Below are 57,671 nucleotides of genomic sequence, written 5' to 3'. Positions count from 1 at the left end.
GGAACAATTGCCAAGAAAGGTGCGGTTCCTCTGAATAATCCAGAAACACTTGGGCCTTATCGTCATGGACCACCAATTTCACATGGGTCCAATCATCGTATTTGTATTCATAGGGAAAGGCATACTTTTCACCATAGTACAACTGCCACGGGGAAATCCCTTTGGTCAAGGGAATGGCTTGGTTGGCATCTGGATTGCCCGCTTGGTGCGGGCGGATGTAAAAATGTTCGGCATTGGTACCATTCATTCTAAAATAGACCCCCGGAAACGCCTGTACTTCCTTTAAATAGATGTCGTACTCAATGGTGCCGTTCAAAAAATCGCCATCTTTTAGGATGATGGAACCCCCTTGCAGGTAAATGGACTTTTTGCCCTTAAACTCTTCCAAAATATAGGACTCCGCTTCAAAGATCCAATTGATTGTATCCAAAGGAATAATGTCCTGGGCCTTGCCCAAAAAACAGCCCAAAAGGGCTATGATGATAATGCTCGCTTTTTTCATGATGAATTGATTTATGGCCGAAAGGTCCCGTATTCCTTTGTTTTTGCGGAAACAATCCCGTGCAAGTTGATTCATTATGGTTCATGTATCGGATTTTTTCCAACATTTGCAATAGAAGAATATTCGCCTATGTATCCGGAGTATCCATTAGTGCAAAAATGTTTGTCCCAAATTGAACAAAGCCTTGGTTGGGGGCCTTCCGAACATTGGCACAACGATGTTTTTTCTGAACTGAGCGAGAAAATCCAGTATAAGACCCAAGTCCTATTGAGCCCAACCACCCTGAAGCGTGTTTGGGGCAAAGTGAACTACAAAAGTGCCCCGAGCATTACCACGTTGAATACCTTGGCCCAGTTTGCGGGTTTTGAAAATTGGAGGGATTTCAAGAATGAGACCAAGGACACCAAAAAAATCTCAGTGCTAGGCAGGGTAAATTCCAATTTGGGCATTATCATGTTGGCCGCTTCGGTAATGGCCGTGGTTTTTATCTCTTTCTACTCCTTAAAAAGTTCCCAGCCCGATACAGAAATGAACACCTCCAGTGTATACTTCAACAGCAGGCCTCTCGCCAAAGGCCTTCCCAACTCCGTGGTCTTTGATTTGGATATCGATTCCATTCAATCCGACAGTATCTATATTCAGCAATTTTGGGATCCCACCAAGACCATTACTTTGGAAATGGGACAGAAACAAGCTACCGGACAATACTATTACCCCGGCTATTTTAGGGCTAAGTTGGTGGTGGATGGCAAAGCCATTAAGCAGCACGACCTATTCATCAAGTCCGAGGGATGGTTGGGCACGCTGGATTATGAGCCTATACCCAAATACGTGGATGGAGCTGACATACTCCAAGGTAAATTGGCCTTTCCACCTTCCCTATTGGAAGAGATAAAAACCAGTGAACAACCCATTTCATCAACCTTCCATTTGGTGAATGATTTTGGCACCGTTTCCGGGGACAATTTTAGGCTCACCATCCGTTTAAAAAACAACTATCGCGAAAAATGGGCCGTCTGCCAGAAAACCCAGATCATTATTTTGGGTACCAAGAGCAGTATGATTGTGAGTACATCCATTCCCGGTTGCGTATCTGAAATTGGGGTGATGATGAGCGATGTGTACCTCAGTGGCAAGAAGCACGACCTGTCCAGCCTTGGTATGGATCTCTCCGAATTTAGGAACCTTACCCTTGAGGTACAGGAAAAGCAGTTGACTGTTTTCCTCGAGGACCAACCCATTTTTTCTGGAAGCTACAACGAATCCATGGGAGACATTGCGGGAATGCGATTCCAGTTTTTAGGAGCGGGTGAAGTAGCCAAAGTCCATTTGCAGGACCTAGTCACGGACAAAGTGATTATTGATGAGGAATTCAATCAATAAGTCTTACTCTGGGGTCGTTCCCTCTACTATTGAAATCGAAAAATTACCCGATGCGTCCTTGGAGGTCACTTGGATGGTATAAGCTGTACCCGGAATATAGGAAACGGGTTCAAAAGTAGTTTCCATAAGCTCGGTGAAGGTCTCGCCTGTAGTTCCCTCCCAGAAAATAACCACGTCATAGGAAAGGGTATCACCATCTTCATCTTCACCTATCCAAGAAACCAACATCTCCGAGGTCTCTGTTAAAAACTCAACCGATATTTGTGCCGCATAGGGTGCATAGTTGCCCTCTGGGGTTCCCGGGGTTGTAAAAGAATACGTGTTGCTGTTTGTTTCCCCGTCTCCATTTATAGCATTTACTTGCCAAGTATAGGTTTTTCCCCTATCCAATGGTACGGTTGTTTCCAAACCGCTTACATTTTTCTTGGCCACTTCGCTTCCCCCCTCTGAAATAATTACATCATAATTTTGGGCAGATTCCGCAGCATTCCATTTGAATAAAATCAAGACTTTAGTATCGTCTCCAGAAACTTCGGAATAGTCTGAACAAGGTTCTCCGTTTGTAGGAAGCGTACCCACAGCTTTACCTGGAGGGTTCAAGGTTTCTTCAGGTGGTGTTTCTGGTTCTGAAGAATCACCGCCACCACATGAGCCTACAAATAACACCAAAACCAGACAACCTATATATCTTAATATTTTCATTTTCTATTTTTTAATAATCTTAATCGTTTCTTCCCGGTTATCCGCCATAATTTTGACCAGGTACATGCCCGAACCCAAGGTGCTGACATCCAAAGCCCTGCTTTCCATATTAGAAATTGTCCTTATCAAACGCCCTGAGAACGTATAGATTTCCAAATCCAATTTATCCGCATCGGCCAAAACGTATATCTCATTGGATACGATGGTAGGATAGAGCATGATTTCATCTTTAATGAAAAAGCTATCCTCCAAACTTCCCTGGCAATCATTTAGACCTGAAATGGACACTTCGTTAAATCCGTCAAGACCGTTCAACTGGATGGATTTTTCCCCATCATCCTCAAAGCTGAATATTTGTTCCGCCCCATTTACGTTCACCTTATATTGGGTGCTCCCCGAAACCGTATAGAAAGCTGTACCTGTTTTATTGTCCAATTGGATACGCTTACCGGTTACCGAACCCAACTCGTTAATGGTGACGCCAAAATGTTGCTGGTATTGAATTTCATTGATCCATACCGCCACAGAATAAGAACCGGCAGGGATATTCTCTATGGTATGTGGTTGTCCAGATACCACATCATAAAACATATTGGAGTACCCAAATCCACTCACGGAAATATCCATGACATATCCCGAAGCATCCAAGAATACCTCTAAAACTCCGTCCGAACCTCCTGGACAAGTTGGGGTAACGGTATATACCCGTAGGGCATCATGGGGCACTATTTCGCATCCGTTGGAATCCACTTCCCAGCCCGGTTGGGTGTTCAAACAGTTGTCCAAATGGTCCAATACCCCATCATTGTCATTGTCTTCATTACAATATGGTACTTTGCCATCATCTGTAATAATCCAACCATAGTTATCTATCAAACTTTGTCTGGCTTCACCACCTTCACAATACTGAACGCCCCTGGAGTCTATAATGACATCGCTCTGAAGAGATTCCAATGCTGCCCATCCCATAAGGGTTTTGTCATAGTTTTCCATTGTCATTCCAGACCACTGAAAAAAACCACCCAGATACCCTGTTTTTGACACATCCCAATTGGCCAAGGATTGATCAAAAGAACTAGCATTGGTAAACACTCCGCTCATTCCCGATACATTGCTTACATCCCAATTGCCAATAGGTTGATTGAAAGATCGGGCGATATTAAACATTCCATTCATGGAACGTAGGCTCTCCAGATTCCATGACGAAATATCTTGATTAAAGGCCAAAGCAGATTGAAACATGTATTGAGCATCCGTTACACTGGACATATCCCAATTGCCAATATCTTGGTTAAAAGATTCGGCACCAGAAAACATCCAAGAAATATTGGTAACGTTGGAAACATCCCAGTTACCAATATCTTGATTGAAAAGTTTTGCATTAAGAAACATATTCATCATATGGGATATGGAACTAACATCCCAATTTCCAATGGATGGGTTGGCCGTAAATGAGGTACAGAACGCAAACATGGAAAACATGCTCCAAGCCCTTGTCAAGTCAGGAACATCCTCGGCAAGAACTTGTAGGTTTTCACAGCCATAAAATGCCCGTTCCATGGAAGTCCACTGATTTATGCCCCATTGATCTACACTCAGTAATTTATTGTTGTCATCAAGACCAATAGGTGAAGAGTCAATTTCAGATATGTCGGCTTCAAAATATATACGTGGAAAAATACCCGTAATTGAAACTTGATAGGTTCCTGCATTGGTGTAGGTATGGACAATATCCCCTGTTACATGGGTATCGAATGTACCGTCCCCCCAATCCACGGTGTAATTATAAGTTTCCCCTGGATAAGTAGGAATGGTAATCTGGTTGTCCCCTGAAATACCAAGGTTATCTGTTTTCCAAGTGGTTACAAAAGCACATCCTCCGTCATTTCCTGCATCATTGATGGTCCAACCATAGGTGTCAATAATGGATTGGCGAGCAGCGGAAGCACTACAATATTTACTCATCTCAGCACCAAAAACAACATTACTCTGGAGACTCGATAAATTACTCCAACCAATCAATAAACTATCATAGTTGTTGGCAGACAACGGAGCGCCGAGGAACATCCTTTTCATATTGGTTACATTGGAGACGTTCCAATTACCTAGATTTTGATTAAAATTGAATGCTTCTTGAAACATCGCCCCCATATCCGTTACACTGGAAACATCCCATCCACCAATATCTTGGTTAAAAAGGGAAGCACCAAAGAACATGACCGCCATATTACTTACATTTGAAACATTCCAACCATAGATACTTTTGTTGAAAATCTGATTTCCCATGAACATGCCTTCCATCCTATACACCTTGGAGACATCCCAACCAGAAATATCTTGATCAAAACTATTGGCACTCCTGAACATATAAGCCATATCTTCAACATTTGCCACATTCCAGTCCCCAATGTCCTGATTAAATGCTAGGGCACCACTGAATAAATTCACCATACGAGTCACATTGGAAACGTCCCATCTCCCTATATCTTGATCAAATGATGAGGCCCCTGCGAACATAGCGCCCATATCAGTAACATTGGAAACATTCCAATTTCCAATATCAATATTGAATGAAGAGGCATCGAAAAAAACACCGAACATACCCCTTACGCTGGAAACGTCCCATTGCGAAAAACTGGAATTACCCACAAGATTGGTACACCCCCGGAACATATAGGTCATATCTTCCACAATGGACAGATCAGGGATATCAGTAGCAGCAATGTTAAGATTGGCACATCTGGCAAATGCATCTGCCATGGAAGTCCACTGGATATTACCCCACTGCTTGACTGTCAACAATTTTTGATAATCCTTTGCGTCGTTTTCTGGAAAAAAATTAAAATATATGCGTGGAAATTGTCCTGTAATGGAAACCTCGTATGTGCCAGGGTTGGTATAAGTATGCGTAATATCCCCAGTAACATTGATATCGTGTGTACCATCCCCCCAATCCACAGAGTAATTATAGGTCTCTCCGGGAAAAGTTGGTATAGTGATCTGGTTGTCCCCTGAAGCACCAGGATTATCTGTTTTCCAAGTGGTGATAAATGCTTGGTAATCCTCGCAACCATCAGGTGCCTTTCCTGCATCGTCAAAAGTCCAGCCATAGTTATCTATAATACTTTGTCTTTCTGTTTCCGAAATACAAAACTGGGCAACATTAGCATTTAGGGCTACCCCATTTTGCAAGGTGGGTAATTGCTCCCATCCCATTAAGGTTTTATCATAGTTTCTTATACTGATGCCTGAATTGTCTAAAAAACGACCCATGTACCGAACCTGACCTACATTCCATTTATCCAAGGCTTGATCAAAATTTTCTGCATCCAAAAACATATAAGACATATCGTCAACTTCACTAACATCCCATTGGTTCATAGAACTATTCCCCATTAATGAGGAACATTCCAAAAACATACCCGCAAATCCCCATTGTATTCTGGATAAGTCTGGAATATCGTTGGCCTTAACGTCCAAATTGGAACAACCCGCAAATGCAAAGTTTACAAAATGCCATCTTGTAGTGCCCCACTGATCAATGGACAATATCTTTTGATCGTCTGAAAATTTGGGAGCTATAGAATAAATATTGGTTGATCCGTTAAAAAACAGTCCAGGAAATTTCCCCGAAATCTTCACCGTGTATATCCCTGGAGAGTCATAGTTGTGGGTAATGTCTCCCGTTACGCCTTGGTCGGTCGTCCCATCTCCCCAATCCACATGGTAATTATAATGCTCCCTTGGGTTCGTTGGAATAGTTATTTGATTGTCCTCGGACGGTCCAGGATTATCGGTTTTCCAAGTCGTTATGAAAGGTCGGCTTTCCTCACAATTCTTTCCATAATCCAAGATGACCCAGCCATAATCCCCAATCAACCTTTGTCTTGCTATTTCCGATGTGCAATACTGATTCTTATTGGCTCCAAAAAACACACCATTTTGTAGAAATGTCAATTGACTCCATCCCAACAAAATATTGTCATAGTTTGCGTCTGACAAGTCAGAATCATCGAACATAAATGCCATATCATTGACTTTGGACACATTCCAAGCACTGATATCCTGGTCAAATTGTGATTGCCCAAACATTCTGTTCATTGTGGTTACGTTTTCCACGTTCCATTGTGAAATGTCTTGATTGAAATAAGTGCTTGCAAACATCGAACTCATATCCGTAACATTCCCAACGTCCCAATCTGAAAGAGGTTGGTTAAAGATTCCACTGGCAAACATGGATGACATATTGGTTACACTGCCCACATTCCAATTGTTAATGTTCTCATTGAAATTACAGCTTTGAAACATGAATGCCATATTGGTGACATTGCTTACATTCCAATTTGATATGTTCTGATGGAATGAAGTATTTGAAAACATGGAATACATGTTGGTTATTGAAGTAGTATTCCAATTATTGAAACTTTCATTGCCTTCCATACGCAAACAATCATAGAACATACTCTCCAAGCTGGTCACATTGGTAAGGTCCGGGGTATCAAAAGCAGCGACATCCATATAAAAACACCCAGAAAAGGCACCCTCCATGGAAGTCCATTCAATGGCTCCCCATTGTTCGACAGTTAAAAGTTTATGCTCATCCCCAGTAAAGGTGTCGAATCCAAATGTAAAGTCATTAAAATAGATTCTGGGAAATTGTCCTTCTATACTAACCGTGTAAGTCCCTGATACTGGGTACGTGTGTGTTATGTCTCCAGTCACGTTAACATCCGAAGTGCCGTCCCCCCAATCCACAGAATAGTTATAGGTCTCTCCGGGAAAAGTTGGTATAGTGATCTGGTTATCCCCTGAAGCACCTAGATTATCTGTTTTCCATGTGGTGATGAATTCTGTTTGGGCCGATAAAAGAAAAGGAAGAAAGCTCAAAAGAGCCAAAAAGTAGTTTTTTTTCATGCGAGGTTATAAAGCCGCTAACATAAACTTTGTCCTTGTAACCTCAAAGAATTAATCGATATAATGTTAGCTTTTTCTTACAAAAACACACATCTCATTACTTTTAGTACTACCGCTCATTATACCCCTTGCCGTTCAAGATTTTTGGAAAGCTTTTTTCAATCCGGGATATGCGGGTCTTGGATTGTTTGGGTTGGGAAAAATAGAGCATATAGCCCCGTTGTCGGCCTGGGGTGAGGGCTTCAAAAGCAGTTCTGAATTCGGTATCCGTGTCCAGTTTGGTTTGAAGCTCTTCGGGCATGTCAAACTCCGATGTTTTTTTTAGATTTACCTGTAAGCCAGCTTTTTCCACTTCTACGGCTTCGTACAGATAAGTTTTTAGGGTAGATTCCATTTCTTGGATCTGTGCTTCTCCCGTAAACCGAATTTGCCGTGCGGATTGTACGTTCTCGGTTTGTTGGACAAGAATTCCTTCGGTGTCCTTCAATAGTACACCTTTGTGGAACAACAGTGCACAATAGTCCTTAAACCCGTGGATCAACACCACGTTCTTGCCGTTATGGGTGTAGCATGGAACGCCCCACTTCAGTTCTTCAATCAATCCACAATCCAAGATAATTTTCCGTAATTGCTTGTACGCTGATTGCCATGGGGTATCTTTCTCAAAAAAGAAATCGACTTTTGGATTCATGCTGCGCAATATACCAAATCTTAGGCCATGGCTCGTGCAAAACCTACGGTATCTCTATACATTTTTGGGGATATGTCGGCATTGTTCTTAAAAAACCGACTAAAATAGTGCTCATCATCATACCCTAAATCAAAGGCAATTTCCTTGACGGATTTATCGGTGAGGTAAAGTTCCCGCTTGGCTTCAATGACAATGCGTTCCGAAATGAGGTTGGTCATGGTCTTGTTAAAGTGGTTCTTGGTGATCTTGGCCAACGCCTTTGGGCTTATGTTCAACATATCTGCGTACTCTCCCGCCGAGTGTATGCTCTTGAAGTGGGTCTCGATAAGGTCCTTCAATTTTTGAAGGATAAAGGGTTCCTTTTCATCGGGGGTATCTTGTAACGATTCCGGCTGTTGCTTGGCCTTGACCCGCGAAGCCGTAATCAAGAATATCTTCAGGTAGGAGACCAATAGCTCGTATTGGGCCAAATCTGCTTTCTGTACTTCGGATTTCATTTGCGAAAGGATCATTTCAAACTCCCTTCGGGTGCCATCATCCACACAAAAATAGGGCGGACTGTAAATATTATTGAAGAGAACCCCATTGCACGCAACTTGCTCATGATGCTTGTGGATGCAGAAAAAATCAGGATGGAAATTCAACACTACACCCTCCAATTTTTCCTTTTCATTGAGGACAAAAGGTTGATAGGGCGTTAGGGCAAACAGGGTGCCTGCCGTAAAATCGAACTCCGCAAAATCTATCTGGGCGGTGCCGCTCCCCTCTTTTATCCAGATCAAGGAATAGTAATTGAATCGGTTTAGCGAACAGAACTGGCAATCGTCCTCAAAGCTGGATAGTTTAAAAGCAAGGTTCCCCGTCTGTTCGTTAATGAGAGTGTTGGTGTTGTAGATGTCCATTTTTTGAGTTTATAAATTGAATATGTCACTTCGGGCTGTCATCCTGAGCGCAGTCGAAGGAGTTGTCGAGAAGTCTTCATTCTCAACTGCTTAAATGAGGTCTCGACTGCGCTCGACCTGACAAACCTTGATTGACTATAAGCGTCGTTCGGTTTCGGTTATCTGCAGGTCGTTGATGCTGACATAACATCTCTGCATCAATCCATGTTCATTGAACTCCCAGTTCTCATTTCCATTAGCACGAAACCACGCTCCTTCGGCATTTGGGTATTCGTATTCAAGTTGTAGATGTCTATTTTTAGTTCTACAAATTGAATATGTCACTTCGAGCGCAGTCGAGAAGTCTTCAGTCTCAACTATTTAAATGAGGTCTCGACTGCGCTCGACCTGACAAACCTTGATTGACTATAAGCGTCGTTCGGTTTCGGTTATCTGCAGGTCGTTGATGCTGGCATAACGTCTCTGCATCAATCCATGCTCGTTAAATTCCCAGTTTTCATTACCATACGCCCTGAACCATTGTCCTTGGTCGTTCTGGTACTCGTACTCAAACCGCACCGCAATACGGTTGTCGCTAAAAGCCCAAAGCTCCTTTTTCAGTTTGTAATTTTTCTCCTTTTTCCATTTGTCGCTTAAAAAGGCAATTACTTCCTTCCGACCGTTTATAAATTGTGAGCGATTGCGCCATTCAGTATCCACCGTGTAGGCTTTAGCCACTTTTTCCGGGTCTTGGCTGTTCCAGGCATCTTCTGCCAACTGTACTTTTTCTTGGGCCGTTTCCTCGGTAAAGGGAGGCAACGGATATTTCTGTTCTATGATCATTTTCATTGTGGTTTGTTCTAAAAAAAAGGGCAGGTAAATAAATTTTGACCTGCCCCTTTGCATTACTTACTGTTTTTGACCTTGGGCCAGTTGGCATGTGCCGCTTTTTTCAATTCGGCGGTACGATCTTTCCAATCGGGTAAGGCGTTGAAAGGCTCTCCGTTAAAATCCCCATTGTAAAACAGGTAGAGTTTTCCATCAACAATGTCATAGGTCTCAGGGTTTATGGGAAACTTGGCTTCCTTGGCGCCAACACCCCATGCGCAGTACCCATCAAACTGGGGCAAATAATTGCTGGGCGATTTGGCAAAGGCATTCTTATTGGCCTTACTGGCAAAATAATAGGTTACCCCATCGTGCTTGGCCGCATGTGCCTTGGTTCCTTTTTTGGCCTTTCCAGAGAAATAGGATACCACATCGTATCCGCCAATGGCTACTCCGTCTTTGTTTACGGGATCAATCTGTGCTTGGGCAAGTACTCCCCATACAAGGGCCAATCCCAATAGAATTACATTTTTAATTGTTTTCATGATTCTTGTTTTTATTTGTATTGCGTGATTAAACAGTTTGTGCCTCCACTACTGGAAAATCGATATCCGTGTCGGCAGTGTTGTTGAAATAGTTGGTAAGTACATTCAGGGCCACATGTGCCACGATCTCTCCCACGGCACCATCGGTATATCCGGCAGCTTTAACCGCAGCCACATCATCGGTGCTTACCCTTCCGCGTTTTTCCACCAAGGTCTTGGCAAAAAATAGTGCAGCGGCGATCTTCGGGTCTTTGTTCTTTCCTTCGCGGGCCATTTCCAAGGTGGTAGTGTCTATGCCCACCAATTTTTCCCCGATAAAGGAGTGTGCGGACAAACAGTAGTTACAGGTATTGGATTCCGCTACCGCCAAGGCGATAAGCTCTCCCAATTTTCCGCCTAGGCTTCCTTTGCCAAGGGCATCGCTAAAGTTCAGGTACCCTTCCAAAACGGCTGGGGAATTTCCCATGGTTCGCATCATATTGGGAACCATGCCCAATTTGCTCTGGATGCCATCAAAAAGTTCTTTGGACCGTCCGGTGGTCTCTTTTGGATCTAATGCTTGTAAACGTGTCATAATCTTTTTTTTTGTGTATGAATTATTGATGGTACAAAGTTGCGGCTCGAGGTCGTGGAATAAAATGGACAAACTTCACATCCTCTTGGACATTTTTCCCGAAATGCTCTTTATCAACAAAAACAAAGGGGATATTGTCTAAAAAGCGTATTAATTGTCAGGTTGAGCGTAGTCGAAACCTAATGTATCATCAACATGTTTTACGTTCTCGACTGCTCCTTCGACTGCGCTCAGGATGACAGCTCGAACTGACACACTCAAACTTCACTTGTGCTTGGACATTTTTCCCGAAATGCTCTTTTATCAACAAAAACAAAGAGGGTATTGTCTAAAAAGCGTATTAATTGTCAGGTTGGGCGAAGTCGAAACCTAATGGATCATCACCATGCTTTTACGTTCTCGACAGCTCCTTCGACTGCGCTCAGGATGACAGCTCGAACTGACACATTCAAACTTCACATCGTCTTGGATATTTTTCCCGAAATGCTCTTTATCAACAAAAACAAAGGGCCAGACTTAAGTCCGGCCCCTTGCACTTCAACCTCACCATCACACTAAACACAGCGTTTATTTCTTGTACATCTTAAGCTCGCTTACCAATTCTTGGGTGGTGTATACCTTGCTAGAGATCATTTTGTAGTTGGTCTGGGCAGCTTGGTCGCCATCCAGTCCGGGGAGTTTGGCCGAAGCAGTGGCATCGCCCACCACAGCGACCTCAAAACCGTTCTCCACAAGTTCCCTCATGTGCGATTCGGCACAAAGGTTACCGGACATCCCTGCCAAGATCACCTTGTCTATCTTCTGTTTGCGCAATTGCAGGGCCAAGTCGTTGGATTCTGACCCAAAAACCTTGTGTGGGCTGGTCACCACTACCCTATCCTTGTTGATGTACTTTTTGTAGCGGGGCAACCAGTCGGCGCCGGAACCTTCAAAACCTTCTACGTTTAATTGGTCGCCACGGTCAAACATGGAAATGTTGTGCATGAGTTTCTCCAAGACCCCTTCAAACTTCCACACGTGATCGTGTTTGTAGTAGTAGTGAGGAGAAACAAATACGGGAATGTTGTGCTCTTCGCCCAACTTAAAAATCGTTTCCAGGTTCTCAATGGTGTTGTTCTCCTGTACGCTCTGTCCCACGGCACCCCAGGCCACGCCATCGGGGCTAAGGAAATCGTTCTGTGGGTCGGTGATCACTATGGCGGTATGCTCGTCTATACTGAAACCGGGTTCTGGCAATTGGGCAAAAAGCCCTGTAATTGTAGTAGTAAAAACTACTAGTGTTGTGAATACATTTTTCATGGTGTTTGTACTTAAAAATTATTATACTTAATTTGATGGTACAAAGTTGACGCGATCCATAACCTCAAAAAATGGACGATGCACGCCACTGAATGGACAATTTTCCAAAGGCGCATTGGCCAGCACATTGCAGACTTGTATAACTTGTATAATTTGAGATTATGAACGTACGGCTCACCAAGGAACAAAAGATCAAAGTGCTCAACGCCAGGGACATTTACAGCATTATGCAGCAGGTTTTGCTGCGCGAGAACAAGATCCGCCGCAACCAGGAACATTTTTGGGTGGTGGGCCTCAACAACATCAACAAGATCTTGTTTGTGGAACTCATTGCCCTTGGCGCGCACAATCGGGTAAATGCAGACCCGCCCGATGTCTTTAGAATGGCCATCTACAAACTGGCCAGCAAGCTGATCTTGGTACACAACCACCCCAGCGGCTCTGTAAAAATTACGGATGCCGATATTCTCTTTACCGACCATATGCTGAAAGCCGGGAAATTTTTACGGATTGATGTACTGGACCATTTGGTGATCACCGAGACCAACTACACCAGTTTTGAAAACGAAGGTGTCATGGACGAACTGCGCGAAAGTGGACTGTTTGAAATTGTAGGCCCCGAAAAGCAGGAATTGGAAGCCTTTAAACTGGAAACGGAACGGAAACGGGGTAAAAAAGAAGGACTAAAAGAAGTTGCCAAGTCCTTAAAAGCGAGCGGCATGTCAGACGAGGACATTAAAAAGCACACTGGGTTGAGCAAGAAGGTTATTGGGGGGTTGTGATGATTTATCGCGCTTTGTGTCCTTCTAACTTCTCCACTATCATTATAAAATTAAATTGATATTCGATATTTTCATAATTGTTCTTTTTGAAAGCCTCATAAAATTCTAAAAATTCATTATAAAATAACGAAGGTGTATCCAGATTTTCCACATCCAAAGCTTTTAACCATTTTTCAAAATTCTCAAATGATCCGAAGATGTTATTTTTTACTCCAGCACTAACACCAACTTTATTATCTTCTTCAACATGACCATAAAATGGAGCTGGCTCTATAAAAACTACTAAGAACCAATCGAGATTATTTTCAATATATTTTATAAGAAGTTCTTTAACTCCGTCGATGTAAACTGATTTTTTATTAATTATTTGACCTTGATCATTTTTCTCATCAACTACAGTTCTACAATTATGAAATAAAGACCAAATAGTGCTGGATACCTCATGGTCTCCCTCGATATAGTCGTTCAAGTAATCAAATAACAATTCTTCAATTTTACTTTTTGTAAGAACAAAATCATCTTCATTATATCCATTATTTAGAACAAAATTTAAAAAATCCGACTCAAATTGGTTTGGAGAATCTGTTTCTTCTAGAACTTCTACAATGAATTTTTTTAACTCTTCTGTATTCCCGTCATAGAACTTTTCACTTATCATGTTATTTCTATTAGAAATAAAATTCCTTAAAATCGAATAGTCATAACCGTAAAAGTTTTTCCCAAACATTCTTGTATCAGTCTCCATTCTGGCAAAATAAAATATACACCTCACGTATTTCTCGTAATCTTCTCTAGAATTAATATCTCCAAGAGCTATCTCATAAAACCTATATCTAACTAATTCAAGAATATTGTTTTTATCCCATTCACCTAATTTTAATTTAATCTCTTCAAAATTAAGTTCCATTGTAGAATTAAACTCCTCCTCAGACAAATCTTCAAATCTCAAATTATCCTTGAAATACTTATGATAATTTTGTTCAAAAATGATGGAAAGGTGATTTTTCTTCTGATAAATATCCACTTCAAATAGCAAATTCATGATTTTAGCCACTCTTGCAATTTGTTCCTCAGAATAACCTAATTGATTTAGCATGTACTGCCCAAGAATGGACTGCTTATAATCTCTAAATCTTAATCCAAAATTAGAATCGTTATCATTTTCATATTTATTTTTCAGATGATATTTAGAACCACCCTCACCATAATAGATTCCACGTTTATTCAAAAATTTATCCCTTTCGAGAAATAATAGAATATAGATGTCATAAAATTTGAACTTTAAAAGCTTGAGATAGAAATAATCAGAAAAAACCACTTCATTTTCAATCTCTTTATAGTCATTTATAAAAGAGTTTAAAAATCTTTTGCCATCTCTTAAGTGATCCAGAATAATAGCATTATCCTCTCTGAACACCAATTGCCCTGTATCAAAAAACGCCTTAATTTCTTCTTCCTTATTGTCAAATTTTGAAGCAAGGGATTTTAATAGAAAGTTTCTTATTTGAATTTGGGTTGCAGGTATAATATGCTCTTCCTTGAAGAAAATTTTTTCCGTAAAGTTTTCCGGCTTAGGAATCTTTAAGTTTCCCAAAGAATTATCTACATAATCCTTATCAAAAGCTACAACATATATAAAATTGTCAAACCCGCCCGTATTTCGAATTAATTTTAGGATTTCAAAAATTTCACCAGATTGTAGTCTATCGAAGTCATCGATAAAAACCACAACTCTTTTGTCTATCTTTTTTAATAACGTATTTAAGGATTTGAATTCTTCTGACAGACTTTCTCCAAAAAAAGAATCCAGCCTTAAAACTTCTTTGAAGCTTTCTGTAAAATTGGTTTTATCTAAACTTATCAAAGAATTTGAATATTCCCTGATTTCTCGATAGACATCTTCCCCATATGGTCTAAGGGTCCGTTGAATAGTTCTAAAAAACTCTTTTATAATTGATTCTATTCCTAGATTCAACCAAGGGTTAAAATCAACTATTATGAATCGATTATTCTGATTTTGCTTATTAATTTCTTGCTTAAGAAGATTAATGAATGAAGTTTTTCCACTTCCCCAACTCCCCGTGATTCCAAACCCAATGGATTGTGATGACTTGGACTTAATTATTTCACTAGCCATTCTAATGGCCTTGTAGTTTCTTTCTAATGTATCCTCAGACATCTCAGTTATTGGAGAATCATCATAAAGACTATTTATTATTAAACCAGTTTCTTTTTTCGGTGATAACAATATTAGAATTGAACTGATAGGGGGTGTTAGAAAATATGCAAATGCTACATCCAAATATTTTATTTGGCTAAAAAAAATAAATCCTTTGAAAGAATAATTTTCGAAAACACGTATATAAATATAAAAGGCAATTACAATCAAACTAAACAACCATTGATGATTAGAAATGTGACTTTTATTACTAACGTTTAAGTATATTTTTCTAGAAATAAAGAAAAGAGCAATGACAAAAATTAAGTCAATTAAAATATTTGACTCGATTCTGCTTAAAACGGGATTAATTAGACTCTTATCAATAAGACCCTTAATGGGTATGTAAAAGAGAATAATAATGCAAGTAAGAATAGCGGTAACCTTATAACTTTTATTCATCATTTGTCTTTTCAGTTTGACTATTTTCTAGTCTGAAAATAAAATTGGGGGAGAGAGCCAGTGTGTCCAAATATAATCAATACTAACACTTAATCTAATGCAGAAAACTGCAAAGGCATTAAAAATTAAATACTTATGGTTTTTACCCTACAGGTAACAAAAAAAGGAAGACCCTTCAGCCTTCCCTTCTTCCCATTCTTATATCCCTAAACCTTTACGGCCAACAACCTTACTGGCGCCCCTAAACCCTTCTCAAGGCATCCGTCAACCCAAATGGGGCATCCATCAATTCAAACAGGGTATCCGTCAATTACCAGTGTGCTTTACCCTGCTATTTTCTAGCTTGCCCAAAAAATAAGAAAATGACTACTTTAGAAACTATAAATGCCCTACAAATTGTTGTGCTTGTCTGTATAGGTGTTATCCTGTACACCATTGGGTTCCTTCACGGAGCGTTCTGGGGAAAAAGAAACCGGGTCAGGGACAATACCTTTTAATGGATTGCGTTCCATTAGTCCAAATCAACCAAAAACAACCGCCATAGCCATTCCCCCAAATTACCCGAGACCCCAACGGACCCTTATCCTATGCCAAAATCTACAATTTACCATCGCCATAACCCAAATGTCCCACGGCGACATTCAATACCGTTGCTGGCGAAGACCAAAAACCGCCTTGGAACCGCCCTGTCTGGTCATTAGAAACGGGCAGTACAAAAAGACCTTGCGCAACGACAAGATAGAGCTGGTCTTTGTCCACGGCAAATGGACCTACTCCATTGAACGGATCCTTTCCAAAGGAAAGTATGGAAAAACTTCCTACGTGTTCTTGGAAGTTGCCAGTGAGGGAAACCCTCCCAGTACATGGAAAATGGAGGACCTTACCCCTTGATCACTTTTTATAGGTAACCCTGTAGATGGCATCGCCAAAATCGTCAGAAATCAACAGGGAACCGTCTTTCATGAACAAAAGGTCCACGGGACGGCCAAAGGCTTCCTGTTTTTCCTCGTCCAACCAACCGTCTATAAAAGGTTCGTAACTCACGGCCTTGCTGTTTTCCAATTTCACCAAGGTAACCCTGTACCCTACCTTGGAGGAACGGTTCCACGAACCGTGTTCGGCCACAAAGGCATGCCCCTTATATTCGTCCGGGAACATGGAGCCTGTGTTAAACTTGATGCCCAAGGGTGCCACGTGGGGACCCATGGCCTGCGCCGGTGCAACAAAATCTGAACAAGGGCGCTGATCGCCAAACTCAGGATCTTTTACCGTTCCGGCATGGCAGTACGGATAACCAAAATGTTGTCCCGCCTCAGTGACCCGGTTAAGTTCCCCCGGAGGAAGGTCATCCCCCATAAGGTCACGGTTATTGTCGGTAAACCACAACTCCCCAGTTTCGGGATGCCAGGCAAAGCCAACGGTGTTTCGCACGCCTTTGGCGTAGATTTCACGGTCTGTGCCATCTGGGGCCATACGGGTAATGGTGGCATAACGTTCGTCTTCGCTGCTACGCTCACAAATATTACAAGGAGCGCCAACCGGTACGTACAGTTTTCCATCGGGGCCAAAGGCAATATACTTCCACCCGTGATGGAACTCCGTGGGATAATCGTCATAAATGACCACGGGCTCTGGTGGATTGGCAAGGTTGTCCTCTATATTGTCGTAACGCAGGAGCTTGCTCACGGCGGCCACATACAAAGACCCATCCCTGAACGCAACACCATTGGGCTGTTCCAAATCGGAAGCGATCTCAAAGACCTTTTCCGCCCATAGGTCACCGTCCGCATCTTGCAGGGCGTATACCTTGTTTTCGTTTCGGGTTCCCACAAAAAGGGTTCCCTTGTCCCCCATGGCCATGGACCGGGCGCCGTCAATGTTCTCGGCATACGTGTTTATGCTAAACCCTTCGGGAAGGTTCAGCAGCTCCAAGGGCATGCTGGATTGATGTGGTTCGGTCAGTTCTTCTTGCTGGGCTTGATCATTGGCTTCCTTCTTTTTTGGATTGCAGGAAAAAACCAGCAAGGAGGCGGCCAATACCAAAATTGATTTATAGTGTGTTCGGTAAAATTTCATCACTTTTTTTTATGCTTTTGGTTTCTTGCATAAAACTATGACAAAAAGATGTAATTATGGATTTACCGCCCTGTTTGTTGTGCCAAGTTTACTCTAAAAGGTCTGGTGTCCATGTTCCATCATACCAAATGGGAGTTCTATGGGAGCTCACCACGCTTATATTGCTTGTCCCTGATGGATACAACTGAATGTGTACCTGATAATTTTCCGGGCCTTCGTTTACGGAGAATTTAACAGCGACTCCGCTGTCTTTTTTAGTGGGTTCCATGCTAAAATCCTTGGCCAAACCCTTAAAATGCACCCCACCCTTGATAGGATTATACGTACCTCCCATCTGTCTTTCCCCATAATATGGCAGGTCCGCCATCACACTATCGTTCTTCACCTTGAGATAACTGGATGTTCCCGTAATGTTTATACGGTTTATGGTGCTTCCCTGAGGAACCAATCCCGCATTGGCAATGCTTGTAAGGGCTGGGTCTGGCATGGGTCTGGCCCAACGCGCATCTATTTCAAAGGATTTTTGTTTCACGGCGGTGTTCAAGGATTCCAATTCCGCCTCGGAATACTTGGGTTTAGGGTTTGATGCACACCCAAGGGAAACCATCAGCAGGAAAAGAAGCATATATTTTATAACCAACTTCATAGCAGCATATTAAAGGTCCTTACAAATTAATCAATCCCTGAAAGATTTCCGATTTAAAGAGTATATTTAACATGAAACCAGACCTAATTTTATGATAATTTCTCCTAGAAAATCCCTCATGGCCTTGGCCTTGTCCGTTTTTAGTCTAGGCCAAGCACAGCAAACGCCTTCCCAAAGCATCAACAAACCCTCTTACTTTGCAACCGAACTGGCGGAAGACCCCAAGGTAGATGGAGAGATCATTAATGATCCTATTTGGCAAAACATCCCGGCCATTACGGATTTGGTACAGATAAAGCCCAATTATGGCGAAGCGGTCTCGGAGCGCACCGAGGTTAGGATAGCCTACTCCAATAGTACGTTTTATGTGGCCGTGGTCTGTTACGACAAAAATGCCAACAGAATTGTGGTCTCAGACTCCCGCCGTGATGCCGATTTGAACGATGAGGACAGTTTCCTTTTTATCATTGATACCTATCACGACAGGCAAAATGGTTTCCTTTTTGGCACCAATGCGCAAGGAATGGAATATGATGCCCAAATTGACAACGAGGGCAAAGGGAATTTTAACGCCAACAGACAACAGGGCGGGGTAATTGGGGGCACCAACCTTAACTGGGACGCCACTTGGAAGGTAAAATCGCAATTGGGCGATTACGGCTGGAGTGCCGAGTTCGCCATCCCCTTCCGTTCTTTACGATTTGCACCCGGAAAGGACAAGACTTGGGGATTGAACTTTCAACGGAACATCAGCAAAAATACCGAAACCGCCTATTGGACCTCCCTCCCTTTGGGTTTTGATATGAAACGATTGTCCCTGGCCGGAAACCTCAGTGGACTGAACCTAAAAAATCCCGGTAACCTGAAACTGATCCCTTATGTACTGGGCCAATATGTGAACGACAAATCCGTATCGCCCAGCGAAACCGACACCAATTTTGATGCAGGGGCTGACATCAAATACAGCGTTACACCTAGTCTCACATTGGACCTTACTTACAACACCGACTTTGCCCAAGTAGAGGTAGATGACCAACAGGTGAATTTGGACCGTTTTAATCTCTTTTTCCCTGAGAAACGGGCATTTTTCCTGGAAAATGCCGGTCAGTTTGGGGTGGGCAGCCCCGGGGAGGTAGATCTGTTCTTCAGTAGGCGTATCGGCATTGGGGATGATGGCAGCTTGGTCCCCATTATAGGTGGGGCACGATTGTCCGGGAAAGTGGGTCAAACCAACATTGGATTTTTGAGCATGTTCACCGATGATGTGGTCGAGGCCGATATTGAAAAGAACAACTTTACCGTGGCCCGCGTCAACCACAATTTTGGAGGCTCACGATCCTCGTTGGGTGGAATATTTGTGAATAGGGCCGGTCTGGGCGAGATGGAGGATGACTACAACCGGGTCTACGCCATGGATGGTAAATGGGGTATTGGAAACAAGGCCACCATCAATGGTTTTGTAGCCAAGAGTACTACCCCTGGCATTGAAAAGGGTGACCATGCCTTCAAAATCTTGGGGAATTATGAATGGAGTGGCTGGAACATCAACGCCGGATATACCGAGGTTGGTGAAGGATTCAATCCAGAAGTAGGCTTTTTGCAACGTACCGCCTTTAGAAAACCTGAATTTTTGGTGTTTAGGACACATCGATTTAAAAATGCGGGCAAGATGTTGGAAATACGCCCCCATGTCTCCTATCGGGGCTATTGGAATTTTGATGACCAATTGATCACCAGTTTTTTGCATGTGGATAATCACTGGGTATTCAAAAGTGGTTTTGAAATCCATACGGGAATCAATTTTACTACCGAACGGGTGTTGGAGGATTTTACCATTTCGGATGTAACCGTACCCATGGGCAATTATGAAAACGAAGAGTTACAGCTTGTGATCACCACAAACCCGAACAATGCCCTTTCATTTGACACGCGAACCATTATTGGAGGTTATTTCAATGGGCACCAAATCACCAATAGCGGAACCGCCAAGTATAGGGTCGGGGATAAATTCAACAGCTCCCTAACGTTCAGCCATAGCGATATTCAATTGGATACCGGGGATTTAACGGCTTTGGTGGGTGGGTTACGACTTTCGTATTCCTTTACCCCCAGAATCTTTTTCCAAAGTCTGATTCAACGTAACAATGTGTCCAATATCACATCGGTAAATGCGCGCTTTGGGTGGTTGCAAAATGCCAATACCGGACTATTTGTGGTATTTAATGTGGTAAAGGATGATGATTTGATTGATGCCGTGGACAATCAGACCCTAACCATTAAATATACCCATCGCTTTGATCTGTTGAATTAATTGGCAATCTTTCCTTTACGAAACAAGATATAGACGACTCCTATCAAGGCCAAGATGGCAGAAGCATAAAACGTATGCGGAATACGGGAAATACTTTCTTGATAATACCATCCAGAAAATAGCGCGCCCAAACCAATACCGGCTTCCATGGCAATATACATGGTGGCCATGGCCTTTCCCTTTTGTCCCGGTAAGCTCAAGTCTATAGTCCACGCATAAATGGCCGGAGTGGCCACGCCCATGGCCAAGCCATAAATGCCCGCCCCAACCATTAAACCAGTGGGTGTATTGATGTAACCCATCCAAAATTGGGCAAAAATCAACAATATGACACCAACCATGATCACCTTGGTCCTACCATGACGATCGGATAGTTTTCCCGCTACTACCCGCACCAAAAGGGAGGAAATTGTAAATACAATGAAGAACATGCCCTTGTTGGTAAAACCAACTGCTTCGGTCCAATCCGGAATCAATGTCAGCACTACCCCAAAACCCATATAGGCCAAAAAATTTACAATAGCTGCTGGCATTGCTTCAGGGGCAATGATATCCTTATGGGAAATTTTCAAGAGACTCCAGTTAAATTCTTTCCGTTGTGGTAGGGTCTCCTTAAGGTTGAAAATCAGCAACAGGGCCAACAGGGCCATAGCTGATGAACTGTAGAACAAAACGTCATAGGAGAAATGAAGCTTTATGAAGCTTCCCAATGCAGGGCCAAGTGCCATACCCGTACTAAAAGCAATCCCATGAATGCCCATGGCCTCACCAAGTCGTTTATGCGGTACTACATCCGACACAAAAGTTGAGGCGGCCGTTGGAGTGAATCCCGTGGAAAATCCGTGCGCCAACCGGAGCAGTAAAAAACCCGATACCGATGTAAGTACGGGATAGAAAAAACCGCAAATCAAACAGACAAAGGCACCAAAAAGCATAACTGGTTTTCTTCCTATCGTATCGGTGAGTATTCCGCTAAAAGGGCGTGAAACACCTGCCGTAAATGTAAATAGGGCAATGATCAGCCCAATGTACTCCGCTCCTCCCAAACTGGACAAATAAGCAGGTAATTCTGGAATGAGCATATTAAAACTGGCCGAAAAAAGTAGGGATCCCATACAGACCATCACAAACTTTGGGGTAAACATCCTTTCCCCTTCCAATTTTGTTCCTTGCTGTATGCCGATCTTCATGCTATTGCGTAACTTTATCGCAAAGAAATCACAACGCTTCTGCTTAAAAAAGGACATTTGTCCCAACAATAAAAATGATTCGCACCAACCCAGAATTAATGGCCTATGCGGAAAAGCTTTTTTCCAAAGGAGATTGGGACCTGCATGAAGAATCTTTTGGTTCCAAGGAGCGAATCATGGAACAAGATCATAGATATGGGAAGGTATATCTAATTCGGGAAGGCATTGCGAAATGCTTTATTTCTGACGAGAACGGCAAAGAATTCATCCAAGAGTTTTTAGGCGAAGGCATGGAATTTGGGGAATTGGAGGTTTTTAGCAATAAATTGACCATATGCGCTGTGGAGTCCATTACCCCTTTAAAAGCTTTCTCGTTTACTCACGGATGTTTCAGTCAGCTTTTGGAAAATGATACCCACTTTAACCAACTCGTCATGAAAGCTTTGGCCGATAAGATTCGCTACAAAGCCCCTAGACATTCTTATCAGCATGCCTATCCCATTGAAGATAATATTATACGCTTAAAAAAACTTTTCCCTGAATTTACGGAGGTGATTTCCAAAAAGGACATTGCCAACTATATCGGAATTACAACCAGAAGCCTCAACCGAGCCCTTAAGGAGTTAAAGGAAAAAGTGGACCGTTAGACCTATCTTTTAAAGCGCTCAAAGATGGCCAATGTTTTTTTGGTGTTGATGAAGTATACTCCTGTCAACAAAATGGCTGCGGCCAAAATGGATTGCAGTGTTATTTGTTCATCTAAAAAATACCATCCCAGTAGCAGTGCAACAATAGGGTTCACATAGGTTGATGTTGCCACTTTTTCGGGGGAAACTGCTTTTAACAAATAGTTGAACGAAGTGAATGCTACAATGCTCCCGAATACAATCAACAACACCATGGACAATTGTACCTTTCCGCTCCACTGCAAGGGTGAGGTCCACGGTTCTCCAAAGCCAAAACTCATCAAAGCCAAGATAATTCCCCCGGTAAACATCTGATATCCCGTGTTCACAAAGTAGTTGTTGGGCAAATCTGCCTTGGAGACAAACAGACTGCAATAAGCCCAACTGAGCATGCAGAAAAATATCATGATCATCCCCACAATAGAACTTTCTTGTGCAATAATCTGCTTTTGACTTACCAATAGATAGATACCGATAATGCCAAGGAACACTCCAACCAATGACATGGGTTGTATTTTTTTGCCTTGTAAAAAATACATGAGCAAGAGAATGATCAAGGGTTGTGCAGATATTTCCAAAGCGGCAAAACCACTGTCCACATATCGTAGTGCCCATACCACTACCCCATTGCCAAAACTCAGGAAAAGAATCCCGGCAATAATGGTGTTCCATAGTTGTCTTTTGGTGATCTTCAACGAAATTCCCATGGATTTGGCCAAAGCAAATATCAGAAGGCCCGCAGTGGTAAATCGGCATGAAGCCAACATAAAGGGTGGCAATTCCATGACCGCAATCTTGTTGAGAAGGTATGTGGACCCCCAAATCACATATATGGCAAAAAAGGCAAGGATAACGAGGGCAGAGTTTGAGGATTTTCCCATTACAAGATTGGTTTATCGCCCTACAATATTACGGATGTTTGCAGGAGTATGAAAAATTTCCCTATTTAGTTTGTGAAGAAAGTGAAATTGGGTGATGTGCTAAAGTCAACTATACTTGTCCGTATCCAATAAATACGAATCCATATCCTTTTCCAATTGTTTAAAATGTGTAAAATGCCGCTCAATTTCTTTATCTAAATCCTCTGGAATTTGCTTGGTCTTTTGTTTGAGTTGGTCCATAATATGTTTTTGGTCGGTTGTATACCGCTTAAAACTTCTTTTGAGTTCATATAACTTTTCAAAACATGAATAGTCATGGGGCTCGCAAGTGTAAGAGCTCAATTTTTGAGCAAGACGTTGAATGAGCTTGTTGTTTCGCTCCATTCTTACCAATAGTTCCTGTATCTGATACGTACTGTTCTCTAGAATATCACTCATGGCTCTTGGGTTTTTATAGGAGTATACAAAACTCCCCTTAAGTTAATGATTTTCCTACATTTTGAACTTAAAACAATCTTCAAATTTGTGTTAATTAATTTTTCAAGGGCAAAAAAAAAGCCCAGTGCATTGCACTGGGCTTTTATAATTTATGGTCAGCAACTAGTTTTTGGTTTGCTCGTAGGCTTCCTCTTTTAACTCGTCGCTGGCAATAATGGCCAACTCCACACGACGGTTGGCGGCCATCCCTGCTTTGGTGTCATTACTTTCAATGGGTTGGGTCTCCCCATACCATTTTGTAGTAAACCTGCCACTTGAAATTCCCTTGCTTACCAAATAATTGGTAACTGACTGTGCCCTCTGTTGGGAAAGGGTCATATTGTATGCATCGCTACCGGCACTATCCGTATGTCCTTCCACCAGGATATTGGATTTAGGATATTCTTTGAAAATTCCAGCCAGTTTATCCAAAGTAGTGGCGGAGGTTCCTTTAATATCAGATTTGTTGGTATCAAAATAAACCCCGTTTTCACCACTAAAGGTAACGTTGATTCCTTCACCCACACGCTTTACTTCCGCACCTGGGATTTCTTCTTCAATACGTTCGGCTTGTCGGTCCATTCGGTTACCAATATAACCTCCTGCAGCACCTCCCACCACGGCACCAATGATAGCACCAAGGGCAGTATTTCCTTTTCCTACATTATTTCCGATAATACCACCGATTACAGCACCACCACCGGCTCCGATGGCAGCACCTTTTTGTGTGTTATTCGCATTCTTAACGGCATCACAGCTTAGAATTAAGCTCAATGCCAGCATAGCTGTTGTACTTTTTATGATGATTCTTTTCATGTGTTAGCTTTTTGTGAATTCGTAAACTATGGTAACAGGCTGTCCGTCCACTGAAACATTGGATTTAAGCGTCATGTTCTGTTCGGTAAGGTTGGCAATGTTCAATCTGTAGCCGTATCCGCCAGAGATGTCCTTTCGATTTTCATCAATGAACTTGAACTGCAATTGGCTACTGTAGTTTTGTGAAGGTTCTACTACCGACCATCTAAAGAAACGGTCGCCTCCTTGGCACAATGTACTTTGGCTGATGGTATACCTGCCAGTACTGTTATTGTCCCTAAAGAACCATTGACTGCCTTCAAAACAAATATCCTCCGCATCATTAAAGATGACAGACTTAAAATTGCCCGAATTGTTTTCATAGGAAATGTTTTCCAAGGTCCAAGTACCGCTAAAAAGATTCCTTTGCGTCCTTGCACTTTTGGAAACGGAGCACGACGTAAGTAAAATTCCCGCCAGTGCAATAATTAAAAATGATTGTTTTACCATAAGAATTGGAGTTTAAGTTTACATATATACGAGTGAGACACCATAAATGTCCATTTGGGGTGTTAAAAAAATGTTAACGAATCACTGATTCAATAGTTATACAGTTCCAATAAAGCTGTTTCAAACCTTCTTTTAGGCAGGTAATTCTCCTCTAGTTCCCTTGCAAACGGTACTGGTGTTTCCAAACTGCCCACTCTCTGTATCGGGGCGTCCAAATATTCGAAACAATGTTCCATGACCATTGCAGAGATATCACTTGCAATACCGCCAAACAACGTATCTTCTTGCAATATGATGAGCTTTCCTGTCTTTTTTACCGAAGCATAGACAGCATCTGCATCTAGAGGTTGAAGTGTACACAAATCTAAGAGATCTGCTTCAATTTCTGGGTGCTTTTCCAATACTTCCATAGCCCAATGTACCCCAGCCCCATAACTCACTATGGAAATTAAATCGCCCTCTCTTATTTTATTGGCTTTTCCGAAGGGCAAGGTGTAATAATCCGATGGTACATCACCATAAACACTTCTATACAATCCTTTGTGTTCAAAAAACAATACGGGATTAGGATCATTTATGGCGGTGTTCAGTAATCCCTTGGCATCATACGGGAAAGCAGGGTACACTACCTTGAGCCCAGGCACCTTGGTGAACCACGCCTCATTGGTTTGGGAATGAAACGGTCCAGCACCTACACCACCTCCACAGGGCATTCGTATGACCACATCCGCGTTTTCGTTCCATCGGTAATGTACTTTGGCCAGATAATTCACTATGGGATTGAATCCACTGCTCACAAAGTCTGCAAACTGCATTTCCACCACAGCTTTCATTCCATTAATGGACAAGCCCATGGCGGTAGACACAATAGCCGATTCGCAGATAGGGGTGTTCCGCACCCGGCTTTTCCCAAATTTTGAGGTAAAACCTTCAGTGATCTTAAATACTCCGCCATAATCCGCTATATCTTGCCCCATAATGATGAGTTCGTTATGGCGGTACATGGATTGCTCCAAACCTTCAGAAATAGCGTCCACAAAACGAATATTTTTTAAATTATTTTTTGATTCAACTACTTCATATTTATATTCTTGATATACTTCACCTAACTCTTTACTTTCAATGAAAGAAACAGCAGGTTCCTCAAAAGCCAGTTGTAAATTTTCATTGATTTCTTCCGATATCCGCTCTTTAAACCCCTCTATTTCCTTGTGGCCAATCAGACCTTCATTCAATAAAAACGACTCATAATTGGCGATTGGATCTTTCTTCTCCCACTTTTTCATCAATTTTTCCGGGACATATTTGGTGCCGCTGGCCTCTTCGTGCCCCCTCATCCGGAATGTCTTGAACTCCAATAGAATGGGTCGTGGACGTTTTCTAATGGCTTTACAGATTTCATCCACCTTTGTATACACTTCCAAAATGTTATTCCCATCAATTATGCGGGATTCCATCCCATATCCCTTGGCTCTATCGGCAAGATGTTCACAATTGTACTGCTCATTGGTGGGTGTCGATAGTCCGTACCCATTATTTTCAATACAAAATAACACGGGGAGGTTCCACACGGAGGCTACATTGAGCGCCTCATGAAAATCCCCTTCACTGGTAGCCCCTTCCCCAGTAAAAACAGCAGTCACCCGCTTTTTGCGTCGGAGCATGTCCGCTAAAGCAATACCATCAGCCACACCCAATTGGGGACCTAAATGTGATATCATCCCAACAATCCTGTACTCTTGCGTTCCAAAATGGAAACTACGGTCCCGTCCTTGGGTAAACCCACTTTGTTTTCCCTGCCATTGGGCAAAAAGTCTATGCAATGGAATGTTTCGGGAAGTGAACACCCCAAGGTTTCTATGCATGGGAAGAATGTACTCCTCGGCCTTCAGTGCATGGGTGACGCCGACCGAGATGGCCTCTTGCCCAATACCGCTGAACCACTTGGAGATTTTTCCCTGCCGAAGCAACACCAACATCTTCTCCTCTATCATTCTGGGCTTCAACATGCCCGTGTATAAATCCAAAAGTTTTTGTTGGTCCAAATCCCCGATGTGATATCGCATATCCTAAAATTCGTGTTTGATAAAAGTAGAAAAAAAGCGCTCATATTTTATCATAACCCCAATGGTTCCATTGAAATTATTACTTTTGATGGTAATCCAATTTATCCATACCATGAGCGCAATTCCAAGTGTTAACCTAGAGGATTTTGTTTCTGGAGATCCTATCAGAAAAGAAAAATTTGTCAAAGAAATAGGAGCTGCATTTGAAGATATCGGCTTTGTGGCCTTGAGTGGGCATTTTCTTTCCGATGCTTTGGTGGATCAACTCTATTCGGAAATCAAAAAATTCTTTCAATTGCCCCAAAATGTGAAGGACAAGTATGAAATTACAGGAATTGGCGGTCAACGAGGCTACACTTCATTTGGAAAGGAACATGCCAAAGGCAAAAAAGAAGGTGATCTAAAAGAATTCTGGCATTTTGGTCAATATGTTGAGGACAATCCTAAATTGGAAGCGGAATATCCAGACAACGTAACTGTTTCTGAGCTCCCGGAGTTCAACCAGGTTGGAAAGGAGACCTACAAAATGCTCGAGAAAACCGCCCAATACGTGTTAAGGGCCTTGGCTTTGCATCTAAGTTTGGAGGAAACTTATTTTGATGATTACATCAAAAATGGAAACTCCATTCTAAGACCCATACACTACCCTCCCATAACCGAGGAGCCAAAAAATGCTGTTCGAGCGGCGGCCCATGGTGATATTAATCTGATTACATTGCTCATGGGGGCTCATGGAAAAGGACTGCAAGTCCAAAACCATGAAGGCCAATGGGTGGATGCCATTGCCCGACCAGACCAACTCATGATAAATGTTGGCGATATGCTCTCCCGCTTGACCAACAACAAACTTAAATCAACCATACACCAAGTAGTAAACCCACCAAAAGAACTTTGGGGCACCTCACGATACTCCATACCGTTCTTTATGCACCCGGTTAGCGATATGCCGCTAAATTGCCTTGAAAACTGTGTGGATGAAAAGCATCCCAAAGGGTTTGAGGACACTACTGCAGGAGAATATTTGCATGAGCGCCTTGTGGAATTGGGATTGGTCAAAAAATAACCTATGGACCTACAAGACCAGCTAAAAAATCTTTTTCCCGATCACAAACCCGAGGAAACGGAAGAAATTGAACAAGAAACTTCAACATATTGGCTCCAAGACGAACCGATTATTTGTAAATATGAAAAACGAAAAGGCAAACCCATCACCCTCTTGGAAGGATACAATGGAGCCGATTCCGATTTCAAGAAATTAACCAAGGACCTTAAGACCTTTTTAGGGGTCGGTGGCAGCTATAAAAAGGAAATTATCATAATTCAAGGTGATTATCGCGACAAAATTATGGCGTTTTTAAAGGAGCATGGATTTTCAGTGAAACGGGTGGGTGGTTAACCATCCCTCCACTTGTAAGATACTTTATAAAACCCATTCTTGTTAAATCTGAACATTGAAAACCAATGTTTTATGAAAAAATTTTTATGTTTTTGGTTTAAATCTTACTTTTATTCTTCCTAACCAACGAAAACTGAATTGAAAATGAAATCACTGTTGCACATTACCAACGGCGACGGTTTCACGTCAAGATTGCAATCGCTACAGTTAAAAGGAGACATTATCACATGGCGGGAAATGCTCTGCGAAGGCAAAACCCTCTGCTCTGTTGGCAGTGAGTCTTTCTGGAAAACGCGATTCGATTTTTTAAACAAGAACTACAAGGTCACCAAGTCTTGGTTTGTTGAAAAGACCTTGAAGGAGTATCGATCTTTGTGCAATCACAAACAACAGGACCAAATTGTTCTTTGGTTTGAGTATGACCTTTTCTGCCAAATTAACATGCTAGCCGTTTTGAGCTGGCTAAAAACCCACAGAAGACATGCCGAAATATCCTTGGTGTGCAGTGGAAATGAGGATGAAACGGATAAGTTATACGGTCTTAATGAGTTAAGCGACGAAAAGCTTTTGGAACTATACGGGAACAGAACTATACTCACCCAAGACGATATTGAATTTGCCGATTACGTCTGGCAATTGTACTGCAGCGATAATCCCATCCGATTGGAAAACCTAATTGCCCACAACGATTTTCAGTTTGAATACCTTTCTGACGCCTTAAAAACGCACCTGAAAAGATTCCCGTCCATTAAAAACGGACTCAACGAATTGGAGAACAAGGTTTTGAAAACATCCCTCAATCAAAAACCAAAATCAAGAAAGGAGTTATTGGGAACTCTTTTAACCGATCAAGGCTATTACGGTTTTGGCGATACGCAGTACGACCGCATCATCACCTCACTACGCCCCTTATTTAGCTCCTTTAATCCGGTAAGACTTACCAAAAAAGGCAAGGAGGTTTTGGACAACCAAACAAATTATTATTCTCAAATACGTGATAATCAACTATATTTGGGTGGTTCTTTAAAGTACAACTTCTTATATAATACATCCACAGATCGTATTCTAAAACTTTAAAATGTCTTTAGGAAACTCAGAATTGATTCTGAACCCTGATGGCAGTATATACCATCTTAATCTTCTTCCAGAAGATATTTCTACTACAATTATCACCGTTGGTGATCCTGGTCGGGTATCAGCGGTCAGCAAGTACTTTGATTCCATAGAAATTAAAAAACAGCACAGGGAGTTCTGTACCCATACCGGACATCTCGATGGAAAACGAATCACAGTCATCTCAACAGGTATTGGAACCGACAATATCGACATCGTTTTTAACGAATTGGATGCCTTGGTCAATATCAATTTTAAAACTAGAGAAGTGAAATCCAATAAAATACAGCTCAGTTTTATACGGATTGGTACATCGGGTAGTATACAGCCGGATATTCCCGTGGACTCTTTTTTAATGAGTACTTCGGCCATTGGATTTGATAACCTCCTTCATTTTTATGATTCTGGACAGTTTACCAATACCAGTTTGGAAAAAGAGCTTTACAGACACCTTGGATGGGACCGCCATAAAATTCATCCGTATGCTGTTGATTTTGATAAAAATTTAGGGGAGATTTTTGCATCAAATCGTATACGATTCGGAATAACATGCACTAATTCAGGATTTTATGGTCCGCAAGGCAGGACCCTTCGTCTTAATCCCAAGATCACTGATTTCAATGAACGTCTTGCTTCATTTATTTATCAGAATCAACAGATAACCAATCTGGAGATGGAGACTGCAGGCATATATGGTCTTGCCAAATTACATGGACACCGTGCCGTTTCCTTGAATGCCATCCTTGCCAACCGCGCAACAGGGAAATTTTCCAAAGGTGGCGCAAAGGCCGTTGACGAGCTTATCAGATACACATTGAAAAAATTGGTTTCCAGCTCCCTTATCCCATGATTTTTTTCTCAACTTAAAAATCATACCAAACGGAATGGGTATTTTTGGGATCTAAAGATTGCCCATCATGAAAAAAGTAAAAATTATTGGAGTACCCGAACATTTTAACCTGCCATGGCACTTGGCCATGGAGGATGGCGCCTTTGAAGATCGCGGCATACAATTGACTTGGACCGATGTACCGGAAGGAACCGGGAAAATGTCCCAAATGTTACACGAAGGTGAAACGGATTTAGCCATTATTCTTACTGAGGGCATCATCAAGAGTATTTCTCAGGGAAACCCAAGCAAGATTGTTTTGGAATATATCTCCTCCCCCCTACTTTGGGGCATCCATGTGGACAAGGATAGTCCAAGACAATCTGTCCAAGAATTGAAAAACGACAAGGCAGCCATCAGTCGATTAGGCAGTGGGAGCCATTTAATGACCTACATCAATGCGGAAAACCAAGGCTGGGACACCACTCAACTCCAATTTGAAACCATCAATAACCTTGATGGTGCCGTGGAAAGCATTAGCAATGGTTCTGGGGCCTATTTTATGTGGGAGCATTTTACCACTAAACCCTTAGTGGACAATGGCACCTTCAAATGGTTGTACGACTGCCCTACCCCATGGCCTTGTTTTGTTTTGGCGGCCACAGATGCGTTTTTAAAGAAAAACCCAGGATTATTGAATCATATCTTGGAAGTCATTCATACCTACACCTCTGAATTTAAGCAAATCCCTAGCATAGATAGAACACTTTCCAACAGATACGAACAAAAATTGGAAGATGTTCGAACATGGCTCTCCAAGACTACATGGGGACAGAATCAACTTTCTGACCACACTGTGAATGAAGTCCAGTCGAGATTATTTGACCTTAATTTAGTTGATGAAATAAAACCTGTTGAGAACTTTCTTTGGGGATAGTCTAACAATCTAATAATCCCTGATTGACACGAATTACTCGAATTTTCTCGAATGAAGCGTGCTTTTACGTATTTAAACAATCAGATTCACCAATCTATCGGTTGCCTACCCAGTTTGGAAAGTAGGCCATTGGTCGCACTAAAATGTTGATTTCCAAACCACAATCCCCTATTGGCACTTAACGGCGAGGGATGTCCTGAAGTCAAAATATGGTGTTTGCCTTTATCAATCAAGGCCGCTTTCTTTTTGGCAAATCCGCCCCAAAGCAAAAACACCACCCCGTCCAATTGTTCCGAAACCGTACGGATGACAGCATCCGTGAACTGCTCCCAACCTTTATTCTGATGGCTTCCCGCTTGATGGGCCCTAACCGTGAGGGTCGCATTCAGCAAAAGCACCCCCTGGTCTGCCCATCGTTCCAGATTTCCGCTCTTGGGATACGGTTTTTCAACATCAACCTTGATTTCCTTGAAAATATTGACCAATGAAGGCGGATGAGCTATCCCATCCTTTACCGAAAAACACAACCCATTGGCCTGATTGGGTCCGTGATAAGGGTCCTGTCCTATAATCACCACCTTGGTTTCCTGAAACGAACAATGGTCAAAGGCCGCAAAAATATCCTTGCCTTTGGGATAGCAGGTATGCTGACTGTATTCCTGTTTCACAAATTGCACCAACTGCTCGAAATAAGGTTTTTTAAACTCTTGCTCCAAATGTGCCTTCCAGCTTGGATCAATGTTTACATCCATAAATATTTGCTATTTTTTCTTGGTCAGTTTGTAGAGCAAATAACCGATTCCCACAATAAAATGTAGCAGGATGATTCCCGCTATCACATAAATCAAGGTATTGTCATTGACCATTACAAAAGAATCTATGCCTAAAAACGGCACTGTTTTTTCAAAAGTACGTATTGAATACCTTTAAATGGTCAAGCTGGCCACAAAAACTCTTTTTCCCTCCCAAGCCAAAATCCTATCTTTACGCCGCCAGTTGAAAAAGATGCAGAACATTCACCCCAAAACACTACAGGATCTAGAGTTTCCCACCGTGTTGCAGCAGGTTTCCTCTCGTTGCAATACCGAACTGGGAAAGGAATCCGCTTTGGACATAGCTCCCATTGACGACAAAGAAATGTTATTGGAGATTTTGGGACAAACTTCTGAGTATTTGGCCTCTTATTCCAATGACAACCGGATTCCAAACCACGGTTTTGATAGCATCAACAGTGAACTGTCCTTGTTGAAAATCGAGAACAGCACTCTTGAAATCCCAAGTTTCAGGCGAATTTCAAGCATTTGCAAGACGGTCGCCATCCATCAAAAATTCTTTAAAAAATTCAAGGAATACTATCCCCTACTTTTTAAAAAGTCAGAGGCATTGGAACCTAATACCGAGATTCCGGCCGCTATAGACGATGTAATCGACAAGTTCGGGGAAATCAAGGATTCCGCTTCCGATGAGCTGCGGCACATCCGTTCGCAAATCAATAGTGTACGGGGCAAGATCAACCAAAGTTTCTCTGCTGCATTGGTACGGTATCAATCTTCCGATTTTCTGGATGACATCCGTGAATCTGTTGTGGAAAACCGTAGGGTATTGGCGGTAAAAGCCATGCACCGCCGTAAGGTAAAGGGTACCGTGATGGGCAGTTCAAAGACTGGAAGTATTGTCTACATTATCCCAGAGTCTACGGTGGGCCACACCCGGGAACTCAACAATCTGGAGTTTGAGGAAAAAGAGGAAGTCCAACGTATCCTCAACCAACTTTCCAACAGCATCAGGCCATTTGCGGCCCTTTTAAAACTCTATCAAGCCTACCTAACCGACATAGATATTACCGCCGCAAAGGCCAAGTACGCTTCCGAAATGGATGCGCTGCTTCCCGAAATCAGCGAGAAACGGGAACTTTTTCTTAGGGATGCCTATCATCCATTACTGTATTTGACCAACAAACGGAAGAATGAAAAAACATGGCCGCAGACCATTCAATTACATAAAGAAAATAGAATCATTGTAATTTCCGGACCCAATGCGGGAGGGAAAAGTATTACCCTAAAGACCATTGGACTGCTCCAGACCATGCTGCAAAGTGGCTTGTTGATTCCGGTTCACGAGCGAAGCAAAGTATGTCTTTTCGATAAGATTTTAACGGATATTGGAGATAACCAATCCATTGAAAATCATTTGAGTACGTACAGTTATCGACTCAAAAACATGAACCACTTCTTAAAGAAGTGCAACAACCGTACCTTGTTCTTAATCGATGAGTTCGGAACAGGAAGTGATCCCGAGTTGGGAGGCGCACTGGCCGAAGCCTTTTTGGAAGTGTTCTACGAGCGGGAAGCTTATGGGGTCATCACCACCCACTACGCCAATTTAAAAGCATTGGCCAACGAATTGCCCCATGCCACCAATGCCAATATGCGTTTCAATTCCAAAACCTTGGAACCCACGTTTCAGTTGGTGTTGGGCGAAGCAGGTAGCTCGTTCACTTTTGAGGTGGCCCAAAAGAATGGCATCCCTTACTCCTTGATCAACAAAGCCAAGAAAAAGATAGAGCGCAGCAAGGTTCGCTTTGATGCTACCATCGCCAAGCTCCAGAAAGAGCGCAACAAAATGGTAGAGACCGGCTCCAAGCTCAAGGAAGAGGAGAGCAAGGCCCGTGAAGAAGCCAACCGTTTGGAAGAACTGAATTCCCGCATCAAATCCAAATTGGAGAACTATCAGGAACTGTACGACCACAACCAACGGATGATCCAATTGGGCAATAAAATCAACTCTGCGGCCGAGAAATACTTCTTGGATAACAAAAAGCGTCCCTTGATATCCGAAATGCTCCGCATTGTGGAAACCGAAAACAGCAAGCGTAAGAAAACCACGGCCAAAAAGGCCAAGGAGAAAAAGCAGCAACAGCAACAGGTAGCCCAAGAATTGGAGCAAAAAATCAAAAAAGTACGGGTAGAGAAGAAAATCCAAAAGAAAAAGGAAATCCAAGCCGAAAAGAACAAGCCTAGACCTGTCTTCAAAGTGGGCGACCGTGTACGTATGATGGACGGTAAGGCCGTGGGCAGCATAGACGCCTTGGAAAAAGGCAAGGCCATTGTAAACTATGGCATGTTCACCACCAATGTAAGTGTGGACCAACTGGATTTGGTGGAGGCCAAAAAATAACCAATGTCATTCCTGAGAAAGCAGGAATCCACTACTATTTCCTCATTTGGATTCCGCATCTAGTGCGGAATGACAATACATCCTCGTTAAGTAATTTTCTCCTTTTCTGCGGCTGGTTAGCGCCCGCCTGCCGGACGGCCAGAGAGTCGAAGCACCAGTTGCACTAGTTCATTTGTCATTTCGAACCGAGCTATGCGAGTGTGAGAAATCCATCCCAAAAGAGATTTCTCAATCGGCACATTGCGCCTCATATCGAAATGACGGATGTCTCTCCTGAAAAGGCAAAATTTCTTGTCGTCCCGAAAGGCTTCGGGACTCACTCGAAATGACAAACATCTTCCATGCATACCCTTTATGAAGTAGTTTAAAAAATGGGGAGTTTGGATTTTCCAGTATGGAATAATAATACAACTCTTTAATTTTCCCTTGTCATTTCGAACCGAGCTATGCGAGTGTGAGAAATCTAATCAACTTAAAAGATTTCTCAATCGGCACTTTGTGCCTCATATCGAAATGACACAAATAACGTAATAGTGTTTACACTTTACATAAAATCAAATACTTACATTTCAATATCATGTTTTTTCACCGAACTTTGTCAAGGATAAATATGATTCATTACAAAGAATCATATTTTTTGGATTGGCATTATTCTGGAAAATTGTAACATTCCCATCGATTTGTTGACCTATATAAAAATCAATCAAAAAATGAAGAAAGCATTCTTAGCATTATTGACATTATTATTTTTTATTTCTTGTAACCATGACCAAAATGAAAAGGGAAGAATACTGGTCATAGTTTCAAATACAGAAGACATGGGAGACCCTGAAAAGCACTTTGCAGGGAACAACCTTTGGGAAGTAGCTCCCCCTTACCATATTTTTGTTTCCCACGGATATCAAGTGGATTTTGTTTCGCCAACAGGCGGAAAAGTGCCTTTCTCAATGGATCCTGTCGGAATAAGCAGTTATACCATCAAGTATGAGAATTTTAATGGCAAGGTTGAAAGTTCATTAACACCCGATTTGGTTGACCCTAAAAATTATAAAGCAGTTTTCATTGGTGGTGGCTATGGCCCCCTGTTTGATGTGGCCAAAAACGAAGATTTACTGCCAATTATAGCCAACATTTACGAAAACGGCGGAATAGTTGGAGGTTGTGGACATGGTCCCGGTGCCTTCGCAAATGTAAAACTTAGCAATGGTGATTATATGGTTAAGGACAAAAAAGTAACCGGGTTTCCAAATTCGACAGAGGTTACCAAAAGCTGGGCCAAAGAAGGAACTTTATTGCCCATAATGCTAGAGGACCAATTGAGGGAAAATGGGGCACTGTTTCAAACCAAAAGCGACTTGAACGATAAACACGACGTGGTAATCGACCAGAGGATTGTGACGACCATGTTCCTTCCTTCTTCAGCAATTGTGGCAAAAGAAATGATTTATGAAATTGAAAAACACTAATGCCACCGGTACATGACAAAACCCTTCATTGCTCTATTTCCTTAAATTCAACTTTAACATCACAAAAAACCAAACCATTCGCTGCACTATTTTTTCTATCTTGTTGGGGAAAATTAATCTAAGTCAAACCTCAACAAACAATGAAAGAAAAACCAACCCCCTCCAGTAGACGGAGTTTTATTAAAAACACAGCGCTAGCTTCCAGTATTTTTATCGTTCCACGCCACGTTTTGGGCGGCCCAGGCTATTTGGCCCCCAGTGATCGCCTGCATTTGGCGGCCATCGGTTCGGGCGGTAAAGGAGCCAGTGATATTGCCAATGCATCGGTAGATGGTCGCGAGCGGGTGGTGGCCCTTTGCGATGTGGATTTTTCCGGCTCTGCCAAGAATACCGTAAAAAAATTCCCCAAAGCAAAACTTTTCAATGATTATCGCGAAATGCTGGACAAGGTTAAGGGCATAGATGCGGTTACCATAAGTACTCCGGACCACGTGCACGGCCCTGCAGCGGCTTATGCCATGGGGCTCGGAAAGCACGTATACGTACAAAAACCTATGACCCACAACATCCGCGAAGCCCGTATCCTGACCCAAATGGCCCGTGACAAGCAAGTGGTGACCCAGATGGGGAACCAAGGCGGTTCCAATCCGTTATTGGGTATGGTGCAACAATGGGTAGATTCCGGAAAACTGGGCAAGATCACCAAGGTGGAAATCTGGACCAATCGACCCGTTTGGCCACAAGGGTATGCCATGCCCGAGCCAGATGCTGGCAGCAAACCGGACGATCTGTACTGGGACCTTTGGTTGGGCCCAGCCCCGTTGAAACCCTACACCCCCAACCTTCATCCGTTTAACTGGCGTGGATGGTGGGATTACGGAACCGGCGCCTTGGGTGATGTGGGCTGTCACTTGGTGGATATCCCCTACCGAACCTTGAAGCTGGGCTACCCCACTGCCGCCGAATGTAGCGTGGGCACGGTGTTCTCCCAAATGTGGAACCCCGATTACCACCCAGAAGGATGTCCGGCCACCTCGTTCATCACCCTGAACTACGAAGCCACCGAAAAAACAGGGGCACCCTTGACCATGACCTGGAGCGATGGGGGCATACGTCCCTCCCACCCCGAAATCATCCCTGCCGATAGCGATATTGGAGGTCCGGGAAGTTATAACGGCGTGTTGATCCACGGCGAGAACGGGGTCATTTCCACGAACATCAACGACAGTTCGCCATTGACGCCCAAACTGTACCTGAACGATGGTACCACCGAGTTTGGGCCGGAAGTGGAAGACATGCCGGAACCTGAATACGGTCACCAACGCAAATGGGTAGATGCCTGCAAAGCAGGATACGGAAGCCCCGAGCATATGGGCCTTACCTCATCCTTTGAGTATGCCGGCCCCATGACCGAGACCGTGCTTATGGGCAACCTGGCCATACGCAGTTATATGCTGCAACGCCCCAACGGCGATGGCAACATGGAGTTCTACGGACGTAAAAAGTTGCTGTGGGACGGAGACAACATGAAGGTCACCAACTTTGAGGATGCCAACCAGTTTGTTACCCGCACCTACCGTGAGGGTTGGGAAATGTAACCCTGCAACATACCATACCAAAGGGCCGCAAAACATCTCTGAAATCTGATATCAGAAATCAGACGTCAGATATCTGATGTTTTGCGGCCCTTTTCTTTCTCCAACCCACCACCTAACTCCTAATTCCCAACCCTATCTCCTATCTCCTAATTCCTAACTCCTAGTAATTACTCCTTAATGCGCTCAATGCACTCCCAAAGCCCTTTTACACTGAACAGGGCATCTTTCTCGGCCTCATCCAAGAGTTCATGGGAATGGTAGATGGTAACATCGTGCACCAATTTTAGGGCATTGACCAAATCCGGGGCATCCAGATAATGGGTGTAGTCCAACAGTTGTACCTGAGCTGGACTTAGCATTTTGGAAATTTTGGGGGTGATTTTCACCTCATCTTCGGTACCGCCCTGCGTGCAACAGGGGCAGTTGGTTTGATTTTCCTTGTTTCGCATAACAGAAGATTAAGAAATTGAACAAAAAACATTTGGTCACCGCGAAACTGATAAGTGTAGCAAGGCAAATATACATTTTAAATGTATGCGGTTGATAACTCTTTGGAATTGTATGGGTTAAAGGGTCGGGTAGAAATAAAGGATGATCTATTTCATCGGTTTTATGCCTATATTGGGGGTATATAGATGTATTTTATGCTTATATGAACAAGTTGCCTGCAAGCTAAAAAAACCAATAAAAAATATGAAGCCGAAGATTTGGATTAGTAAAATAACTTTTAGTGATAATACAACTATTGAATTTGATAATAATGATATCATTGTAATCGTAGGTCCAAACAACTCGGGAAAGAGTGCTTCATTAAAAGATGCATCTAACTTTTTGAAAACGAAAAATACAAAAAGTAAAGTCATCAATAAAATAGAGTTTTCTAAAAGCGGCTCAGACTCTGACTTAATTTCTTATTTAGAAAGTATCTCAAAAAAGAGATATTCCTCAAACCCAGAACCAAACTATTTAGGCATGGGATATGACATCTATAAACCTGCAGCTACAAGATGGTGGAATAATATATCCTCAGGCATAGATAATCTATCAGTTGTTTTCTCAAAAAATTTAACCACAGAAGAAAGACTTAGAGCTGCTAATCCAGCTCAAAATATTAAACTAACTACAGAATCGCCTAAGCATCCAATAAACGTACTTCAAAAATCTGATAAAATTGAAAAACAATTTAATCAATACTTTAAGCAAGCTTTTGATTTAGATTTAATTGTTCATCGTAATGCGGGTAATGAAGTCCCTCTTTATGTTGGTACTGCGCCAAAAATAAAAAGTGGTGAAGATAGGCTTTCTGAATCCTATCAAATCGAATTAGAAAAACTCGATTTGTTACATGAGCAAGGAGATGGTATGAGAAGTTTTGTTGGTGTTTTACTTAATGCTTTTATAGGAAATCAAAATCTATTGTTTATTGATGAGCCTGAGGCATTTCTGCACCCACCACAAGCAAGGCTTTTAGGTAAAATGTTATCAACTGATTTACCATCTGACACTCAACTATTCCTTGCCACGCATAGTTTAGATTTTCTTAAAGGGTTGTTGGAAGGTAGTTCTAAAAACTTAAAAATTATAAGAATCCAAAGAAACGGAAGTATTAATACTGTGAACTCACTAAATAGTAGCGAAATCGATTCAATATGGAGTGATTCGTTATTAAGACATTCTAATATTCTAGATGGACTATTTCATACAAATGTAATTATTTGTGAAAGTGATTCTGATTCACGATTTTACTCGGCGGTTCTTTCCGCCGTAAAAGAAAAAGAAGGAAAGACATATTCGGATTCTTTGTTTATTCAATGTGGTGGAAAACACCGAATCCCCACAGTTATAAAAGCATTAAAAAAATTAAATGTTCCTGTTAGCTCTATTTGTGATTTTGATGTGTTAAATGACAAAAATCCTTTAAAAGATATTTATGAAGAATCAGGAGGAAAGTGGGAAGACATTGAGAAGGATTGGAAAGTTGTCAAACAAGCTATAGAATCTAAAAGGCCTGAACTAGAGACAAAAGAATTAAAAGAAGAAATTGATAATATCTTTGTTTCAGTGAGTGAAAAAATAATGCCTAAAGAAAAACTTTCAGCCATTGGGAAATCATTAAAAAAGGCCTCTGCTTGGGCTCATGCTAAACAAGTTGGGAAATTGTTTATTCCGAGTGGGCAAGCAACTCAAGCTTATGAAAACTTAATGAAAAATCTTAAATCGAAAAATATCTTTGTTGTAGAAGTTGGCGAACTTGAAAGTTTTGTAAAATCTGTTGGTAATCATGGACCGAAATGGGTTAATGAAGTTTTAATAAAAGATTTAATAAATGACCCCGAGATTGAAACTGCTCGAAAATTTATGGAAGAAATATCACACTATTAAATAAAAGCCAGCAGGCAACAATGGCTGTAAACAATTGGGGCGAAAGTGATAAATCAAAAGTATAAACGCAAAATAAAGGTCTGTACCAAACCGAAAGGTTTGTGAGTAGAAATCCGCTACTACTCATACACGTGACCGTTGGCAACAATTTAAAAATGAATCCAGACGAGATAATAAATCATAAAATTGACAAGATTAAATATCACTACGATTTGACCGACGGATTTCAAGTTTCCTCCTCATATTTAAAACTCTCTAACGGAAAAATAATTGATTTACCTCATTATCATAACCTTGAAAAAATTTCAATTGATTCAAGATTAGAGAATTCTAAAAAAAACTATAAAAAAGCCAAAAGAATTAATCGAAAAGAACGTGAAAAGATTCAGGGACAAAGCATTGTTGACATACATTATTGTTTTTATGAAAATGAATCAGACGAAGAAAGACGTGCTCATATAGAGCTATCTAATGGAATGTATTTGACTGAAGAGAATTATGGAGTTGTGGGAATGAGCATTGGTCTAATCTTAAGAAACAAAGAAGAATTTGACCGACTGAAGAACGAACTTGAGGACGGATTTGAAATAAGGTCATATTTAAGAGAAATAAAAAACGTAAGCTAACAACAGCTATAGTTCATTGCTTCCACCTCCCTTCTACTGTATTTGAGACAGTCTAGAAACCTCCCCAAATTTCCCACATAACTCCTAAACGAAAAGTCCCTACTTTAAATTCTGTAGCCCTTTTACTGGAACTTAGGTTACTGAAAGTGAAATTGCCATTTTAATATTCAAGAATAATTGTAAAGTTCCCAAGCCTAGTTGACATAGGGCTGTCATATCCCCCTCAGACCTTTGGTTCATTATCACTTAAAAATGTAAAGAAATGAATCAGAATGAAATTACCGAAGTATCCAAAATGTATCCTAAAGCCTTTAAAGAGCTCAATACAGACCTGATAGATACGTACTTTGCCAAAAATGCAACCAAAACCGGATTTATTTACGATCATGAATCCAAAAAATGGTTAGATCTCTCCACAGTTGGAATTGATGAAATCAAACAATGGGTTTCTTCATACAATACAGAAGGAATCATGCCCGAGTCTAAAATTGATATCGAAATTTTAGATGTCCAAGAGAGGATAGCAGTAGTTAAAATTGACATGTATTGGGCAAAAAACAGTAAGGGATGTGATTATTTGTTTCTTGTAAAAGAGAACGGTTCTTGGCTTATCGATAAAATCCTTTATCAAAGTGTGCTATAGTATTATGTCAGCGAACATTCAATAGCAAAAAAACTGTCAGCAGCATAGCCAAAACTAATTTGACTCTGAAATTTTCAATCCCAATACGCCTAACGGTTCTTTGATACCTGCTTGGCTAACAGTGACATAAAATCAACAGGGACGATACCCTCTTGTGACATTGTTGAACGATTGCTATATTTTCTTAAAAATCCCGCAACCATGTTTAGCGGGTGGTTATCCGACAATCTGTTTATTGTGCTTCCAAATAAAATACACAAAAGGAATAAAAGAAAAAGCCAAAAATACAATAGCTATCCGTTGAAATAAGGGATCTATTAAATTCCCTATCAACACCAACAACCAGTTAATCAATAGAACAATAGTGATTTTATTCGGCATGTTTTTCTTCCAAAACAAAGTACAGGTCAATAAAAATAAAGCCAAAAAAACCATGTTAGGCAGTTTATAAAACAAAGTGTCTATTAAAGGAGTATTGTAAAGCATACCATGTACTTGTATAGCCTCTCCTCCTGCATCTGCAAGCAATGGCATAACAAAATCAATAGCGTATTGTCCAGCTAACAAAACACTTGTTAAAGCAATTACAACAACTAGACCTGTTGCTATTTTTCCAACTATTCTATGTTGTAAAGTAAGGCGGATGCTTATCGCTGCAGGAAGCAAGAACACTGTGCTTAATAATAAAATAACATGCGCTCCCAGCCAATCACTTCGATTACTTATTAGCTTATCAAAAAAAAGCCCGGATGCGTTCTCTACCCTAAGCAACCAAATCATACCAACTCCAGCCAGTACAAAGGTTAGGGGAATCGATAGTAATCCTATTTTTCGGAGTGTAACCATTGTTTTGTTTTTAAGGACAATGAAAACAAAGATCTGTTACAGTTATTTAATCCAGATTGCATAAATCATTAAGAACAGTTGCTTCAACATATTATCTTTTACACCCAAATCAAATTTTTATTTGAAATTCACCTGCACGAAAAGAGAAACTTAAAGGGGATTTACAATCAATGCATAGATATATAGAGTCAAAATATTTAACGGATTGGATATTGAATTGGAGAAAATAAGCTTGGAATGAAAATAAAAACGTTTTACAGCAAAGGCTAAGATTCATAGCCTCTCCTATCAAAAGATTTTTTTCCTAGCTTTAAAAGCTTGACAACCAGATTTTGTAGCCTTGACAGTTGTATGTGATGCGGAGAAAATATTTGGAATGGACAATAAATTGAGAACAAAAAGACTTTTAATGAGCCTGATTACCAATGCAGATCTGGAAAATATCCACCAACTCCACTCTTTGCCTGAAACCGACAAATTCAATACGCTTGGCATTCCCGAAAATATCAGCGAAACAGAATCAATAATTACAGAGTGGATTGAAAAAAACAATTCGGAAAGAAATGGGAGTTTGACGTTCAAAATAGAGCTATTGGAAAACGAACATTTTGTTGGACTGATATCTTTGAATCTCGGAAAACCAAAATTTAGAATTGCAGAAGTATGGTACAAATTGCACCCGGACTTTTGGAATAAGGGTTATGCAACGGAATCGCTAAACAGGATTTTAGAATTTGGATTTAACGAACTGAACCTACATCGAATCGAGGCAGGGTGCGCAGTGGATAACATTGGGAGTGTGCGAGTCTTGGAGAAAGTCGGAATGACAAGAGAGGGAAGAAAAAGAAAAGTGCTTCCGCTCAAAAATGGTTGGAGCGACAATTTTCATTATGCAATTCTATCAACGGATAAAAAAAACACTATCCACAACAATGTATAACTACAATTTATTTTATCGGTTTGCTATTGACCAAAGTTTGCTTGGAAAATTTAGCAATCAACTATCTTTAGTTTCAATCAGACATCTACTGCTGTAAAATCAACAACCCATCAAAGACGAAACCGTTGAGTTAAATTAAAGTATAATGAAAAGAAGCTTACTCAGATTAATGTGTATTGCTTATTGCAGTACTATGAATGCACAAGAGAATATTTTAGTTGATGTACTTTATCAAACACAATATTTTTCATTTCACAACAATATGTGGATGAACCTCCACCACTTTTTCTATGAACAAGCCTCCAATAGGCAAAGAGACAAGTTGGCGGAAGACGGATTGGTTTTTAATGAGATTGGAGACAGCCTGAATATCGCTGGACTAACAGCCAAAGAAAAAAACATGTTTGATGAAGGGGTAGCCTTTTATGCGGAAAGAATCATTGATCAGGAACTTCTAAAATCGGGACGGATATTCAAATGGCTTCAGGCTCAGCCAATCGACCAAAAAATTGTAGACACCACCTATTCAAAAGATTTTACCGAAGCCCTAAATCAGCTAAAACCATTATATGAAAGTCATTTTTGGCAAAGACACCAAAAAGAAAATCGTGAGCTGTTGGACAAATACATCGATTTGATTAAAAAAACTGAAAACAAGGTCATCCATAAAATGGAAGCTCTATCAAACTTAAAATGGAAAGGAGTTGTTAGAATCGATTTAACAACTTATGGAAATTGGGCTGGTGCTTATTCCCCAGACTATGACAATATTGTTGTTTCCTCAATAGACCCCATGATGAACTCTAGCATCTTTATTGAATTTGTATTTCATGAAAGTTCCCATTTGCTTTTTACAAGAAAGTCGCCATTCCGTATGGCCATATTTACAAAATCCAAAGAAATGGAAATACAACAGCCAAGACTATTATGGCATGCGGCAATGTTTTACTTGAGCGGCTTGGCCACAAAAGAAGTATTGAACGAGCATGGTTTAAGTCATGAATTGATCATGAAAAAAAAGAATGTTTTTGAACAGTACTACCAACATCAAGAATTTAAGTCAATTCTAAAGAGCTATTATCATTCGGATATCGAGCTAAGTGAAATGGCAAGTCAATTATTGAGACTAAATGAAAATTAAACAATACACTTACTATAAACTACTGTGCTGGTGTGCCCAACATAACTAATAAGACTAATCAAAAACAGCTAGACTTCGGCAAAATAATTATACATTTCCTGCACACCCCGCCACGGCAGCTTTATAGATATCATCGCCACGAAATCATATAGGAGATTCTTGTGGCCCCTTAAAGCGAACACCACCAATGGAACTCATCACACGTTCTTTATTATCAAAGCCTGAAAAGCTTGAAATTTTTGAGCTGTGGAACAATGAATATCCAAAAAAATTAGCCTATGAATCGATGGAGGCGTTTGAAGGTTATCTCAAAAGCCTTTCCAGAAAATCCCATATTCTTTTAATCGATTCCAATAAAAAAATAAAGGGTTGGTATTTTGACTTCACCCGGGATGGTGCTAAATGGTTTGTTATAATTTTAGATTCAAAACTCCATGGAAAAGGATTTGGGACTCGAATATTGGAACTTGCCAAACAAAAAGAAAATGAGCTCAATGGTTGGGTAATTGACCATAACAACGATAAAAGGATGAATGGGGAAATTTATAAATCTCCATTAGAATTTTATCTCAAAAATGGATTTATAAAACTATCCAATAAACGATTGGAATTGGACAAGATATCTGCCGTATGTGTAAAATGGACAAAACAAGGCTGACCAATAGAAAAGCACATGGAAAGAATACATCTGTTTGAGTTTGAAGACCAAAAATGGTTTCCTGTATCTTTAAGGAACTGTATAACCAATCTAGTATGAGATGGGCTATCCTACAAATTTTGATGCTTTGCCAAGTCAGTATGGCCATTGCCCAAACCTCGCTTGATAAAATCAACCTTGAAAATGGAAAATATTCGATGGGATTTCGCCACTATACCACCCTAGACAGTACAAGAACATACAGCAGGGCCATGGATTTTACCAACAAAAAAATGGCCCGTCCCATTTCCATAAGCCTGTGGTATCCCGCAGAGCAAATTGCAGACGGCAAGGAACCGTTACAGGTTCTGGATTACCTTGAAATCCTAAAAGAGGAAGAGGAATGGGAGCATTTGCCCAATGAACAGATTTTAAATTGGTTTTATTACCGTAACACCCCTGCCAATCAAAAACACCTTGCAGAAAAAACAACGGCTTACACTAAAGTAGAACCTGCAAAAGGAAAATTTCCAGTAATCGTCTATGCGCCAAGTTTCCAAGCTTCATCCATAGAGAACTTCGCTCTTTGCGAATATTTGGCAAGTCATGGCTTTGTGGTAATCTCCAGCCTAAGTCGCGGTACAAAGACCCGTTGGTTCAGCAATAACAACGCCAAGGAAATGGAAGCCCAGGCCAGGGATATGGAATTTCTACTGAAGGAAGCAGGGAAGCTCTCCATGGCAGATTATGATAAAATTGCCTTAATGGGTTTTAGTTTTGGGGGGCTATCCAATATCATCGTGCAAAATAGAAATGATAATATCAAAGCCATTGTAAGTCTGGATGGTACGGAAAGATATCAATACGCACTACTGGAGCAATCCCACTTTTTTGACGCCGCAAAAATAGATGTGCCCTATATCCATATGGCACAGAAAGACATTCCAGGTACCGTCCTGAAAGAGGACAACATCGATGCTGAACTCAACACAAAGTTCCAATTGTACGACAGTATTACCCAAGCTACCTCGTACCGATTGAAGTTCCATGACCTCACGCACAGCTATTTTAGCACATTGGGAGTTCTATTTGCCGATAGGGACAAAAGGCAGGACAAAACCGATTCAGAGATCATGGAATCCTATAAATGGGTTTCGGTCTACGCCTTACAATTTTTGAATGCCGTGCTAAAAAAGGATGATAACGCCCTACATTTTATTGAAAATAACCCTTCTGAAAATGGAGTTGCCAATGGTTTGATAACCCAAAGCATCAAACCATCGGAAAAAAGAGCCTACACGTTTCAGGATTTCAACGACTTGGCCTCAATCCAAAACTATAAAAACCTACCCCAACTGTATGACTCCATAGTAAAAAGTCATCCTGCTTTTACCATCCCGGAAGGCAATTTGAACACGCTTGGGCTACAATTGGTCTTCAACCCAAAAACATCTTCGCAAGGAATAGAGGTGTTTTTGTTGGCTACACGACTTTTTCCCGATTCTGCCAATCTCTATGACAGTTTAGCGGAGGGATATCTGTACATTGGCAATACAGAGAAGGCCATTGAAAGTTTTGAAAAATCTTTGGCATTGAATCCCCAGAACCAAAACGCCGCCAATAGGCTGGAACAGCTAAAGAAGTAATCGATTCACTAGGCTTTCCATAAAATTATTATTTGTTCCGCCATTACCTTTAGGTGAAATCTTGTTGGTTACTTGATTTACATGCACTACTCCCCTCTCCTTTTTCTTCAAGATTGATGACCTTATCGTCCTAAGATTAGAAAACCCAACTAACAGATGCTTATCTTTACGCTTGTTATGCCCTAATCCATGAGCGAACAGATTCTAACGGAACACATCAACAGCTATGTCAACTTTTCTGAAGAGGAATTATCGGAAATAGTACGTTTTTTTGAAGTTCGATCCTATCGCAAAAAAGAAAAATTGCTCCATGCAGAAAAACGCTGCAATACGCTATTTTTTGTGGCAAAAGGATGTTTGCAACTTTATTTCATTGATGATTTGGGCAACCCCAAGACCACCCAGTTTGCCATGGAGACATGGTGGTTGACCGATTTTCTGGCTTTTCAATACCAAAGACCCTCCAATTTTTATGTAGAAACTTTGGAGAAATCAACGGTTTTGTCCATCTCCTTTTCAAAGTATGAAGAACTGCTGGAAAAATTCCCGAAAATGGAGAAATACTACAGATCCATTTTTGAGACGGCCTATGGAGCGGCACTCATGCGCATCAAATACATCTATAGTCTTTCCAAGGAGGAAATGTTCTTCAGTTTTCGGAATAGTTTCCCGGAATTTGTGCAACGTGTGCCCCAATATGTGTTGGCCAGTTTTCTTGGCTTAACTCCAGAATACCTGAGCGAAATCAAAAAAAAGTGATTTTCTTAAACCAGCTTAATTTTTATTGAATTTCGTTTGACCACCTTTGTATTACGCAAATAAGGGAAAGGATCAGAACATGGCAGACACTAAAAAAATTGTTGTGGTAGGCGGAGGTTTTGCAGGTCTGGAACTTGTAAAACAATTGGGGAATTCAGATGCTTACCATATCACTTTAGTGGATAGCAACAACTACAATTTCTTCCCGCCCTTGATCTACCAAGTTTCCACAGGCTTTATGGAACCATCAGCCATAAGCTATCCGTTCCGAAAGATCCTACGCAAGTTAAAGAATGTTAGGTTTCGGTTGGGCTCCCTTGATCGTGTGATACCCGAAGAAAACAAAATACTCTTGAGCAACGGGGAGCTGGAATACGACATTCTGGTGATGGCAACGGGGACGGAAAGTAACTTTTTTGGAAATGGCAACATTGAAAAGTACAGCCTGCCTATGAAAACGATCAGTGATGCCCTTTCCCTGAGAAATGTCATCCTGACCCGATTGGACCGCGCTACCCGAATAGATGACATAGAGGAACGAAAAAAATACCTCACCTTTGTCATTGCAGGTGCAGGACCTACGGGGGTTGAACTTTCAGGCATATTGGCAGAAATGAAGACTACCATCATCATCAAGGATTATCCAGAACTTCTAGAGAAAGACCTTGGGGAAATCCACCTAATTGATGGACAAGATTCCGTCTTGGCAGCCATGTCTAAAAGTGCCCAAACCTATACCGCCAAAAAACTGTCAGAATTGGGCGTTACACTCACCATGAACACTCTCGTCAAGGATTTTGATGGGGAAACAGTTCTATTGTCCAATGGCGCCGAAATTCCATCCAAAAACCTGATTTGGGCTGCGGGCGTGTCCGCCAAAACCTTTGAGGGATTTCCAAAAGACAGCTTTGGCGCCGGTAGAAGGCTGATAACGAATAAATTCAACCAAGTGCATCTTTGCAAGAATATTTATGCTCTGGGAGACTGCGCTTTGGTCGTTGGGGATAAAAACTATCCAGACGGACATCCACAATTGGCACAACCAGCGCTACAACAAGCAAAAAATTTAGCTGATAATTTAAAACGGCAAAGCCAAGATTGGAAACCGTTCCGCTATACCGATAAAGGTTCCCTGGCCATCATTGGCCGAAACAAGGCCGTGTTGGATTTCCCTGGACAGAAACAGTCCTTAAAAGGCTTTAGTGCATGGCTTATATGGATCTTTGTACACATCATGGGGCTCGTGAACTTTAAAAATAAAGTGCGAACGCTGTACAACTGGCTTGGATATTACATCTACAAGGACCAATATTTTAGAATGATCATTAAACCCACAGAAAGAAATAATACATAAACATGAAACATCTAGGACTACTTGCATCCCTATTCTTTGCCACAATTCTTTTAAGCTGCAATACCGAGAAATCAAAATCCAACCCTGAGGTTGGACAAATGGATTATGTGGAGGTGCCCTCGGATACACTCACCAAACACCTTAAACCGTTCAACCCGGAGTTGCCAACTATAGGACTCCTGATGTTCAATGGTGTGTTACAGGGAGAGGTCATAGCCACATCGGATGTTTTTGGAAAACCGAACCAAGATATGGAGCAGCTTTTTAACGTAATCACCATAGCAGAGACCGAAAGACCTATCACTACCGAGGAAGGCATGCATTTTGTACCTGACTATACTTTTGAGAACTGCCCCAAACTCACGGCATTATTTGTTCCAAGTGGTTACGATATGTATGCCCAGGTTCGCAACAAAAAAATGATAGAGTTCATCCAAAGGAAAAATGAGGAGACCCAATACATAGTGAGCAATTGTGCAGGAGCCCAACTTATTGGGGAATCCGGGATTGCGGATGGCCATAAAATCGTCACCTACATTGGCGGAGGAAAAGAATTACAGGAGAACTATCCCAATCTAAAGGTCCAGGACGATAGTGTCGTCACTTTTGTGGAGGATGGAAAGTTCAGTTCCTCCAACGGAAACCTTACCAGTTATATTTCCGCATTGAATTTGGTTGAAAAAATGACCAGTCCCGAGCATCGGCAATTTGTGGAAGATTATTTATACATTGACCGACTTAAAAATTGGGAGAAATAGATTTTCCGTGCCTCCATGGTCATTTCGACAGAGTCCCGACGACTATCGGGACGACGAGAAATCCCACTGATGTCTCGACTGCGCTCGACATGACAGATCCAATACAATCTGTGATAATTTGTGCAATTCGTGTCGGAAATCCAAAAAAAAATAGATTTCTCACATTCCCTTAGCTCCCTCGCAAGCTCGGGACAGGGGTTCGAAATGACCACCAGCCTCCTGACCCCTAATTCATAGCTCCTAAATCCTAAAAATCACTCCGTGATCTGTTCCAGGCACTCCCACAGCCCCTTGATGTTGAAAAGGGCATCCTTTTCCGCCTCATCCAAGGGTTCATGGGTATGGTACAGGGTGGTGTCATGCACCAATTTTAGGGCCTTGACCAATTCCGGGGCATCCAGGTAATGGGTGTACTCCAGCAATTTTAACTGGGCCGGGCTCAATAAAGTAACATGTGTTGGGGCGCTTGGCGCCGTGTCCTCGGTACCGCCACCTTTGCAGTGTGGGCAGTTTTTTTGACCATCTCGTGTTGACATACGTAAGAAGATTAAAAATTAAACAAAGAGGGAAGGTCACCGTCAACACATTCCAAGCAATGCTCAGATAGGTCTCGGGACTTGCACCCGTATGCCTTCCCAGTTTCTTTTGTTTAAACCGATTTTGAAGTTTTCGCATTGCGAGATTGTTAAAATGTGTTGACAGGGCAAATATACACTTTAAATGCAATGCAGTTGATAACTCTTTGAAATCGTTTGGATTAAAGGGTTGGTTGTAAGAAAGGAACGGGGGATATTTAGGGGTTAAACTATAGTTGGTAATGTAATAACTCTTTTAATTTTTGTATTCAAATTGTATGTCGAAACCAATCTGTAAGCTTTGCAAACAAGAAAAAAACTTAATTAAGAAATCCCACATTATGTCGGAATTTCTGCATAAAGATATGTTCGATGAGCATCATAAGTTGATTGCTTTTGATCCTAAAGAACTCTTGAAAAAGAATCCTAGAATTTCTAGACCATCTTCTGGAACATATGAAGGTGGACTTTTATGTGAAAAATGCGACAATGCTATTATTGGGAAATATGAAACCTATGCATCAAAGCTTTACAATGAAAAGCTAAACAATGCTGATAAAATTCGTTGCCATTATTCTAAATCAATTGACAATATAAAAGTGTTGGAATTGTCCAACATAAATTACAGCTCATTCAAATTATTTCTTTTGTCGCTTCTATGGCGAGCAAATATATCTAGTAGAGATGAATATAGAGATGTTAATTTAGGTCCATATGGAGAAAAGATTAGGTATGCAATTCTAAATGAAGACTCTGGAAATGACTTGGACACAATAATTACTATTACCAAGCTAGACCCTGCTGCTAATTTCTCAACTTTTATTGGTCAACCTAGACGGCACAAAATTGGGCAATCAACTTCTTATTCAATAATTATTAATGGATATATAATCGTTTATCACTTAAAAGAGAATGATATTTCAGAAAAGGCAAAACATCATAGACTAAAGGAAGATGGTACTCTTACCATATTAGAAGTACCAAAAAATAGAGTTGAACCTTTCGTAATGAAGTATATTGGGGCTGTCGAATAATTCCCCCACTCCCGCAAGGTCATATCTTGTGGCCCTGTAAAACCAAAACCTGACCCACTATGAGGATACAGCACATTTTCATCTTAATTTACACCCTACTTTTTGCCTGCGCGGGAATTGCACAATCCACAGGCACCTTTACGGACCCGCGCGATGGCCAGACCTATACGACCATCAGTTTTAAAAACGCTTCTACGAGTAACACCCATACCTGGATGGCCCAAAACCTCAACTATAAAATGCCGGGCAGTTACGCGTATGAGGACAATGAGGACAACCGGAAAGAACTGGGCCTGCTCTACACTTGGGAAGCAGCAATAAAAGCCTGCCCCTGCGATTGGCATTTGGCAACGGATACCGAATGGTCCCTACTGGTAGACCAATTTGGCGGTATGGATAAGGCCGGTGAAGCCCTAAAAAGCACCAATGGCTGGAAAGAAGGTGGAAATGGCACCAACAGCAGTAGGTTCAATGCGCTTCCGGCGGGTATTCGCAGAAACAATGGTTATGACGTCTTGGGGTATTTCGCTTTCTGGTGGTCGTCCACTCCTACCGGTGTAAATGGTAAAGTATGGGGATGGGACATCAGTTATGGCGGCCCTGACATGTCCATCAAATCTAAAGTGTTCCGGTACGATGTCAAAACCCTTGGTGGACTCTCGGTTCGTTGCGTCCGGGATTGACGTATTTTGAGTTGTCCAATGAACATTCTAATAACAAAAGATGGTATCTTATGGGCACTAATACCAAAACTAGACGGGAATTAAATCCATCAATCATGAAAAAAACCTTGACTACCATTCTTGCAGCCTTCTTTTTTCAAGTTGTCCTGCCCCAAAACCCAAGTGCGCAATTTGATTCGCTCATGACCCAAGTTTTCAAGGCCGATGGCCCCGGTGCCGTGGCCTTGGTCGTAAAAGACGGTAAGGTATTGTACCGCAAGGCATTTGGAATGGCCAACATGGAACTTGGCGTGAAAATGAAACCCGAAAATGTTTTCAGGATAGGGTCCATCACCAAACAGTTTACTGCGGCCGCTATTTTGAAACTTCGGGATGAAGGAAAATTGGGTTTGGATGACGACATCACAACATATATCAAGGACTACCCTACACACGGGCATCAAATCACCATAAAACATTTACTGACCCATACTTCTGGAATCAAGAGCTACACCGGAATGGAAACTTGGGATGCCGAAGTCCGCAAAAAGGACTTTACGCCCATTGAATTGATTGATTTCTTCAAGGACCAGCCCATGGACTTTGACCCAGGGGAAGAATGGCGGTACAACAATTCAGCCTATTTTATCCTCGGCCATATCATCGAGGTGGTTTCCGGCACAACGTATGAAACCTATATTGACAGCTCCTTTTTCAAACCCCTGAAAATGACCAACTCCTATTACGGTTCACCTTCGAGGATCATCACGGATAGAGCGTATGGGTATGACAGAAGGGATGGTGAGATTATCAATGCCGATTTCCTGAGCATGACACAACCCTATGCGGCAGGATCGTTGCTTTCAACGGTAGATGATCTCTACGAGTGGTATCGCGCGGTCATGGAGGACAAAGTAATCTCCAAGGCTTCGCGTATCGAGGCCCAATCTACCTACCAACTAAACAATGGTGAAAAAACCGGATATGGGTATGGATGGGCCATTGGCAATATTCAAGGAAGCCCCATGATATCCCACGGCGGGGGAATCAATGGGTATTTGACCAGTTCCATGTTCTTACCTGCAGAGAAACTTTTCGTAGCCGTGTTTTCCAATTGCAACTGTAACCCTCCCGGGGATATCGCCACAAAAATGGCGGCAACGGCCATTGGAAAGCCCTTTTCTTGGACACCGATAACCCTATCGGAAGATGTTATGAAAGGGTACGAGGCGGTATATGGGCCTGAGAAGGAAAACCAACGTATCATCACCTATGAGGATGGACAACTTTTCTCCATGAGAAGCGGGGGAGGTAAATTTAAAATATCCCCTTTTGAAAAAGACAAGTTCTTTTTTGATGGTGGTGGGGTAACCACGCTTCATTTTATCCGGGATGCCAACAATAAGATCGTTTCAGTCACTGCAAAAAGTACGGGTTATGACTCGGATTTGAAACGGACCGATACGCCCATTCCATCCATAACCCAAATAGAGCTCGATGATTCCGTTACCGACACATACCTTGGGAAATATGAACTGGCCCCGAATTTCATCATCTCAATCTTCAAGGAAGATAACAAGGTGTTCGCCCAAGCCACCGGACAGGGAAAAAATGAAATCATCCCATTTGAAGAGAACAAATTCAGTTTGGTGAATGCGGACATCAAGCTAACTTTCAATAAGGATGAAAATGGGAAGGTGAACAGTTTGACCCTACATCAAGGGGGCAACCATGAAGCCAAAAAAATAGAATGATAGTCCCTACTCAAGGGACATTTTAACATGAGGAGGGAAACGATGATTGAGAAATCCCACTGATGTCTCGACTGCGCTCGACATGACAGCCCCTATTACAGTTCATGAAAATTGGTGCAATTCGTGTCGGAAAACCAAAACGCAGATTTCTCACGCTCCCTTCGGTCAGTTCGAAATGACCACGAGGCCCTGAACGTCATTTCGACAGAGTCCAGATGGTAATCGGGACGACGAGAAATCCCACTGATATCTCGACTGCGCTCGACATGACAGCCCCTATTACAGTTCGTGAAAATTGGTGCAATTCGTGTCGGAAATCCAAAAAAAAGTGGATTTCTCACACTCCCTTCGGTCAGTTCGAAATGACAGGCCCATTACAGTTCGTGAACATTTGTGCAATCCGGGTCGGAAAGTCAAGAGCCATAGGCTTCTGTCTATAAATAACTGTTGGTAATTCGCTTAGAATGTACGAACTTGCCCGTCTCCCCCAGCAGCTATTTCATAATCAAGCCATTGTAGGATATGAAAGCCTCGTCAGAAAATCAATATTTCGCCTTTTCGGCCATTTGGTTTATCCTAATCGTGTTTTGGGGATTTGCCCCTTCTTTCTATCTCTCCAAATATTTTGACAACCCAGAACCATTGCCCGTTCATCTGGTGGTGCATGGAATTTCATTTACTTTGTGGGTTTTACTGTACGCTGCGCAGGTGTTTTTGATCCGGGTTAAAAACTACAAAACACATATGGCCTTGGGCGTAATGGGTGTAGTGATCATGGCTGCCATGATACCTACGGGTCTTTTTCCGGTGGTCTACAAAGCCTATGCGGGTACCAATACGGTAGATGCAGCCGGACACAATGTGTTTCGGTTACTTTCTGCATACATCTTGTTTGTTCTGGCATTTGTCTACCGAAAAAAAGCTTTTTTGCATAAGCGCCTGATGCTCGGCTGTATGGTAATGTGCACCAGTGCTGCAATTTTTAGGGTATCCTTTGACCTGCAACTACAGGAAAGCCAACTGTTCAACAAAGGGGTACAGATGTTCCCCGCTTTGGTTTTGTTCGGCTTTGATTGGGTAAAGCACAAGAAAGCGGTATGGGTAGATTTGGTTTCCCCCATACTTGTTTTGGTTATCTTCTTCTTGGCCGATTATTTTTGGTTGTCCCCGATTGGGGCTGGTTTTATGGATATCCTCATTGCCATTTTTGTGAAACCCTTCCTGTAAGACTCCGTATGTCATTTCGATATGAGGAGGAAACGACGATTGAGAAATCCCATTGATGTCTCGACTGCGCTCGACATGACAGCCCCTATTACAGTTCGTGAAAATTGGTGCAATTCGTGTCGGAAAACCAAAACACAGATTTCTCACGCTCCCTTCGGTCAGTTCGAAATGACCATAAGGCCCGCAACGTTATTTCGACATGAGGATAAAAACGACGACTAAAAAATCCCAAACCTTCGTATCTTTGTACCGTGGAAGAAAACAAAAAAATAATCCTATTTGATGGTGTCTGCAACCTTTGCAATGGCGCAGTTCAGTTTGTGATCAAACGGGACAAGAAAGATGCTTTCCGCTATGCTGCCCTGCAAAGCGAGATAGGTGAAAAATTATTGAAGGAGCGCTCCATTGACACCAAAGTGGTGGATTCCATTATCCTAATTGAGCCAGGCAAGGCGTACTATACCAAATCGGATGCCGCACTGGAAATTGGTCGCAGTTTTGGTGGAGGTTATGCTCTTCTGGCCATATTTACTTGGATTCCCAAGTCCATTAGAGATGCTATTTATGACTTTGTGGCCCGTAACCGTTACAAATGGTTCGGAAAGGAAGAATCGTGCATGATTCCCACACCTGAACTAAAGGCAAAGTTTTTGGGTTAATCCATCTTAAATTGAGTTTCTCAACAAAAAATAGACCAAGGTCAAGACAAAGAAGTTATTTACAATATGAAGGATAATGCCGGTCAATAGCCCTCCAGTCCTTTTTGCATAATATCCGGTTACCAATCCAAAAATGAAATAATACACGAACATCTTGAAGTTAAAATGTACCATGGCAAACATTGAGGCCTGTATGATATTTGCCCCTGTAAAACCAAGATGCTTTTCAATAGAGCCCAATACCACTCCCCTAAATATGACTTCTTCGTAGATAGGTCCAACAAGAGCAACTATGAAAACCCCTACCAAGAAACCGTGTGTTTTTAAAATGGCCACAATCTCGGCAGTAGCATTTAAAACCATAGTGGATAAATCCACAGGATCCAAATCCACAAAAAGTCTAAGCGTTTTTAATATCGTCAAGTTGATGATAAAAAATACAACACCTAGTCCCAAAGAACTCCATATAGACAGCTTTGAACTATAAATGGGCCTCAGAGCATCCTTTTTTAGAATAGTAAGGGTTCCAATGGCCATGAAGACCACATAGGCTATCATGCTATTGGCCAAAAGAGTTTTGTCCTCGACAGGTTCCTCATAGACAATGGTCAGATCAAAAAGGACGTTCATGCTTTCCTCATAATAAAAAATCAAGGAAAGTAAGTATTGGCCCACTAGATAAACGAAACTTATAATCCAAAAATGTTTTAGCCCCCAATTAAAGTTCAATTGAGATTGTGGCTGGCGTTGCTTCCATCCATTGTACCACTGGGTAAAATTATATATGGGCAAAACCCATAAATAGGGAAGCAGTACTAGTACTAAAATGGAAAGTATCAAAAGAAATAAATGATACAACTCCGAGAAATTCCATGGTAGTAAAGGGTCTTTAAGAAAAAGTCGCAGTCTTTTAATGGCAAGAAAATCGTCCAAATCATTTTCTGCTTGGAGTATACGATAAGAAGTTAGTGCAGTTTTCGGATAGGAGTATTTTAAATCATGGTTGAACAAAGCCTGCAATTTGGATATTTTGTTCCATTCATTGATAGTATCTTTTATCAAGAACGTTCTGGCCACATCAAATTTCTCCAAATCCACCATTGCCTTGGCCATTTCTGCATTATCAATGAACGTTGAATCTTTTCTCCCTACTTCATCAAACAATCGAAGTGCCTTTTTGGTTTCACCCAAATCTATTAGAAGTTGTGCCTTGTTACTCAACGTCCATATGGTGGTATCTTTATCCAAACTGTGGAGCAATTCTGATTTTGCCCGTTCCAAATTGTCCTGTTCTTTGTGGATCAATGCTAAATCGTATGACAAATCCAACTGTTCATCTTGACTTTTGGCTTCGTAGTAGTATCGCAATGCCAAAAGATTGTTATCATCACTATAATAATAGTCGCCAAGCATTTTGTTAATGGATGCGCGCTCAGTTTGTGACCACTCTAGGGGGTTATCTTCAATGGCACTTTCCGCTTGTTCCAATACACCCAACCTTTTTTCTCCATAAAGATTTTCCGCTCTGTATATCAAAACCTGTGGATGGTGCGGAAACCTACTGAACAATTGTGCTATACATTCTTCGGTTTCATCATATTTTAGATTGTACCCTTCATACTCATCATAGTATGAATTTCCAATAAACTTACAGCGTTCCAAATATGAAACCACATCTTCTGGATGGGCTTCGATGTAAGCATCATAAAGACCCAATATTCTTTGAAAATCTGTGTCTTTTGCATTGTTCAGCTTTAGAACATAATACTCATGACTGCCTTTCTCACCAAAACTTGGAATCTCTTGGGAAAATGTATGAACACTATAAAACAGTAGTAGTATAAAGAAGAGAGGTCTGCACATGGGATAAAGTTGGTATGATATTAGCAAGTCAAAATATTTGCTATTTTGAACAGGTCATTTCAGGTTGTTCAGGATAAAATCCAAGGTTTTGTTGGTGTTCAATTTTTGGTCAAAGGAATAACTCTTGTGGGCAATGGGCTGCGATAGGCCCAAACTTTTCAGATATTGAATGGTCTCCTCATAATCCAACGACACTTTTCCAGTGAGCAGCACATCCATACCCTCTTCTTTTTGATAGCGCTTGTATATTTTCCGAAGCCCGCTGAGGTACAATCGGTCTTTGGTAAAGC

General features: G+C 41.5%; 55 protein-coding genes (2 of these 55 only partly in view). 28 read left to right on the top strand and 27 right to left on the bottom strand.

All coding sequences use genetic code 11. From position 1 onward, the window contains the following. Positions 1–502, bottom strand: partial view of a hypothetical protein gene (locus tag ACP14V_RS08055; protein ID WP_272610096.1) — the start only. The gene continues 599 nt to the left of window position 1, outside the view; 502 of the gene's 1,101 nt are visible here — the first part of the coding sequence; the start codon lies at positions 500–502; its stop codon lies off the left edge, out of view. A 162-nt stretch (positions 503–664) separates the two neighbouring features. Between ACP14V_RS08055 and ACP14V_RS08050 the strand changes: the two genes are divergently transcribed. After that, complete coding sequence (locus ACP14V_RS08050; RefSeq protein ID WP_272610095.1) at positions 665–1,885, top strand: hypothetical protein; 1,221 nt, start codon at positions 665–667, stop codon at positions 1,883–1,885. 3 nt (positions 1,886–1,888) lie between these two features. Here the strand turns inward: ACP14V_RS08050 and ACP14V_RS08045 are convergent, their stop codons facing one another. From ACP14V_RS08045 to ACP14V_RS08005, 9 genes are all read right to left on the bottom strand, one after another. Then, positions 1,889–2,587, bottom strand: a complete 699-nt coding sequence (locus tag ACP14V_RS08045; protein ID WP_272610094.1) for a hypothetical protein — start codon at positions 2,585–2,587, stop codon at positions 1,889–1,891. A 3-nt stretch (positions 2,588–2,590) separates the two neighbouring features. Then, positions 2,591–7,501, bottom strand: coding sequence for a BspA family leucine-rich repeat surface protein (locus tag ACP14V_RS08040; protein ID WP_272610093.1), 4,911 nt, complete (start codon positions 7,499–7,501; stop codon positions 2,591–2,593). A 109-nt stretch (positions 7,502–7,610) separates the two neighbouring features. Further along, positions 7,611–8,192, bottom strand: a complete 582-nt coding sequence (locus ACP14V_RS08035) for a YdeI/OmpD-associated family protein (RefSeq protein WP_272610092.1) — start codon at positions 8,190–8,192, stop codon at positions 7,611–7,613. Between the two features lie 20 nt (positions 8,193–8,212). Beyond that, positions 8,213–9,094 (bottom strand): helix-turn-helix domain-containing protein, encoded by an 882-nt coding sequence (locus ACP14V_RS08030; RefSeq protein ID WP_272610091.1) that lies wholly within the window; start codon positions 9,092–9,094, stop codon positions 8,213–8,215. Positions 9,095–9,229: 135 nt separating this feature from the next. Next, on the bottom strand, positions 9,230–9,418 hold the full coding sequence (locus tag ACP14V_RS08025) for a DUF1348 family protein (protein ID WP_272610090.1): 189 nt from the start codon (positions 9,416–9,418) through the stop codon (positions 9,230–9,232). 81 nt (positions 9,419–9,499) lie between these two features. After that, the gene (locus ACP14V_RS08020) at positions 9,500–9,916 is read right to left on the bottom strand and encodes a nuclear transport factor 2 family protein (RefSeq protein WP_272610089.1); all 417 of its coding nucleotides are present in this window, start codon (positions 9,914–9,916) and stop codon (positions 9,500–9,502) included. Between the two features lie 62 nt (positions 9,917–9,978). Further along, entirely contained in the window at positions 9,979–10,446 is a 468-nt protein-coding gene (locus ACP14V_RS08015) for a YHS domain-containing (seleno)protein (protein ID WP_136567491.1), read from the bottom strand. A gap of 28 nt (positions 10,447–10,474) precedes the next feature. Beyond that, a complete protein-coding gene (locus ACP14V_RS08010) occupies positions 10,475–11,020 on the bottom strand; it encodes a carboxymuconolactone decarboxylase family protein (protein ID WP_272610088.1) in 546 nt (181 codons plus the stop codon). A 567-nt stretch (positions 11,021–11,587) separates the two neighbouring features. Next, positions 11,588–12,319 (bottom strand): cysteine hydrolase, encoded by a 732-nt coding sequence (locus ACP14V_RS08005; protein ID WP_272610087.1) that lies wholly within the window; start codon positions 12,317–12,319, stop codon positions 11,588–11,590. 161 nt (positions 12,320–12,480) lie between these two features. Here ACP14V_RS08005 and ACP14V_RS08000 point away from each other — a divergent pair, with 161 nt between their 5' ends. Beyond that, positions 12,481–13,101, top strand: coding sequence for a JAB domain-containing protein (locus tag ACP14V_RS08000; RefSeq protein WP_272610086.1), 621 nt, complete (start codon positions 12,481–12,483; stop codon positions 13,099–13,101). A gap of 4 nt (positions 13,102–13,105) precedes the next feature. Here ACP14V_RS08000 and ACP14V_RS07995 read toward each other — a convergent pair whose 3' ends face one another. Together ACP14V_RS07995 and ACP14V_RS07990 are read right to left on the bottom strand one after the other, a co-directional pair. After that, on the bottom strand, positions 13,106–15,403 hold the full coding sequence (locus ACP14V_RS07995; protein ID WP_272610085.1) for a KAP family P-loop NTPase fold protein: 2,298 nt from the start codon (positions 15,401–15,403) through the stop codon (positions 13,106–13,108). A 707-nt stretch (positions 15,404–16,110) separates the two neighbouring features. After that, complete coding sequence (locus tag ACP14V_RS07990) at positions 16,111–16,233, bottom strand: hypothetical protein (RefSeq protein ID WP_272610084.1); 123 nt, start codon at positions 16,231–16,233, stop codon at positions 16,111–16,113. Positions 16,234–16,345: 112 nt separating this feature from the next. Between ACP14V_RS07990 and ACP14V_RS07985 the strand changes: the two genes are divergently transcribed. Further along, positions 16,346–16,612: a hypothetical protein gene (locus tag ACP14V_RS07985; protein WP_272610083.1), complete on the top strand. Its 267-nt coding sequence runs from the start codon at positions 16,346–16,348 to the stop codon at positions 16,610–16,612. Here ACP14V_RS07985 and ACP14V_RS07980 read toward each other — a convergent pair whose 3' ends face one another. Then, positions 16,613–17,797, bottom strand: coding sequence for a PQQ-dependent sugar dehydrogenase (locus ACP14V_RS07980; RefSeq protein ID WP_272610082.1), 1,185 nt, complete (start codon positions 17,795–17,797; stop codon positions 16,613–16,615). A gap of 88 nt (positions 17,798–17,885) precedes the next feature. After that, entirely contained in the window at positions 17,886–18,443 is a 558-nt protein-coding gene (locus tag ACP14V_RS07975; protein ID WP_272610081.1) for a DUF4251 domain-containing protein, read from the bottom strand. A 91-nt stretch (positions 18,444–18,534) separates the two neighbouring features. Between ACP14V_RS07975 and ACP14V_RS07970 the strand changes: the two genes are divergently transcribed. Beyond that, on the top strand, positions 18,535–20,754 hold the full coding sequence (locus ACP14V_RS07970; protein WP_272610080.1) for a DUF5916 domain-containing protein: 2,220 nt from the start codon (positions 18,535–18,537) through the stop codon (positions 20,752–20,754). Here the strand turns inward: ACP14V_RS07970 and ACP14V_RS07965 are convergent. Beyond that, the gene (locus ACP14V_RS07965; protein WP_272610079.1) at positions 20,751–21,944 is read right to left on the bottom strand and encodes an MFS transporter; all 1,194 of its coding nucleotides are present in this window, start codon (positions 21,942–21,944) and stop codon (positions 20,751–20,753) included. The two genes, ACP14V_RS07970 and ACP14V_RS07965, sit on opposite strands and share 4 nt — an antisense overlap. A gap of 74 nt (positions 21,945–22,018) precedes the next feature. Between ACP14V_RS07965 and ACP14V_RS07960 the strand changes: the two genes are divergently transcribed. Beyond that, entirely contained in the window at positions 22,019–22,591 is a 573-nt protein-coding gene (locus tag ACP14V_RS07960; protein WP_272610078.1) for a Crp/Fnr family transcriptional regulator, read from the top strand. Between the two features lie 2 nt (positions 22,592–22,593). On the opposite strand, the gene ACP14V_RS07955 is transcribed toward ACP14V_RS07960, so the two are convergent. The 5 genes from ACP14V_RS07955 to ACP14V_RS07935 form a co-directional block, all read right to left on the bottom strand. Next, a complete protein-coding gene (locus ACP14V_RS07955) occupies positions 22,594–23,511 on the bottom strand; it encodes an EamA family transporter (protein WP_272610077.1) in 918 nt (305 codons plus the stop codon). A gap of 105 nt (positions 23,512–23,616) precedes the next feature. Further along, a complete protein-coding gene (locus ACP14V_RS07950; protein WP_272610076.1) occupies positions 23,617–23,949 on the bottom strand; it encodes a hypothetical protein in 333 nt (110 codons plus the stop codon). 162 nt (positions 23,950–24,111) lie between these two features. Further along, entirely contained in the window at positions 24,112–24,804 is a 693-nt protein-coding gene (locus tag ACP14V_RS07945) for an OmpA family protein (RefSeq protein WP_272610075.1), read from the bottom strand. Positions 24,805–24,807: 3 nt separating this feature from the next. Further along, entirely contained in the window at positions 24,808–25,293 is a 486-nt protein-coding gene (locus ACP14V_RS07940; RefSeq protein WP_272610074.1) for a lipocalin family protein, read from the bottom strand. A gap of 89 nt (positions 25,294–25,382) precedes the next feature. Then, positions 25,383–27,359: an alpha-ketoacid dehydrogenase subunit alpha/beta gene (locus ACP14V_RS07935; RefSeq protein ID WP_272610073.1), complete on the bottom strand. Its 1,977-nt coding sequence runs from the start codon at positions 27,357–27,359 to the stop codon at positions 25,383–25,385. Between the two features lie 112 nt (positions 27,360–27,471). Between ACP14V_RS07935 and ACP14V_RS07930 the strand changes: the two genes are divergently transcribed. The 5 genes from ACP14V_RS07930 (at position 27,472) to ACP14V_RS07910 (ending at position 31,634) form a co-directional block, all read left to right on the top strand. Continuing rightward, the gene (locus ACP14V_RS07930; RefSeq protein WP_136567509.1) at positions 27,472–28,422 is read left to right on the top strand and encodes an isopenicillin N synthase family dioxygenase; all 951 of its coding nucleotides are present in this window, start codon (positions 27,472–27,474) and stop codon (positions 28,420–28,422) included. A 3-nt stretch (positions 28,423–28,425) separates the two neighbouring features. Continuing rightward, positions 28,426–28,755 (top strand): translation initiation factor, encoded by a 330-nt coding sequence (locus ACP14V_RS07925; RefSeq protein ID WP_136567510.1) that lies wholly within the window; start codon positions 28,426–28,428, stop codon positions 28,753–28,755. 144 nt (positions 28,756–28,899) lie between these two features. Continuing rightward, positions 28,900–29,832 (top strand): DUF1835 domain-containing protein, encoded by a 933-nt coding sequence (locus ACP14V_RS07920; protein WP_136567511.1) that lies wholly within the window; start codon positions 28,900–28,902, stop codon positions 29,830–29,832. A gap of 1 nt (position 29,833) precedes the next feature. Then, on the top strand, positions 29,834–30,718 hold the full coding sequence (locus tag ACP14V_RS07915) for a nucleoside phosphorylase (protein WP_272610072.1): 885 nt from the start codon (positions 29,834–29,836) through the stop codon (positions 30,716–30,718). Positions 30,719–30,785: 67 nt separating this feature from the next. Beyond that, on the top strand, positions 30,786–31,634 hold the full coding sequence (locus ACP14V_RS07910) for a substrate-binding domain-containing protein (protein ID WP_272610071.1): 849 nt from the start codon (positions 30,786–30,788) through the stop codon (positions 31,632–31,634). An 86-nt stretch (positions 31,635–31,720) separates the two neighbouring features. Here the strand turns inward: ACP14V_RS07910 and ACP14V_RS07905 are convergent, their stop codons facing one another. Beyond that, positions 31,721–32,386: a uracil-DNA glycosylase gene (locus ACP14V_RS07905; RefSeq protein WP_136567514.1), complete on the bottom strand. Its 666-nt coding sequence runs from the start codon at positions 32,384–32,386 to the stop codon at positions 31,721–31,723. A gap of 9 nt (positions 32,387–32,395) precedes the next feature. Further along, the gene (locus ACP14V_RS07900) at positions 32,396–32,530 is read right to left on the bottom strand and encodes a hypothetical protein (protein ID WP_272610070.1); all 135 of its coding nucleotides are present in this window, start codon (positions 32,528–32,530) and stop codon (positions 32,396–32,398) included. Positions 32,531–32,639: 109 nt separating this feature from the next. Here ACP14V_RS07900 and ACP14V_RS07895 point away from each other — a divergent pair, with 109 nt between their 5' ends. The 3 genes from ACP14V_RS07895 to ACP14V_RS07885 all read left to right on the top strand — a co-directional run bounded on the left by ACP14V_RS07895 (position 32,640) and on the right by ACP14V_RS07885 (position 37,875). Next, the gene (locus tag ACP14V_RS07895) at positions 32,640–34,811 is read left to right on the top strand and encodes an endonuclease MutS2 (RefSeq protein WP_272610069.1); all 2,172 of its coding nucleotides are present in this window, start codon (positions 32,640–32,642) and stop codon (positions 34,809–34,811) included. 710 nt (positions 34,812–35,521) lie between these two features. Then, the gene (locus ACP14V_RS07890) at positions 35,522–36,277 is read left to right on the top strand and encodes a type 1 glutamine amidotransferase domain-containing protein (RefSeq protein ID WP_272610068.1); all 756 of its coding nucleotides are present in this window, start codon (positions 35,522–35,524) and stop codon (positions 36,275–36,277) included. A gap of 140 nt (positions 36,278–36,417) precedes the next feature. Continuing rightward, positions 36,418–37,875, top strand: coding sequence for a Gfo/Idh/MocA family protein (locus ACP14V_RS07885; RefSeq protein WP_272610067.1), 1,458 nt, complete (start codon positions 36,418–36,420; stop codon positions 37,873–37,875). A 167-nt stretch (positions 37,876–38,042) separates the two neighbouring features. On the opposite strand, the gene ACP14V_RS07880 is transcribed toward ACP14V_RS07885, so the two are convergent. Then, positions 38,043–38,324, bottom strand: a complete 282-nt coding sequence (locus ACP14V_RS07880) for a hypothetical protein (RefSeq protein ID WP_272610066.1) — start codon at positions 38,322–38,324, stop codon at positions 38,043–38,045. Between the two features lie 244 nt (positions 38,325–38,568). On the opposite strand from ACP14V_RS07880, the gene ACP14V_RS07875 reads away from it, so the two are divergent. The 3 genes from ACP14V_RS07875 to ACP14V_RS07865 all read left to right on the top strand — a co-directional run bounded on the left by ACP14V_RS07875 (position 38,569) and on the right by ACP14V_RS07865 (position 41,526). Next, positions 38,569–40,257: an ATP-dependent nuclease gene (locus ACP14V_RS07875; RefSeq protein WP_272610065.1), complete on the top strand. Its 1,689-nt coding sequence runs from the start codon at positions 38,569–38,571 to the stop codon at positions 40,255–40,257. 155 nt (positions 40,258–40,412) lie between these two features. After that, positions 40,413–40,883: a hypothetical protein gene (locus tag ACP14V_RS07870; protein ID WP_272610064.1), complete on the top strand. Its 471-nt coding sequence runs from the start codon at positions 40,413–40,415 to the stop codon at positions 40,881–40,883. A 262-nt stretch (positions 40,884–41,145) separates the two neighbouring features. After that, a complete protein-coding gene (locus ACP14V_RS07865; RefSeq protein WP_136566957.1) occupies positions 41,146–41,526 on the top strand; it encodes a nuclear transport factor 2 family protein in 381 nt (126 codons plus the stop codon). A 216-nt stretch (positions 41,527–41,742) separates the two neighbouring features. Here the strand turns inward: ACP14V_RS07865 and ACP14V_RS07860 are convergent, their stop codons facing one another. Further along, positions 41,743–42,372: a hypothetical protein gene (locus ACP14V_RS07860; protein WP_272610063.1), complete on the bottom strand. Its 630-nt coding sequence runs from the start codon at positions 42,370–42,372 to the stop codon at positions 41,743–41,745. Between the two features lie 376 nt (positions 42,373–42,748). Between ACP14V_RS07860 and ACP14V_RS07855 the strand changes: the two genes are divergently transcribed. The 7 genes from ACP14V_RS07855 to ACP14V_RS07825 all read left to right on the top strand — a co-directional run bounded on the left by ACP14V_RS07855 (position 42,749) and on the right by ACP14V_RS07825 (position 49,607). Further along, positions 42,749–43,312 (top strand): GNAT family N-acetyltransferase, encoded by a 564-nt coding sequence (locus tag ACP14V_RS07855; protein WP_272610062.1) that lies wholly within the window; start codon positions 42,749–42,751, stop codon positions 43,310–43,312. Positions 43,313–43,457: 145 nt separating this feature from the next. Then, the gene (locus ACP14V_RS07850; protein WP_424988073.1) at positions 43,458–44,453 is read left to right on the top strand and encodes a hypothetical protein; all 996 of its coding nucleotides are present in this window, start codon (positions 43,458–43,460) and stop codon (positions 44,451–44,453) included. Between the two features lie 187 nt (positions 44,454–44,640). Next, on the top strand, positions 44,641–45,111 hold the full coding sequence (locus ACP14V_RS07845; protein ID WP_272610060.1) for a GNAT family N-acetyltransferase: 471 nt from the start codon (positions 44,641–44,643) through the stop codon (positions 45,109–45,111). A 95-nt stretch (positions 45,112–45,206) separates the two neighbouring features. Next, on the top strand, positions 45,207–46,736 hold the full coding sequence (locus tag ACP14V_RS07840) for a dienelactone hydrolase family protein (RefSeq protein WP_272610059.1): 1,530 nt from the start codon (positions 45,207–45,209) through the stop codon (positions 46,734–46,736). 189 nt (positions 46,737–46,925) lie between these two features. Then, on the top strand, positions 46,926–47,495 hold the full coding sequence (locus ACP14V_RS07835; protein ID WP_272610058.1) for a Crp/Fnr family transcriptional regulator: 570 nt from the start codon (positions 46,926–46,928) through the stop codon (positions 47,493–47,495). 79 nt (positions 47,496–47,574) lie between these two features. Further along, the gene (locus ACP14V_RS07830) at positions 47,575–48,849 is read left to right on the top strand and encodes an NAD(P)/FAD-dependent oxidoreductase (protein ID WP_272610057.1); all 1,275 of its coding nucleotides are present in this window, start codon (positions 47,575–47,577) and stop codon (positions 48,847–48,849) included. 2 nt (positions 48,850–48,851) lie between these two features. Beyond that, positions 48,852–49,607 carry a DJ-1/PfpI family protein gene (locus ACP14V_RS07825; RefSeq protein WP_272610056.1) on the top strand — a complete coding sequence of 252 codons (756 nt, stop codon included), beginning with the start codon at positions 48,852–48,854 and terminating at the stop codon, positions 49,605–49,607. Positions 49,608–49,861: 254 nt separating this feature from the next. Here the strand turns inward: ACP14V_RS07825 and ACP14V_RS07820 are convergent, their stop codons facing one another. Continuing rightward, complete coding sequence (locus tag ACP14V_RS07820) at positions 49,862–50,143, bottom strand: hypothetical protein (protein ID WP_272610055.1); 282 nt, start codon at positions 50,141–50,143, stop codon at positions 49,862–49,864. Positions 50,144–50,523: 380 nt separating this feature from the next. On the opposite strand from ACP14V_RS07820, the gene ACP14V_RS07815 reads away from it, so the two are divergent. From ACP14V_RS07815 to ACP14V_RS07795, 5 genes are all read left to right on the top strand, one after another. Beyond that, complete coding sequence (locus tag ACP14V_RS07815; RefSeq protein ID WP_272610054.1) at positions 50,524–51,216, top strand: hypothetical protein; 693 nt, start codon at positions 50,524–50,526, stop codon at positions 51,214–51,216. 59 nt (positions 51,217–51,275) lie between these two features. Beyond that, positions 51,276–51,899, top strand: a complete 624-nt coding sequence (locus ACP14V_RS07810; protein ID WP_272610053.1) for an FISUMP domain-containing protein — start codon at positions 51,276–51,278, stop codon at positions 51,897–51,899. Between the two features lie 95 nt (positions 51,900–51,994). After that, entirely contained in the window at positions 51,995–53,632 is a 1,638-nt protein-coding gene (locus tag ACP14V_RS07805; RefSeq protein ID WP_272610052.1) for a serine hydrolase, read from the top strand. Positions 53,633–54,154: 522 nt separating this feature from the next. After that, complete coding sequence (locus tag ACP14V_RS07800) at positions 54,155–54,859, top strand: hypothetical protein (protein WP_272610051.1); 705 nt, start codon at positions 54,155–54,157, stop codon at positions 54,857–54,859. 251 nt (positions 54,860–55,110) lie between these two features. Continuing rightward, positions 55,111–55,518 carry a thiol-disulfide oxidoreductase DCC family protein gene (locus ACP14V_RS07795; protein WP_272610050.1) on the top strand — a complete coding sequence of 136 codons (408 nt, stop codon included), beginning with the start codon at positions 55,111–55,113 and terminating at the stop codon, positions 55,516–55,518. 6 nt (positions 55,519–55,524) lie between these two features. Here ACP14V_RS07795 and ACP14V_RS07790 read toward each other — a convergent pair whose 3' ends face one another. After that, the gene (locus tag ACP14V_RS07790) at positions 55,525–57,381 is read right to left on the bottom strand and encodes a CPBP family glutamic-type intramembrane protease (RefSeq protein WP_272610049.1); all 1,857 of its coding nucleotides are present in this window, start codon (positions 57,379–57,381) and stop codon (positions 55,525–55,527) included. 54 nt (positions 57,382–57,435) lie between these two features. Further along, positions 57,436–57,671, bottom strand: partial view of a flavohemoglobin expression-modulating QEGLA motif protein gene (locus ACP14V_RS07785; protein WP_272610048.1) — the end only. 937 nt of this gene lie beyond the right edge of the window; only the last 236 of its 1,173 coding nucleotides appear in the window; its start codon lies beyond the right edge, outside the window; it ends in the stop codon at positions 57,436–57,438.

Origin of the sequence: Flagellimonas alvinocaridis (assembly GCF_965248585.1) — a bacterium.
Lineage (GTDB): Bacteria > Bacteroidota > Bacteroidia > Flavobacteriales > Flavobacteriaceae > Flagellimonas > Flagellimonas alvinocaridis.
Note: the sequence above shows the minus strand (reverse complement) of the source record. Positions and strands in the feature narration are given on the sequence as shown.

What these genes read in the sequence shown, in the direction of transcription:
- ACP14V_RS07890 (WP_272610068.1), top strand. Translation starts at nt 35,522, where the DNA reads ATGAAGAAAGCATTCTTAGCATTATTGACATTATTATTTTTTATTTCT.
- ACP14V_RS07870 (WP_272610064.1), top strand. Translation starts at nt 40,413, where the DNA reads ATGAATCCAGACGAGATAATAAATCATAAAATTGACAAGATTAAATAT.
- ACP14V_RS07915 (WP_272610072.1), top strand. Translation starts at nt 29,834, where the DNA reads ATGTCTTTAGGAAACTCAGAATTGATTCTGAACCCTGATGGCAGTATA.
- ACP14V_RS08040 (WP_272610093.1), bottom strand. Translation starts at nt 7,501, where the DNA reads ATGAAAAAAAACTACTTTTTGGCTCTTTTGAGCTTTCTTCCTTTTCTT.
- ACP14V_RS07965 (WP_272610079.1), bottom strand. Translation starts at nt 21,944, where the DNA reads ATGAAGATCGGCATACAGCAAGGAACAAAATTGGAAGGGGAAAGGATG.
- ACP14V_RS07790 (WP_272610049.1), bottom strand. Translation starts at nt 57,381, where the DNA reads ATGTGCAGACCTCTCTTCTTTATACTACTACTGTTTTATAGTGTTCAT.
- ACP14V_RS08005 (WP_272610087.1), bottom strand. Translation starts at nt 12,319, where the DNA reads ATGAAAAATGTATTCACAACACTAGTAGTTTTTACTACTACAATTACA.
- ACP14V_RS07840 (WP_272610059.1), top strand. Translation starts at nt 45,207, where the DNA reads ATGAGATGGGCTATCCTACAAATTTTGATGCTTTGCCAAGTCAGTATG.
- ACP14V_RS08045 (WP_272610094.1), bottom strand. Translation starts at nt 2,587, where the DNA reads ATGAAAATATTAAGATATATAGGTTGTCTGGTTTTGGTGTTATTTGTA.
- ACP14V_RS07935 (WP_272610073.1), bottom strand. Translation starts at nt 27,359, where the DNA reads ATGCGATATCACATCGGGGATTTGGACCAACAAAAACTTTTGGATTTA.
- ACP14V_RS07895 (WP_272610069.1), top strand. Translation starts at nt 32,640, where the DNA reads ATGCAGAACATTCACCCCAAAACACTACAGGATCTAGAGTTTCCCACC.
- ACP14V_RS08000 (WP_272610086.1), top strand. Translation starts at nt 12,481, where the DNA reads ATGAACGTACGGCTCACCAAGGAACAAAAGATCAAAGTGCTCAACGCC.
- ACP14V_RS07855 (WP_272610062.1), top strand. Translation starts at nt 42,749, where the DNA reads ATGGACAATAAATTGAGAACAAAAAGACTTTTAATGAGCCTGATTACC.
- ACP14V_RS08020 (WP_272610089.1), bottom strand. Translation starts at nt 9,916, where the DNA reads ATGATCATAGAACAGAAATATCCGTTGCCTCCCTTTACCGAGGAAACG.
- ACP14V_RS08035 (WP_272610092.1), bottom strand. Translation starts at nt 8,192, where the DNA reads ATGAATCCAAAAGTCGATTTCTTTTTTGAGAAAGATACCCCATGGCAA.
- ACP14V_RS07830 (WP_272610057.1), top strand. Translation starts at nt 47,575, where the DNA reads ATGGCAGACACTAAAAAAATTGTTGTGGTAGGCGGAGGTTTTGCAGGT.
- ACP14V_RS07930 (WP_136567509.1), top strand. Translation starts at nt 27,472, where the DNA reads ATGAGCGCAATTCCAAGTGTTAACCTAGAGGATTTTGTTTCTGGAGAT.
- ACP14V_RS07810 (WP_272610053.1), top strand. Translation starts at nt 51,276, where the DNA reads ATGAGGATACAGCACATTTTCATCTTAATTTACACCCTACTTTTTGCC.
- ACP14V_RS07960 (WP_272610078.1), top strand. Translation starts at nt 22,019, where the DNA reads ATGATTCGCACCAACCCAGAATTAATGGCCTATGCGGAAAAGCTTTTT.
- ACP14V_RS07910 (WP_272610071.1), top strand. Translation starts at nt 30,786, where the DNA reads ATGAAAAAAGTAAAAATTATTGGAGTACCCGAACATTTTAACCTGCCA.
- ACP14V_RS07985 (WP_272610083.1), top strand. Translation starts at nt 16,346, where the DNA reads ATGTCCCACGGCGACATTCAATACCGTTGCTGGCGAAGACCAAAAACC.
- ACP14V_RS07815 (WP_272610054.1), top strand. Translation starts at nt 50,524, where the DNA reads ATGTCGGAATTTCTGCATAAAGATATGTTCGATGAGCATCATAAGTTG.
- ACP14V_RS07805 (WP_272610052.1), top strand. Translation starts at nt 51,995, where the DNA reads ATGAAAAAAACCTTGACTACCATTCTTGCAGCCTTCTTTTTTCAAGTT.
- ACP14V_RS07835 (WP_272610058.1), top strand. Translation starts at nt 46,926, where the DNA reads ATGAGCGAACAGATTCTAACGGAACACATCAACAGCTATGTCAACTTT.
- ACP14V_RS07955 (WP_272610077.1), bottom strand. Translation starts at nt 23,511, where the DNA reads ATGGGAAAATCCTCAAACTCTGCCCTCGTTATCCTTGCCTTTTTTGCC.
- ACP14V_RS07925 (WP_136567510.1), top strand. Translation starts at nt 28,426, where the DNA reads ATGGACCTACAAGACCAGCTAAAAAATCTTTTTCCCGATCACAAACCC.
- ACP14V_RS08010 (WP_272610088.1), bottom strand. Translation starts at nt 11,020, where the DNA reads ATGACACGTTTACAAGCATTAGATCCAAAAGAGACCACCGGACGGTCC.
- ACP14V_RS07865 (WP_136566957.1), top strand. Translation starts at nt 41,146, where the DNA reads ATGAATCAGAATGAAATTACCGAAGTATCCAAAATGTATCCTAAAGCC.
- ACP14V_RS07975 (WP_272610081.1), bottom strand. Translation starts at nt 18,443, where the DNA reads ATGAAGTTGGTTATAAAATATATGCTTCTTTTCCTGCTGATGGTTTCC.
- ACP14V_RS07820 (WP_272610055.1), bottom strand. Translation starts at nt 50,143, where the DNA reads ATGTCAACACGAGATGGTCAAAAAAACTGCCCACACTGCAAAGGTGGC.
- ACP14V_RS07850 (WP_424988073.1), top strand. Translation starts at nt 43,458, where the DNA reads ATGAAAAGAAGCTTACTCAGATTAATGTGTATTGCTTATTGCAGTACT.
- ACP14V_RS07940 (WP_272610074.1), bottom strand. Translation starts at nt 25,293, where the DNA reads ATGGTAAAACAATCATTTTTAATTATTGCACTGGCGGGAATTTTACTT.
- ACP14V_RS07990 (WP_272610084.1), bottom strand. Translation starts at nt 16,233, where the DNA reads ATGGAACGCAATCCATTAAAAGGTATTGTCCCTGACCCGGTTTCTTTT.
- ACP14V_RS07920 (WP_136567511.1), top strand. Translation starts at nt 28,900, where the DNA reads ATGAAATCACTGTTGCACATTACCAACGGCGACGGTTTCACGTCAAGA.
- ACP14V_RS07875 (WP_272610065.1), top strand. Translation starts at nt 38,569, where the DNA reads ATGAAGCCGAAGATTTGGATTAGTAAAATAACTTTTAGTGATAATACA.
- ACP14V_RS08030 (WP_272610091.1), bottom strand. Translation starts at nt 9,094, where the DNA reads ATGGACATCTACAACACCAACACTCTCATTAACGAACAGACGGGGAAC.
- ACP14V_RS07880 (WP_272610066.1), bottom strand. Translation starts at nt 38,324, where the DNA reads ATGCGAAACAAGGAAAATCAAACCAACTGCCCCTGTTGCACGCAGGGC.
- ACP14V_RS07905 (WP_136567514.1), bottom strand. Translation starts at nt 32,386, where the DNA reads ATGGATGTAAACATTGATCCAAGCTGGAAGGCACATTTGGAGCAAGAG.
- ACP14V_RS07800 (WP_272610051.1), top strand. Translation starts at nt 54,155, where the DNA reads ATGAAAGCCTCGTCAGAAAATCAATATTTCGCCTTTTCGGCCATTTGG.
- ACP14V_RS07980 (WP_272610082.1), bottom strand. Translation starts at nt 17,797, where the DNA reads ATGAAATTTTACCGAACACACTATAAATCAATTTTGGTATTGGCCGCC.
- ACP14V_RS07970 (WP_272610080.1), top strand. Translation starts at nt 18,535, where the DNA reads ATGATAATTTCTCCTAGAAAATCCCTCATGGCCTTGGCCTTGTCCGTT.
- ACP14V_RS07885 (WP_272610067.1), top strand. Translation starts at nt 36,418, where the DNA reads ATGAAAGAAAAACCAACCCCCTCCAGTAGACGGAGTTTTATTAAAAAC.
- ACP14V_RS08015 (WP_136567491.1), bottom strand. Translation starts at nt 10,446, where the DNA reads ATGAAAACAATTAAAAATGTAATTCTATTGGGATTGGCCCTTGTATGG.
- ACP14V_RS07845 (WP_272610060.1), top strand. Translation starts at nt 44,641, where the DNA reads ATGGAACTCATCACACGTTCTTTATTATCAAAGCCTGAAAAGCTTGAA.
- ACP14V_RS07945 (WP_272610075.1), bottom strand. Translation starts at nt 24,804, where the DNA reads ATGAAAAGAATCATCATAAAAAGTACAACAGCTATGCTGGCATTGAGC.
- ACP14V_RS07825 (WP_272610056.1), top strand. Translation starts at nt 48,852, where the DNA reads ATGAAACATCTAGGACTACTTGCATCCCTATTCTTTGCCACAATTCTT.
- ACP14V_RS07860 (WP_272610063.1), bottom strand. Translation starts at nt 42,372, where the DNA reads ATGGTTACACTCCGAAAAATAGGATTACTATCGATTCCCCTAACCTTT.
- ACP14V_RS07950 (WP_272610076.1), bottom strand. Translation starts at nt 23,949, where the DNA reads ATGAGTGATATTCTAGAGAACAGTACGTATCAGATACAGGAACTATTG.